This is a genomic window from Variovorax sp. 54 (assembly GCF_002754375.1).
In the GTDB taxonomy this organism is placed as follows: Bacteria; Pseudomonadota; Gammaproteobacteria; order Burkholderiales; family Burkholderiaceae_C; genus Variovorax.
On sequence record NZ_PEFF01000001.1, the window covers coordinates 6483887 to 6539355 of the forward strand.

At 66.9% G+C, this 55469-nt stretch carries 54 protein-coding genes (1 of these 54 cut by a window edge); 31 read left to right on the forward strand and 23 right to left on the reverse strand.

The annotated features are described in order from the left end of the window. The 4 genes in view from uraD to CLU95_RS29755 are tightly spaced (at most 46 nt apart) and all read left to right on the forward strand, a layout consistent with a single transcriptional unit that may run on beyond the window. Positions 1-201: the end of a 2-oxo-4-hydroxy-4-carboxy-5-ureidoimidazoline decarboxylase gene (uraD, locus tag CLU95_RS29740; RefSeq protein WP_099796907.1), read on the forward strand. It extends 354 nt beyond the left edge of the window; the window shows 201 of its 555 coding nt (coding positions 355-555); its start codon lies beyond the left edge, outside the window; the stop codon is at positions 199-201. Continuing rightward, complete coding sequence (locus CLU95_RS29745; protein ID WP_099796908.1) at positions 194-706, forward strand: hydroxyisourate hydrolase; 513 nt, start codon at positions 194-196, stop codon at positions 704-706. The genes uraD and CLU95_RS29745 overlap by 8 nt, the downstream gene beginning before the upstream one ends. A gap of 46 nt (positions 707-752) precedes the next feature. After that, the gene (gene uraH, locus CLU95_RS29750; protein ID WP_099796909.1) at positions 753-1088 is read left to right on the forward strand and encodes a hydroxyisourate hydrolase; all 336 of its coding nucleotides are present in this window, start codon (positions 753-755) and stop codon (positions 1086-1088) included. A 19-nt stretch (positions 1089-1107) separates the two neighbouring features. After that, positions 1108-1590: a nucleoside deaminase gene (locus CLU95_RS29755; protein ID WP_099796910.1), complete on the forward strand. Its 483-nt coding sequence runs from the start codon at positions 1108-1110 to the stop codon at positions 1588-1590. 25 nt (positions 1591-1615) lie between these two features. On the opposite strand, the gene CLU95_RS29760 is transcribed toward CLU95_RS29755, so the two are convergent. Beyond that, positions 1616-2551: a LysR family transcriptional regulator gene (locus CLU95_RS29760; RefSeq protein WP_099796911.1), complete on the reverse strand. Its 936-nt coding sequence runs from the start codon at positions 2549-2551 to the stop codon at positions 1616-1618. A gap of 138 nt (positions 2552-2689) precedes the next feature. Here CLU95_RS29760 and CLU95_RS29765 point away from each other — a divergent pair, with 138 nt between their 5' ends. Continuing rightward, positions 2690-3115, forward strand: coding sequence for a RidA family protein (locus tag CLU95_RS29765; RefSeq protein WP_099796912.1), 426 nt, complete (start codon positions 2690-2692; stop codon positions 3113-3115). 1390 nt (positions 3116-4505) lie between these two features. Here the strand turns inward: CLU95_RS29765 and CLU95_RS29770 are convergent. Together CLU95_RS29770 and CLU95_RS29775 are read right to left on the reverse strand one after the other, a co-directional pair. After that, positions 4506-4919 (reverse strand): hypothetical protein, encoded by a 414-nt coding sequence (locus CLU95_RS29770; protein WP_099796913.1) that lies wholly within the window; start codon positions 4917-4919, stop codon positions 4506-4508. Positions 4920-5120: 201 nt separating this feature from the next. Beyond that, a complete protein-coding gene (locus CLU95_RS29775) occupies positions 5121-5681 on the reverse strand; it encodes a TetR/AcrR family transcriptional regulator (RefSeq protein WP_099796914.1) in 561 nt (186 codons plus the stop codon). Positions 5682-5783: 102 nt separating this feature from the next. Here CLU95_RS29775 and CLU95_RS29780 point away from each other — a divergent pair, with 102 nt between their 5' ends. Further along, complete coding sequence (locus CLU95_RS29780) at positions 5784-6458, forward strand: hypothetical protein (RefSeq protein WP_257214767.1); 675 nt, start codon at positions 5784-5786, stop codon at positions 6456-6458. An 89-nt stretch (positions 6459-6547) separates the two neighbouring features. Here CLU95_RS29780 and CLU95_RS29785 read toward each other — a convergent pair whose 3' ends face one another. After that, positions 6548-8182, reverse strand: a complete 1635-nt coding sequence (locus CLU95_RS29785; RefSeq protein ID WP_099796916.1) for a tannase/feruloyl esterase family alpha/beta hydrolase — start codon at positions 8180-8182, stop codon at positions 6548-6550. 217 nt (positions 8183-8399) lie between these two features. Here CLU95_RS29785 and CLU95_RS29790 point away from each other — a divergent pair, with 217 nt between their 5' ends. After that, on the forward strand, positions 8400-9026 hold the full coding sequence (locus CLU95_RS29790) for a TetR/AcrR family transcriptional regulator (protein WP_099796917.1): 627 nt from the start codon (positions 8400-8402) through the stop codon (positions 9024-9026). Between the two features lie 18 nt (positions 9027-9044). Here CLU95_RS29790 and CLU95_RS29795 read toward each other — a convergent pair whose 3' ends face one another. Next, positions 9045-11870: an ATP-binding protein gene (locus CLU95_RS29795; RefSeq protein ID WP_180288701.1), complete on the reverse strand. Its 2826-nt coding sequence runs from the start codon at positions 11868-11870 to the stop codon at positions 9045-9047. A 54-nt stretch (positions 11871-11924) separates the two neighbouring features. Beyond that, positions 11925-12341, reverse strand: coding sequence for a nuclear transport factor 2 family protein (locus tag CLU95_RS29800; protein WP_099796919.1), 417 nt, complete (start codon positions 12339-12341; stop codon positions 11925-11927). 232 nt (positions 12342-12573) lie between these two features. On the opposite strand from CLU95_RS29800, the gene CLU95_RS29805 reads away from it, so the two are divergent. Further along, positions 12574-13365, forward strand: coding sequence for an alpha/beta hydrolase (locus CLU95_RS29805; protein ID WP_099796920.1), 792 nt, complete (start codon positions 12574-12576; stop codon positions 13363-13365). Positions 13366-13497: 132 nt separating this feature from the next. Then, complete coding sequence (locus CLU95_RS29810) at positions 13498-14181, forward strand: response regulator transcription factor (RefSeq protein WP_099796921.1); 684 nt, start codon at positions 13498-13500, stop codon at positions 14179-14181. On the opposite strand, the gene CLU95_RS29815 is transcribed toward CLU95_RS29810, so the two are convergent. The 7 genes from CLU95_RS29815 to CLU95_RS29845 form a co-directional block, all read right to left on the reverse strand. Beyond that, a complete protein-coding gene (locus CLU95_RS29815; RefSeq protein ID WP_257214768.1) occupies positions 14170-16020 on the reverse strand; it encodes a tannase/feruloyl esterase family alpha/beta hydrolase in 1851 nt (616 codons plus the stop codon). The two genes, CLU95_RS29810 and CLU95_RS29815, sit on opposite strands and share 12 nt — an antisense overlap. A gap of 33 nt (positions 16021-16053) precedes the next feature. After that, positions 16054-17112 (reverse strand): porin, encoded by a 1059-nt coding sequence (locus CLU95_RS29820; RefSeq protein WP_099796922.1) that lies wholly within the window; start codon positions 17110-17112, stop codon positions 16054-16056. A gap of 127 nt (positions 17113-17239) precedes the next feature. After that, positions 17240-18208 carry a Bug family tripartite tricarboxylate transporter substrate binding protein gene (locus CLU95_RS29825; RefSeq protein ID WP_099796923.1) on the reverse strand — a complete coding sequence of 323 codons (969 nt, stop codon included), beginning with the start codon at positions 18206-18208 and terminating at the stop codon, positions 17240-17242. A 44-nt stretch (positions 18209-18252) separates the two neighbouring features. After that, on the reverse strand, positions 18253-19458 hold the full coding sequence (locus CLU95_RS29830; protein WP_099796924.1) for a DUF5624 domain-containing protein: 1206 nt from the start codon (positions 19456-19458) through the stop codon (positions 18253-18255). Next, positions 19455-20570 carry a hypothetical protein gene (locus CLU95_RS29835; RefSeq protein ID WP_099796925.1) on the reverse strand — a complete coding sequence of 372 codons (1116 nt, stop codon included), beginning with the start codon at positions 20568-20570 and terminating at the stop codon, positions 19455-19457. Before CLU95_RS29835 ends, CLU95_RS29830 begins: the two co-directional genes overlap by 4 nt. A 3-nt stretch (positions 20571-20573) precedes the next feature. Next, a complete protein-coding gene (locus CLU95_RS29840; RefSeq protein ID WP_099796926.1) occupies positions 20574-21452 on the reverse strand; it encodes an amidohydrolase family protein in 879 nt (292 codons plus the stop codon). Continuing rightward, positions 21449-22333, reverse strand: coding sequence for an HpcH/HpaI aldolase family protein (locus CLU95_RS29845; RefSeq protein WP_099796927.1), 885 nt, complete (start codon positions 22331-22333; stop codon positions 21449-21451). Before CLU95_RS29845 ends, CLU95_RS29840 begins: the two co-directional genes overlap by 4 nt. A gap of 74 nt (positions 22334-22407) precedes the next feature. On the opposite strand from CLU95_RS29845, the gene CLU95_RS29850 reads away from it, so the two are divergent. The 9 genes from CLU95_RS29850 (at position 22408) to CLU95_RS29890 (ending at position 32574) form a co-directional block, all read left to right on the forward strand. After that, a complete protein-coding gene (locus CLU95_RS29850; protein WP_099796928.1) occupies positions 22408-23346 on the forward strand; it encodes a LysR substrate-binding domain-containing protein in 939 nt (312 codons plus the stop codon). A gap of 192 nt (positions 23347-23538) precedes the next feature. Then, the gene (locus CLU95_RS29855) at positions 23539-24339 is read left to right on the forward strand and encodes an alpha/beta hydrolase (RefSeq protein ID WP_257214769.1); all 801 of its coding nucleotides are present in this window, start codon (positions 23539-23541) and stop codon (positions 24337-24339) included. 182 nt (positions 24340-24521) lie between these two features. Continuing rightward, positions 24522-25181 (forward strand): response regulator transcription factor, encoded by a 660-nt coding sequence (locus CLU95_RS29860; protein WP_099796930.1) that lies wholly within the window; start codon positions 24522-24524, stop codon positions 25179-25181. Beyond that, positions 25178-26572 (forward strand): sensor histidine kinase, encoded by a 1395-nt coding sequence (locus tag CLU95_RS29865; protein ID WP_099796931.1) that lies wholly within the window; start codon positions 25178-25180, stop codon positions 26570-26572. Before CLU95_RS29860 ends, CLU95_RS29865 begins: the two co-directional genes overlap by 4 nt. 113 nt (positions 26573-26685) lie before the next feature. Next, positions 26686-27033: a DUF4148 domain-containing protein gene (locus tag CLU95_RS29870; RefSeq protein ID WP_099796932.1), complete on the forward strand. Its 348-nt coding sequence runs from the start codon at positions 26686-26688 to the stop codon at positions 27031-27033. A 23-nt stretch (positions 27034-27056) separates the two neighbouring features. Then, positions 27057-27701, forward strand: coding sequence for an aldehyde dehydrogenase iron-sulfur subunit PaoA (paoA, locus tag CLU95_RS29875; RefSeq protein WP_099796933.1), 645 nt, complete (start codon positions 27057-27059; stop codon positions 27699-27701). Next, the gene (locus CLU95_RS29880; protein WP_099796934.1) at positions 27698-28681 is read left to right on the forward strand and encodes an FAD binding domain-containing protein; all 984 of its coding nucleotides are present in this window, start codon (positions 27698-27700) and stop codon (positions 28679-28681) included. The genes paoA and CLU95_RS29880 overlap by 4 nt, the downstream gene beginning before the upstream one ends. A 15-nt stretch (positions 28682-28696) precedes the next feature. Beyond that, positions 28697-30925 (forward strand): xanthine dehydrogenase family protein molybdopterin-binding subunit, encoded by a 2229-nt coding sequence (locus tag CLU95_RS29885; protein WP_099796935.1) that lies wholly within the window; start codon positions 28697-28699, stop codon positions 30923-30925. Between the two features lie 41 nt (positions 30926-30966). Further along, positions 30967-32574, forward strand: coding sequence for a phospholipase D family protein (locus CLU95_RS29890; RefSeq protein WP_099796936.1), 1608 nt, complete (start codon positions 30967-30969; stop codon positions 32572-32574). Positions 32575-32584: 10 nt separating this feature from the next. Here the strand turns inward: CLU95_RS29890 and CLU95_RS29895 are convergent, their stop codons facing one another. From CLU95_RS29895 to CLU95_RS29925, 7 genes are all read right to left on the reverse strand, one after another. Continuing rightward, the gene (locus tag CLU95_RS29895) at positions 32585-33643 is read right to left on the reverse strand and encodes an asparaginase (protein ID WP_099796937.1); all 1059 of its coding nucleotides are present in this window, start codon (positions 33641-33643) and stop codon (positions 32585-32587) included. Between the two features lie 50 nt (positions 33644-33693). Further along, positions 33694-34974: a TRAP transporter large permease subunit gene (locus CLU95_RS29900; protein ID WP_099796938.1), complete on the reverse strand. Its 1281-nt coding sequence runs from the start codon at positions 34972-34974 to the stop codon at positions 33694-33696. Next, entirely contained in the window at positions 34971-35555 is a 585-nt protein-coding gene (locus CLU95_RS29905; RefSeq protein WP_099796939.1) for a TRAP transporter small permease, read from the reverse strand. Before CLU95_RS29905 ends, CLU95_RS29900 begins: the two co-directional genes overlap by 4 nt. Positions 35556-35589: 34 nt before the next feature. Beyond that, positions 35590-36615, reverse strand: a complete 1026-nt coding sequence (locus tag CLU95_RS29910; protein ID WP_099796940.1) for a TRAP transporter substrate-binding protein — start codon at positions 36613-36615, stop codon at positions 35590-35592. 31 nt (positions 36616-36646) lie between these two features. Next, positions 36647-38005 (reverse strand): amidase, encoded by a 1359-nt coding sequence (locus CLU95_RS29915; RefSeq protein WP_099796941.1) that lies wholly within the window; start codon positions 38003-38005, stop codon positions 36647-36649. Between the two features lie 16 nt (positions 38006-38021). Next, entirely contained in the window at positions 38022-38777 is a 756-nt protein-coding gene (cnbZ, locus tag CLU95_RS29920; RefSeq protein WP_099796942.1) for a 2-amino-5-chloromuconate deaminase CnbZ, read from the reverse strand. A 101-nt stretch (positions 38778-38878) separates the two neighbouring features. Next, on the reverse strand, positions 38879-39796 hold the full coding sequence (locus tag CLU95_RS29925) for a LysR family transcriptional regulator (RefSeq protein WP_099796943.1): 918 nt from the start codon (positions 39794-39796) through the stop codon (positions 38879-38881). A gap of 197 nt (positions 39797-39993) precedes the next feature. Here CLU95_RS29925 and wrbA point away from each other — a divergent pair, with 197 nt between their 5' ends. The 4 genes from wrbA to CLU95_RS29945 are packed head-to-tail and all read left to right on the forward strand — an operon-like array spanning position 39994 to position 42530. Next, positions 39994-40593 (forward strand): NAD(P)H:quinone oxidoreductase, encoded by a 600-nt coding sequence (gene wrbA / locus CLU95_RS29930; protein ID WP_099796944.1) that lies wholly within the window; start codon positions 39994-39996, stop codon positions 40591-40593. A gap of 26 nt (positions 40594-40619) precedes the next feature. Next, entirely contained in the window at positions 40620-41072 is a 453-nt protein-coding gene (locus CLU95_RS29935; RefSeq protein WP_099796945.1) for an ester cyclase, read from the forward strand. A 1-nt stretch (position 41073) separates the two neighbouring features. Then, positions 41074-41844 carry an SDR family NAD(P)-dependent oxidoreductase gene (locus tag CLU95_RS29940; protein WP_257214770.1) on the forward strand — a complete coding sequence of 257 codons (771 nt, stop codon included), beginning with the start codon at positions 41074-41076 and terminating at the stop codon, positions 41842-41844. 26 nt (positions 41845-41870) lie between these two features. Continuing rightward, on the forward strand, positions 41871-42530 hold the full coding sequence (locus tag CLU95_RS29945; protein WP_099796947.1) for a hypothetical protein: 660 nt from the start codon (positions 41871-41873) through the stop codon (positions 42528-42530). A 16-nt stretch (positions 42531-42546) separates the two neighbouring features. Here the strand turns inward: CLU95_RS29945 and CLU95_RS29950 are convergent, their stop codons facing one another. Further along, positions 42547-43455 (reverse strand): LysR family transcriptional regulator, encoded by a 909-nt coding sequence (locus CLU95_RS29950; protein ID WP_099796948.1) that lies wholly within the window; start codon positions 43453-43455, stop codon positions 42547-42549. A gap of 100 nt (positions 43456-43555) precedes the next feature. On the opposite strand from CLU95_RS29950, the gene CLU95_RS29955 reads away from it, so the two are divergent. The 3 genes from CLU95_RS29955 to CLU95_RS31240 all read left to right on the forward strand — a co-directional run bounded on the left by CLU95_RS29955 (position 43556) and on the right by CLU95_RS31240 (position 45256). Beyond that, entirely contained in the window at positions 43556-44413 is an 858-nt protein-coding gene (locus tag CLU95_RS29955) for a pirin family protein (RefSeq protein WP_099796949.1), read from the forward strand. Positions 44414-44480: 67 nt separating this feature from the next. Beyond that, positions 44481-44915 (forward strand): DoxX family protein, encoded by a 435-nt coding sequence (locus CLU95_RS29960; protein WP_099796950.1) that lies wholly within the window; start codon positions 44481-44483, stop codon positions 44913-44915. A gap of 212 nt (positions 44916-45127) precedes the next feature. Beyond that, positions 45128-45256 (forward strand): hypothetical protein, encoded by a 129-nt coding sequence (locus CLU95_RS31240; protein ID WP_257214771.1) that lies wholly within the window; start codon positions 45128-45130, stop codon positions 45254-45256. A gap of 140 nt (positions 45257-45396) precedes the next feature. Here the strand turns inward: CLU95_RS31240 and CLU95_RS29965 are convergent, their stop codons facing one another. After that, entirely contained in the window at positions 45397-45921 is a 525-nt protein-coding gene (locus tag CLU95_RS29965) for a zinc-binding dehydrogenase (RefSeq protein WP_180288702.1), read from the reverse strand. Between the two features lie 41 nt (positions 45922-45962). Here CLU95_RS29965 and CLU95_RS30985 point away from each other — a divergent pair, with 41 nt between their 5' ends. The 4 genes from CLU95_RS30985 (at position 45963) to CLU95_RS29980 (ending at position 52170) form a co-directional block, all read left to right on the forward strand. Then, the gene (locus CLU95_RS30985) at positions 45963-47444 is read left to right on the forward strand and encodes a hypothetical protein (RefSeq protein ID WP_180288703.1); all 1482 of its coding nucleotides are present in this window, start codon (positions 45963-45965) and stop codon (positions 47442-47444) included. A 4-nt stretch (positions 47445-47448) separates the two neighbouring features. Further along, entirely contained in the window at positions 47449-48471 is a 1023-nt protein-coding gene (locus CLU95_RS29970) for an ATP-binding protein (protein ID WP_180288704.1), read from the forward strand. Between the two features lie 539 nt (positions 48472-49010). Then, positions 49011-50300, forward strand: a complete 1290-nt coding sequence (locus CLU95_RS30780) for a hypothetical protein (RefSeq protein ID WP_143606070.1) — start codon at positions 49011-49013, stop codon at positions 50298-50300. A 397-nt stretch (positions 50301-50697) separates the two neighbouring features. After that, a complete protein-coding gene (locus tag CLU95_RS29980; RefSeq protein ID WP_180288705.1) occupies positions 50698-52170 on the forward strand; it encodes a phage integrase family protein in 1473 nt (490 codons plus the stop codon). A gap of 222 nt (positions 52171-52392) precedes the next feature. Here CLU95_RS29980 and CLU95_RS29985 read toward each other — a convergent pair whose 3' ends face one another. Then, complete coding sequence (locus CLU95_RS29985) at positions 52393-53562, reverse strand: tyrosine-type recombinase/integrase (protein ID WP_099796955.1); 1170 nt, start codon at positions 53560-53562, stop codon at positions 52393-52395. Positions 53563-53677: 115 nt separating this feature from the next. On the opposite strand from CLU95_RS29985, the gene CLU95_RS29990 reads away from it, so the two are divergent. Next, complete coding sequence (locus CLU95_RS29990; RefSeq protein ID WP_099796956.1) at positions 53678-54724, forward strand: DNA-binding protein; 1047 nt, start codon at positions 53678-53680, stop codon at positions 54722-54724. 361 nt (positions 54725-55085) lie between these two features. Beyond that, a complete protein-coding gene (locus CLU95_RS30785) occupies positions 55086-55274 on the forward strand; it encodes a hypothetical protein (RefSeq protein WP_143606071.1) in 189 nt (62 codons plus the stop codon). Positions 55275-55469 lie beyond the last annotated feature (195 nt).

Here is a 55469-nt window from a genome sequence, read left to right on the forward strand (position 1 = left end):
CGCGAGCGGCACGGTTTTCCTTTCATCATCGCCGTGCGGCGCAGCACCAAGGGTCAGATCTTCGAGGCGATGCGCAGCCGCGCCGCCGAGTCGACCGAGGCCGAGCGCCGCGCGGCGCTGGCGCAGATCGGTTTGATCACCCGCGGGCGCATCGACACGCTGCTGGGTGCGTCCATCTCTCAAGGAGCGGTCCATGCCTGAGAACGTCGTTTCGCTTGCTGCACGCCGTCGCTTCGCGCTGTCGGGCCTCGCGCTCGGCGCCGCCGCCCTGGCTCCCCACGGCGTTGTTGCGCAAACGGCCGCACCCGCCGGTCCGGCCCAGGCCAGCGGTCCGGTCGTGCTGCACGGCGTGAGCCCGCGCCTGACCGTGCATGCGCTCGACACCTTCCACGGCGCCGCGGCGACCGGCCTGCGCATCGATTTCTCGGTGCGCGAAGGCGACGGCTTCAAGCTGCTGCGCACCGTGACCATGAACGGCAACGGGCGCTCCGACGAGCCGCTGCTCATCGGCGACAGCTACCGCGCCGGCGACTACGAGCTGCTGCTGCACGTGGACGAGTACTTCGCGCGCAAGCCATCGCGGCTGCCCACGCCGCCGTTCCTGTCGAAGCTGCCGGTGCGCATTCGCGTGGCCAACGCGGCCGAGCGCATCCACCTGCCGATCCAGTTCGGCCCGTGGAGCTACACCTACTCGCGCGGCAGCTGACGCAGCGCCGTTCGCACCTCATCCGTCCGCAAGGAGTTTGCTTCTCATGACCGGCATCACGACCCATGTGCTCGACATCACCACCGGCCGCCCGCTCGTCGGGATGAAGGTCGACCTCTACGACGTGGCGACCACGCCGCCGACGCGCCTGAACAGCACGCGCACCAACGCCGACGGCCGCACCGACGCGCCCATGCTGCCCGGGGCCTCGGCGCGCACCGGGCAGTTCGAGCTGCAGTTCCACGTCGGGGACCACTTCAAGGCGGCCGATGCGCTGTCGGACGTGGTGCCCGTGCGCTTCGCCATCGCCGATGCCACGCAGCACTACCACGTGCCGATGCTGTGCGCGCCCTGGTTTTTTTCCACCTATCGCGGCAGCTGACCGCGGGAGCTTTTCCTGAATGACAACCCCCCATGACCCGAACGCAGGCGCGTACCTGCTCGACTCCATCCGCCTCGCCATGGGCAACATCCGCGAACGCAAGACCTGGCCCTTCGGTGCGGTGATCGCGCGCGACGGGCAGGTGATTGCCACCGCCGTCAACGAGGTGGACGCCCTGTGCGACCCCTCGGCCCATGCCGAGATGCAGGCCGTGCGCGCCGCCGCGAAAGCGCTGAAGAGCACCGACCTGTCGGGGTGCACCGTGTACGCCAGCGGCTACCCGTGCGCGATGTGCCTGACGGCGATGTACCTCGCGGGCGTGAAGGAAGTTTTCTACGCCTACTCGAACGAAGACGGCGAACCCTTTGACCTGTCGGCCGAGCGCGGCTACGTCGAGATTGCGCGGCCACCGGAACAGCGGGAGATGAAGCTGCATTCGATGCCGGTGCGCGACGAGAGCGATGAAGACTTGTACGAGGCTTGGAGCAAGGTGGCTGGCTGAAAGCGCCTCGGCAGAGCAGGGCGGTTCAGGAGGAGGGCGCGCCAGGGCGAGTGATGACCGGCGCATGCTGCGCCATGAGCCCGGCAACCCACTCGATGAACGCGCGCAGCTTCGCGCTGACATGCCGGTTCGGCGCGAAGGCCACGTACAGCGGCATCGGATCGAGCTGCCAGTCTTCGAACAGCGGCAGCAGTTCGCCGCGTGCCCGGTGCGGTGTGGCCATGTAGTCCGGCAACCAGAGGATGCCCAGGCCCGCCAGACCGGCCGCGAGATACGCGTTGCCGTCGTCGACCGAGAGCACGTAGCGGCCCTGCACGTCGACGCGTTCGTCGCCCCGGCGCATGGCGTACGGAAAGGTCTTGCCGTTGCGCGACCACAGGAAACCGACGATGCGGTGGTGCGTGTCTTCCAGTTCGTGCGGGTGCGCGGGCGTGCCGGCCCCTTCCAGGTAGCCTGGCGCCGCATAGACCCCGAGCTGCAGGTCGCCCACGCGGCGTGCCATGAGCGACGGGTCGGTGAGTTCGCCGCCGCGCACGACGCAATCGACGTTCTCGCCGATCACATCGACCATGCGGTCACTCACGCCCATGTCGAGCTGGATGTCGGGGTAGCGCGCATGAAAGGCCGGCAGCGCGGGCACGAGGATCGTGCGGGCCAGCGGACCGGGCACGTCGACCCGCAGGCGGCCCCGGGGCAGGGCAGAGGCGCTCGACAGGCTGGTCTCGGCATCGTCCAGATCGGCCAGCAGCCGCACCGCGCGCTCGTAGTACGCCGCGCCGTCGGCCGTGACGTTCACCTTGCGCGTGGTGCGGTTCAGCAGCTTCACGCGCAGCCGGGCCTCGAGCTGCTGCACCAGCTGTGTCACGCTGGTCTTGCTCATGTGCAGCGTGTCGGCCGCCTTGGTGAAGCTGCCGGCTTCCACCACGCGGGTGAAGGCCTGCATTGCATCGAAACGGTCCATGGGAGGGCTCCTGCGGGGCGTTTGCCGTGATTGTTTGGGATCTGCAAACAGTGATTGTTGGCTTTGCCCGTTTATCGATGGCGCGTGGCTTCCTAAAGTCCCTGCATCGTCATCACTCACCGCAGAAAGAAAACAGCCATGGCCGCACGCGACGTCGTTTTTCCACCCGGGCGCCAGGCGCTCTACGAACGCAACCGCTATTCGCCGGCGGTTCGATCCAATGGCTTCCTGTTCGTGTCGGGGCAGGTCGGCAGCCGCGAAGACGGTTCGCCGGAACCTGAGCTGGAAGCGCAGGTGCGGCGCGCGTTCGACAACCTGAACGCGATCCTGAAGGCCGCGGGCTGCACCTTCGACGACGTGGTCGATGTGACGGTCTTCATCGTCGATCCGGAATCGAACTTCGAAACGATCTGGAAACTGGTGCCCGAGTACTGGGGCGACGCGCCGCACCCGACGCTGACCGGCATCGGCGTGACGTGGCTCTATGGCTTCCAGTTCGAGATCAAGGTGATTGCGAAGCTGCCGGAAGTCGGTGGGACTGGGCCGGGTTCGGCGTCCACCTGATTCGATTCAAGAAAGCTTCGTGGTGGCCTGAACTGGAGGGGTGCACGGAGTGCGAAACCGGAAGGGTATTTGGCCTGGGCTCTGGACTGCCTAGGTTCTCCGGCTCATCGTCTATTTGCAGAAATCTGTTCGTCAGGAATGAGTGCTAAGTCATTGATTTGGAAAGAAGCAGAATTTCCGTTTGAATAGTATTGTTGCAAGATTTTTTTCACAAAAGCGTTCACCAAATGTCGCTCTCGCACATTGTGTTCGCGAGATGTCGGAACAACGCGTCCGGGCCGCGCAGCACTTCCACGTGCAGGCGCTGTCTGCGCGCATCGGTGGCCTGGTGCAGGTGTTCTTTGCCATTAGTGTCCGAGACAGCGCAGTAAAGTCTGAGGCAGCGCATTAGTGTCTAAGACACCCAACAGCCGGCGTGAGCGCTGCCGCCTTGGCACCTCTGTGCCAACGGCGCAGGCCGGCCATCGTCAGTCAGTCGCGCGTCCACCCGTCACGACCGGTCCAGACTGGTTGCGGACGCTCACGCGTGGAGCCCGAAGGGCAAGGATGGGCCCATTCCGGACGTTTGGCCTTTCCGAAAGCCGCCGCTCAGAACGCGAAAGTCTTGCCTAGCGGTCGAATGCGGACCAAATGAACCAAAAGCAGAGCGCAATCCAAGCGGTGCTAGTTGTCGAGCGAGCCCAAGCCCAAAGTGCCACGCCGTTGGGCCAAGGTTTGGCTGGCAGAGGGCGACGAAACACTAGAAGTGGCATGACGGCGGCGAAGTACGCCAACATGAAAACGAAAAGCGCCCTACCCGGCGCAGGACCAACGGATGGGGCCAGACGCTCCAATACGGCAGGAGTGAACGATAGAACCACGAGCGCGAAGACAAGCGGCCACCGATGCTGTCTCCAGAAGGATGCGGAACTGGTTGCGTATTTTGAGTAGAACGCTGGTGTTGGCATTGGTCGCAGCCGGGGAAGAGAAGGAATTCAACCTTCACGTGAACGGCAAGTTGTGGCCGGTAGGAGCCGGGCGATATTCTGACGTGCTTCAGAACTCTCCAACTGTGCGGATCTCCCCAACCTCGATAACTAGGTTGGCAATGCCTTCGTACCTTGCCTGTGGTCGCCAGGGACGAGTCTCATGCTCATAGAGGTAGTCGCGGGCTCCCTGCACGAACTCTCTGCGTAGGTCCTCATGAGTTCGCGCATCTCCGGGCCAACGTCGCGTCGAGGACTGAATCTCTTCGCGAAAGGCTCCATTGTTCGTGCTCAGCCCTGTGACCACGACAGTCGCTTCATAGCAAGGGGTCATGCAGTTTCCGGCTCAATGAATGCGCATGGCGCGCTTTGGGGGAATATTGGCACGCGGCCGACCGTCCGGTTTTGGCCGGAAGGCGCTGATGCTAGCCGCCGCGAACACCGATGGCGCTCCGCAGCCTGCCAAGGTCCGGCGCATCGGACTCGACGAAGAAGAGGTCCTCGGTGACACCCGTGACATTGTCGGCAATGCCGATGACGAACTCGCGGGCGAATGTCGAGTGCAGCTTCGCCAAGTACCCGGCAACGCGCTCAACGTCTCCGAACCATCCTTCAGGCTCGTCGCCTGGGTCTGGCAGTGCCAAGTTGATGCCAAGGTCCCAGTCGGGCAAGTCGTCAGGGTGGCTGCCAGACACATCTGTCTTCTGGTTCACCACAGTCGGCCTTGAAGTGACCCAGCCTGGCGCAACGGCAAGCTCGACAAGCCTTTCCTCGATGGGCGCGGCGACGTCTTCTAGGTCAGAGCCGTCTACGTACGCATACAGGGTGTGTCGTTGCATGGTCTTACTGGAAGGTGGGCCGGAAGGTCCGGTTGTGGCCGAACTCGGAAGTCTAGCCTCGGCCAAAGACAGGCCGCTTCCGCTGCATAGCCGTCCCTCACGAGTGGCCGCGTTGGGGTATTTCTGATGAAACCGCTCCACGGCAATATTGATCTGGTAGGCGGTGTTGGGCAGCACTGCGCGTGCCGATGACCGAGACGCTCACGCGGATGGCCGACGCACCTGGGCCATCAGTTGCTGTGCCACCGCCTCGAAGGGTTCGAGGCTCTGGTCGGCCCGGCTGAGCACTACCGCGCCTTCCACCGAGGCGATGAGCACCGTGGCGAGGGCTCGCGCCTGGCCCGATGAAAGCCCCCCTTCGCGCAGCAGATCAGCCAACCGCTCGCGCCAGGCGCGAAACACGGCGGTGGCATGCGAAAGCAGTTCTGCCGAGTCGGTGGCCACCGTGACGGCCAGCACAGCGCAACCCGCCCCGCACTGCGAGCGCGTGAGCACCGCGCGCCAGATCGCGAGGAAGCGCTCGACGACCACCTCAACCGGCGCGCCGGCCACCGGCTCCATCGCATCGGTCAACATGGCGCCAGCGCGGTCGACAGCCGCCGCGACGAGTTGGTCCTTGCCACCCGGAAAGTGGTGATACAGCGATCCGCGCGGCGCGCCCGAAGCCGACAGCACTTCGGAAAACGACGTGGCCTGCAATCCGCGCCGTGCCAGCAGTGCCATCGCCTCTTCGACCATGCGATCGCGAACGTCTCCCGCCATGCTCACTTCTCCTTGCTCGAATCGAGTAAAAAAACTATGACAGGCATCATAGTTCTCGGTACTATGACGACCGTCATAGCTGCAGCCCGAGGAGCATCCACCATGTCACCGCGTCACCAAACCCTTCTTTCTATGGTCTTGCCGCTGGCTCTGGCTGCCTGTGGCGCCATGCCGCCCACTTCCACTTCATCTACCCAAGGAGCTCTGCCCGTGACTGTTGAAAAAACCAAACAGGCCATCGTTGGCGACTGGACCAGCATCGCCCCTGAAGTTCGCCCCAGTGCCCAGAAGACCCCAGACGGCGCGCTCAAGCCCTTCTACCTGAGGCGCGAGTTCAAGGCGTTGCCGGACGATCGGTTCGAGCTCGTCATTGCCAACTCTGCCGACCCCTACGGCAAGGTGCCGTTGGCGAAGATCCTGATCAAGGGCCGCATGCACTGGAAAGGCGAGCATCCCATTGCCCCCGGCGCGCAGAAGGTGGACTTCATGGCCGACGAAGCCTACGAGGTCACCCCGCTGCTGCAGGGTTTTGCCGACGTGCTGAACCAGATCGCTGCCCAGGGCTACGCCAAATGGGAGGTGGGCCAGACACAGAGCGTCTTCGGCAAGAGCTTCGCGCCCTTCGGCCTGACGGCGGGCAAGAACTTCATGGAGTACGACCTGGTGTACATGTCCCACGGCTTGTTGTTCTGGGGCGCGCGCAACGTAGACGGCCGTGGCTTCGACACCGAGCAGAACCGGCCGACCAATCTGCAGATTCCGCTGGCGCGCAGGTAGCCCGGAACGCGGCTTGCCGGCATGCTCTCTGTTTCATTCAGGTCAGCTTGCGCTGCAGGCCACCCCGAGGTGGCGCTGCATCAGCGCCGTCAACTGCAGGTGTAGCTCGCCGCCACGTTCACATCGCCCGACCCGTTGTACTTCGGGTACTTGGGAGACTGGCAGGCCGGCATGCTGCGCGCCGTGCCTGCGCTGGTGAACGAATAGGTCATCTGCGTGGGCGCGGCACCGTCTTCGACCCAGCCCATGATGGCCGAGGCCCAGTCCACTTCCTTCAGGCTGCCGCCCGCGCCATGCCCTGCGCCCGGCACGATGAAGAAGCGCGTGCCGCCGTTCGGATCGGCCAGGCCCATCGATTGGGCGAGACCCGTCATCGCAGTCCAGTTGCGGTAGTGGTCGTTCGGCGACAGCAGCGGGTCGGCGCCGGCGTGCCACGAGATCAATTTGCGGCCCGAGGCCACGAAGCTGGCGATGGCCGCCTTGTCGTGGTCGGCGCCGGCGCGTGCCAGGCCCGCACCGAGCATGTCGTAGTCGGTCTCCAGCTGGAAGCCCGCCTGCTTGGCGGGCGTGAGCCACGCGGGGTCGCCGCTGGCGATCAGCGCGAAGCCGCCGCCGAGCACGTTCCATCCCAGGCCGAAGCCGTTGCCCCATGAATAGCCCGAGAGCACGGTGCTGCCGTTCGCGCGCTTGAGCGGCGAGAGGATGGACTTCAGTGTGCCCACCTGGGTGCTGCTGAGGCACAGCGCCGGATCGGGGTTCGCGCCGGCCACGCCGCACTCCAGCACGGCCGGGTCGAAGGTGCAGGCCTGCGGATTGCCGATGAGGTTGTCGGTGGCACCGTCGAGTGCATCGCAGGCCGACAGCGCGGCGGCATAGGCTGCGCCGGCCTGGGGCGGGCTCAATGCGGCAGGCGTGCCGTTCAGCGAGGCCACGCGCAGCCAGGCGCTGGTCTGGCCGGCCATGTCCATGGTCTCGCATCCCGCGACGATGCCGTCGAACTCCTGCGGCCAGCGTTGTGCGGCGATGTAGGCGTTGCGCCCGCCGTTGGAGCAGCCGTTGAAGTAGCTGTGGCTCGGTGCCGTGCCGAAGAAGGCCTTTGCGACCGCCTTGCCGAAGCGCACCGTCGTGCCCACCGCCGCGTAGGCGTAGTCGGTGGCCGACTGGCGGCCTTCGTCGGTGCCGCTGGCCCACACGGCGGGCGCGGCCTGCGCGGGCACGTTCGCGCGGTTGCCGCCATTGGAGGCCGCGTACACGGCACCCTTGAGCGCGAGCGTGGGATCGACCGCTGTCACCGCGCCGCCCACATCCGTCGTCACCGCCGACGCGATGCGGCCGTCGAAGCCGCCACCGCCTTGTTGCCAGTAGCGCCCGGTCCAGTTGTCGGGCACGTCGATCTCGATGTCGAGGAAGGGCGCGCGCGTGCCGAGCACCTGGCAGAAGCCCGATGCGTTCGTCGATGCCTTGGCTTCGAAGCGCGTGGTCTTCGTGACCGTCACGCCGGCGATGACCTGGCCGTTGAGCGTGTTGCAGGTGCTCTTGAGCTGCTCGGCGGTGGGCCCGGAAGGACCGGCCGGCGGCGGTGCGACCGGTGCGGGCGCAGGTGCCGGCGCGGGAATCGGAAAGAAGCCGCCGCCCCCGCCGCCATCACCGCCGCCGCAGCCTTGCAAGGCCAGGCCCAGTGCCATCGCCAGCAGGGCGGGGGGCACGCATTTCTTGTCACGCATGGTGGTCTCCAATGTGGGTGTTGTGTGCCGGAGAGCCGGCGGATGTGGCGGGAGGAAGTTGCCAATCAATCTTCCGACCGACCGGTCGGTTTGTTGGCGGAGCGAGCGTAACGCAGGCATGCGAACGCGGGCAAGCACTGGCTGATCGGGACTAACCCCTAAGATCGCCGGACACGCCGCGCGCCCCCCGATCAGGCAGGCCCCATCATTCCGACCCATGACCGTTGAATCCCTCTCTACCCGCGCGAGCGACCAGCGCAGCCTGATCGCCCGGAGCGCCGCCGAGCTGTTCGCCCGCAGGGGCTATGCGGCGACGTCGATGAACGAGATTGCCGAAGCCAGCCACCTGTCCAAGCCCGGCCTGTACCACCACTTCAAGGACAAGGCCGAGGTGCTGCTGCACATCGCGGACGGTCACGTCTCGCGGCTGGTCGATGTCGTGACGGGGGTCGAGGCACTGCAGCTCGCGCCCGAGCAGCGGCTGCCCGAGCTGATCGAAGCCTTCATGCTCGAGTACGCCGAAGCGCAGAACGAACACCGCGTGCTCACCGAGGACGTGCGCTTCCTCGACCCCGAGGCGCAGGCGCGCGTGCTCGACAAGGAGCGCACCGTGGTGCAGGTGTTCGCCGACGCCATCGCCGCGACGCGGCCCGACCTGCAGGAATCGCAGCTTCACAAGCTGCTGACAATGTTCCTGTTCGGCATGCTCAACTGGATGTTCACGTGGTTCCGGACCGACGGCCGGTTCACGTACGCGCAGATGGCGCCCATCGCGACGCAGCTGTTTCTCAACGGGATCACGGGGTTGGAAGTCGCGCCGAAGAAAAAGGCACCGAAGCCGTAGCTTCGGTCGGCAGACCATTCAGCACAGCAGGCTGCGCGCCACGACAAGGTCCGCTGAAGTTTCATCGCCCGCCGCGATGACATACGGGCGCAGCAGCTGGTCGGCCTCTTCGGCGTGGCCCATACGGAGCAGCAACTGCGCCAGTGCCACGGCCGCGCGCACCTGAAAAGGCTTCACGCCCTGTGACCGGCCCATGGCAATGGCCGACAGGTAGCTCCGGCGGGCCTCTTCGGGCCGGCCCGCGGCCACCAGCACGCGCCCACGGGTCGTGAGCAGCTCGGACAGCCGCAGGCGATCGCCTCCCGTCTCGATGCGCTGCGCGATCTCGTCGCACAGCGTGAGGCTCGCGGCGTGCAGCGACAGGTCGGACAGGCCCCGCGCCATGGCGGTCAGGAACACGGTGGTGACCATCTCGTAGCGGCTGACCCGCAGCGTTTCGACCGCACGGCGGATCAATTCCACGCCCTCGGCCGAGCGCCCCTCGAGCACGAGGATCTGCCCGCGCGTCGCGCTCGCGATGCTGAGGTAAGGCGTCAGCGAATGGCGCCGGGCCACGGCCTCGACGGTGTCGGCCAGCTCCCTGATCTTCGGCACGTTGCCCTGGTAGACATGCACTGAGCCAGCCCAGATGAGCGTGATGCAGTACGTGACCGCATGGCCCGATTCGCGCGCCTTCGCGATCGTCTCGTCCGCCACTGCAACGGCCTCGGCGTAGTGCCCCGTCAGCCACAGGCTGCGGGCCACGCCGCACATCGCGCGGATGTAGTAATCGAAGCCCAGCCGGGAGGTGGTGTCGGTCGACGAGCCCGCGCCGTAGCGCGCCACCCGCTGCCAGTGGCCCATGGCTTCCTGCACGTGGCCGACAAGATGTAGCGCGACGCCCATCAGCGAATCGACGATCGCCCGGCATTCCGGGTCGTCCAGCGCGGGCAGCAGCGACTGGGCCTTGCGGGCCGTGGCGAGCGCCTCGGTGAAGCGCCCGTCCCGGTGGAGCAGCAACGCGTGGCCGTTGAGCAGGTGCAGTGTCGAACGAGGGTCTGCCAGGTCTTCCGACACCTGGATGCCGCGACGAAAGGCGGTGTCGGCCTCCTCGCCGTCGCCGCCGATGAACATGAGCGATTGCCCCAGTGCGCCGCGCAGAGGAACCTCGGCAGGGGAGCCGACGTACTCGGGCGGCATGCGATCCAGTGCGGCCTGTGCCCAGCGCGCGCATTCCTTCAGCAGCGACAGCTGGAGCAGCAAGGGGCAGAACGAGGCGGCCAGTTCGACGGCCGTGACCGGTTGCGCGTCATCGCGGAAATAGAAGGCCATGGTGGCGTTCAGATTCGGCAGCTCCAGCCGGACCGTGTCGAGCGCCTCCTTGTCGAGCGGATGTGCTGCCTGTTGCATGGCCCATCGCCCGTAGAAATACGAGAAGCGTTCGACCAGGCCCCGGGCTTCACCGCGGACTTCAAGCCGCTTCCATCCGTACGACTTCGTGGTGTCCAGCAGGCCGTAGCGCAGCGCGACCCCGCCCGCATCGACATTGACGAGCGACTTCGAGACCAGCCCGGCCAGCAGCTCGACGCCTTCCGACGGCTCGCTGTCGAAGCAGCACACGTCCAACGCGGCATCGAGCGCGAAGCTGCCGGCAAACACCGAGAGGCGGCGCAGCAAGCGCTTCTCGCCCTCGGTGAGCAGCTGAAAGCTCCAGTCGAGCGTCGCTCCGAGCGTCTGATGGCGCGGCACCGCCGTGCGCCGCCCGTGCCACATGAGCTTGGCGCTCGCATCGAAATGCGAGGTGATGGCCTGCAGACCCAGAGCCTCGATGCGGCCCGCCGCCAGCTCGATTGCTAGGGCGATGCCGTCCAGTTCGCGGCACAGCTGCGAGGCCAGCAGCGCGTCGCTGTCCTTCAGCTCGAAGCCCGCACCGCTGGCGGCCGCGCGTTCCACGAACAGCTGCACGGCGGGATAGGCCAGCGCCGCCCGGGCGGTGGCGCCTTCGCCCGGCGGGGGAAAGGCCAGCGGTGGCAGCCGGTAGACGAACTCGCCCTCGGCACGCAGCGCCTCGCGGCTGGTCGCGAGGATGTGGACGAACGGGCAGTGGCGAAACAGCCATTCGGTCAGCTCGGCAGCGGCCGCGATGACGTGCTCGCAGCAGTCCAGCACGATCAGCGCCTTGCGTTCGGCCAGATGGGCGGCGATGAGCGGCAGCTCGTCCTGGCCGTTCTGCAGGCCGACCGCATGAGCCACGGCCGCGCGGATGGAGCCCATGGCGCCGACCTGCGCGAGGTCGACGAAATGCACGTCGTGCGCGAAGTGTTCTGCTGCCGCCTGGATCGACGCGATGGCGACCGTCGTCTTGCCGATGCCGCCGGCGCCGACCACCGAGACCAGCCGCCGCTGCAGCAGGTTGGCCACGATGAGGTCGATGTCCGTGTCGCGTCCCACGATCACTGAACCGAGTGCTGGCAGTGCCGTGCCGGTGGGGAGCGTGGGAGAGCGAGCCTCGCCGCCGTCGCTCTGGCGCTCCACGGCAGCGACGAAGGTGTAGCCCTTATTGGCCGTGTTCACGACATAGCGCGTGCCAGCGACGCCGTCGCCCAGGGCCTTGCGCACCGCGTGCATGTGAAAGCGCAGGCTGCCTTCGTCCACCACCACGTCGCGCCACACGCGCGCGAGCAGTTCGTTCTTGCTGACGACGGCACCGGCGTTCTCGACCAGCACCACGAGCAGGTCGAGGGCCCGACCGCCGAGGCGGACCGGCACGCCGTCCCGCTGCAGCAGGCGCTCGTCGGGCGAAAGGAGGAACGGTCCGAAGGTGGCGTGCCACCGGGCAGCGGGTGGGGTGGCAGGGCGATTCACGATGGAAAGATCAGGCGTGGACCAGGCGGCAAATTCTACGGCGGGGCCTGTGCTTCATGGGACCTTCCGGATGTCCGCTTCCTCGTCGTCGTCGCGCACCATGAGCAGCTGGAGACGGACGATTTTTTCGTCCTGGATGGTGAAGTAGATGTCCACGACCACGGGCTGCGACATGCCCGCCACCGCGAAGTCGCCCCGCAACCCGGCGGCGAGGATCACGACGTCATAGTGCTGATGCACATCCATCGCCGTGATGTGGACCCGCTCGCCGATGATCTCGCGCTCGAGCCATCCGCAGATGGCATTGATGCCCCAGAAGTTGCGCAATTGGTCGTTCACCTGCGCGTCCGGTGCGAACAGGTTGATCACGGCCCGCAGGTCGCCGCCGTTGATGGCGGCGATGAAGTCGGAGACGACACGGTGTGCGCCCGGCGGGAGTTCCGGCGTGTCGGAGTCGGAAGGGGTGTCCATGGTTCGATCTGCAAGGCCTTCGCGCCATCTTGCGCGCTCGCGGGGCGACTGCGCGTTAGATCTTGTTAGAGCCAGGCAGGGCGCGATGTGAGGGCGGGCCGGGCAGCCACCTCCAAGGAGGTAGCCGCGAAGAGAGGCGCCGTGGTGCCGCAGCGCGCCGACGATGCCTGCAGGCCAGCGCCACCGATCCTCGGCGGCGGGCCCAACCCCCTCAACTCTGGAGTTCGTCATCATGAAACTGAAGACCCGTGCATTGCTTGCCCCTCTGTTCGCCGCCCCGCTCGTGCTGGGCATCGTGGCCGCCAGCCCGACCGCTGGTGCCGCTACCGACCGCGTCAACAACGTGGTGCTGGTCCACGGCGGCTTTGTCGACGGCGGGGGCTGGGAGCCCGTCTACAAGCTGCTCAAGGCCAAGGGCTACAACGTCAGCATCGTGCAGAACCCGACGATCTCGTTCGCTGGGGACGTGGCCGCCACGAAGGCCGTGCTGGACGCGCAGGAGGGGCCTGTGGTCCTCGTGGGCCACTCGTATGGCGGCGCGGTGGTCACCGAAGCCGGCAACGACCCGAAGGTGTCGCGCCTGGTCTACATCGCCGCCTTCGCGCCGGACAAGGGCGAATCGGTCAAGACGCTGATCTCGAACCCGGTGCCGGGCGCGCCCGTGCCGCCGATCCTGCCGCCGGTGAATGGCTTCCTGATGCTGGACAAGGTCAAGTTCGCCGGTGCCTTCGCCGGCGACCTGCCGGCCGAGCGTGCGGCGTTCCTCGCCAATGCCCAGGTGCCCTGGAGCGTCGAGGCCCTGACGGGCGAGGTCACGACTGCGGCGTGGAAGACCAAGCCCAGCTGGTACCTCGTGGCGACCGACGACAAGATGATCCCGCCGCCCGCGCAGCGCCTCATGTCCAAGCGCGCCGGCGCGACCGTGGTCGAGACGCGCGGCAGCCATGCCGTGTACGAGTCGAAGCCCTCCGCGGTGGCATCGATCATCGAGAAGGCGGCGCTGGCCAGGCCGCAGCCACAGTAAGGCCGGGGCATCGGGCCTGCAGCGGCATGGTTCGCAAGGCCCGGTGCCAACAACGTCTAACTGGACCGGTGGGCGCGATGTGCCGAGCATCTCCTCCGGATCGACGAAGTCGCCGATCGCAAAGGAGATGCCATGTGGAATCGTCCGTTGGAACCCGTGAACGTTCTGGTCTGGCTGGCCGAGCCGCTGCTGCGGGCCGGCGTGCGCGCCACGCTCTTCGGCGCCGGACTGCCGTGGCTGGCCGAGAGCCTGCCATCGGCGGCGCAGCGAGGCGGCCATGTGGTCGTGACGGACTGGTCCTCCGGCCTGTGCCTGGCGCAGCGCGGCACGGAACCCGGGCTCCCGTCGCTGCAGTCGCATTCGAAGATCCTGGTGATCGCCCCGCGGGCGCGCGAGTGCGCCGCCGCTTCGGCGTTGCATGCCGGTGTAGACGGACTGGTGCTGTCCAACTGCACGCCCGACGAGCTGGTGCTGGCGATCCGTTCGTTGGCCGAAGGCGCGCGCTATGTGTGCCCCGAGGTGGCGCAGCGCGTGGCTGCACGCGGCCATGGCGAACAGCTGACGTCGCGTGAAGACCAGGTGCTGCGGTTGCTGGCGCGCGGCCAGTGCAACAAGACCATCGGGCGTCAGCTCGGCATTGCGGTCGGCACCGTGAAGACGCATGTCAAGGGCGTCCTGGCCAAGCTCGGCGCGTCGTCGCGCACGGAAGCGGCGAGCATCGCGGCGGAAAAGGGGATGGTCGAGATCCCCGAGTTCCGCAGCCGGCGCGCCGCGTGGCAGCCGGGCGTCGCTGCGACTGTGCACCTACCGGCATGAGAAGCTGGCCGCGCTGGTGATGCTGCCGCCGTTGTAGACCGGCATGCGCGGGTAGGCGCACATCGGGCCGCTGGCTGCGGGCGCCGTGGCCGGCGTGTTCAATGCAACCTGGTCGGGCGGCGCGATGCCTTGCTCGACCCAGTCGGTCAGCGCCTGGTAGTTGAGCGCCTCCGGGTACAGCGGCGGATTGGCCTGGGCATTGGCCGTGCCGTTGGTCGGAAAGTGCCCCATGCCCGGGATCAGGTAGAGCTTGTAGAAACTCTGCACGGCAGGCAGGCCGCCCATCTGCGCCGCCACGCGCCGGTAGTAGTCGATGGCGCCCGCATGCGGGATCAGCTGGTCGGACGACCCCATCACGGTGATCAGCTTGCCGCCGCGATCGCGGAAACGGCTCAGGTCGGGGTTGTCGGTGTCGATGTCCGAGAACTGCGATTGCAAGGCGCGTCCGCGGTCGCCCATGTCTGCCAGTTGCGCATAGCTCAGGTTCTTCCAGCCGTTCGCGCCGTTGCCGGTCGCGTTCAAGAAGCTGAGGCCTGCGCGGGTCGGGTCTTGCAGGAACAGGGCCGCCATGTCCGAGGCGATGAAGAACGGGGCCGGGCCGGCCACCAGGCTCAGGCCCGCGCCGCGTGGCAGTCCCCACCACAGCTGCTTCGGCGACAGCGCCACGCCCATGCCGTTGTCGACGGCCGGATCGGGCACCGAGCCGTCGGCCGTCGGGCCGAACCATATCTTGTTGACGGCATTTGCCTGCACCGTGCTCAGGCAGTCCGCCGTGGTGTTGGTGCCGCCGTCGGCGGTGCACAGGAGGGCCGTGTCTTTCGTGGGGTCGTACCTGCACTGCGCCGGGTCCAGCAGGTAGCCCAGGTGCTGGCCGCCCACGAGGTCGCAGGCGTTGAGCGCCGCCATCGACACGGCGGTGGACTGCCCGGCCGTGAGCGGCACGCCGCCCAGGTCGCGCTGGATCACGATCTGCGGATAGAGCGCACCGATGGAAAAGCGCGACCAGTTGATGGCCGGCGAGGTGGCGATGATGCCGTCGAAATCTTCGGGGTACTTCTGCGCCTGCTTCAGGCCCTGGCGTCCGCCGGTGGAGCCGCCGTGCCAGTAGGTGTGGCGCGCGGGCGCAGCGAAGTAGGCGGCGGCCAGGGCCTTGGCCTTCAGCGTCATCTGGTGGATGCCGCGCTCGGCGAACTCGTTCCAGCCCACGGTGTTGATGGTGCCGTCGGGGTTCATCAGGAAGCTCGAGTTGCCGGCGGGATGCCCGGTGTCCGTTGTCGCCGCCACGGCGCCTTCCTCGCCCGCCACGCGCCATGGCGAGGCCGTGGGCGCATCGGCAAAGCCCGTGAGCGAGGTCTGCGGTCCGCCAGCCATGGCGGCACCACCGAGCAGGTGCAGGCGCCGGTTCCACTTCGCCGCCGAGGGCAGCCAGATCTCGATGCCGATGCCCTTCGTGGTCGACGGCGCATCGGCAGGGCCGGCATGGCCCGGGCCGACGAGCAGCTTGACCAGGCACAGGTCCGACGCCGCCACGGGCGTGCTGCCCGTGGCCGTGCCCGAGAGCAGCAGTGCCTCGCCCGCTTTGAAGGCCTTGACCAACAGCACCTGCGTGTCGGCATCGGGCTGGAACGCGGTCTTCAACGACTCGTCGCAGACCAGAGGTGCCGGCGCCGCGGCCGGTGGCGGTGCAGGCGAGGGCGCGGGTGGCGGCACGAAGCCGAAGAGGCCACCGCCCTCACCGCCGTTCCCGCCACCGCAAGCCACGAGCGCGGCGCACAGCCCGCCGGCCGCCACACGCGCGCTGGTGCGCAACAAGGCGTGGATGTCGATCATCTTGTCCATGAGGCCTCCGGGTTCGAACGGTGAAGGGCGCGATCAGAAGTTGTGCGAGATACCGAACTGCAGCCCGCGCGCCGGACGGCCCGGCGTGCTGGCCGGCGACGAGTCGGCCACCACATAGGCCGCGTTGCCGCGGTTGCGCACGAGCGAGTAGGTGCCATACAGCGCGGTGCGCTTGCTGAGGTAGTGCACGTAGCCGACGGCGTATTGCGTGGCGTCGTCGTTGTCCAGGCCGCCCGGGCCCGAGCGGTTGGAACGCGCCACCGAAGCCTTGATGACGCCCGGCCCGACCGGCACGCTCACGCCCAGCAGCGTGTTGACCTGCTTGTCGCCCTCGGTCTTCTGGTGGTAGTAGTTCGCGTAGAGCTTCACGAGCCCGAAGTCGTAGGTGCCGCCGATGCTCGCCACGCGGTAGTCATTGGGGCCGACCGGCGTCACGCCGTAGGCCAGTGCGATGTCGGCCGTGCCGTTGCTCCAGCCCACGCGCCCGCCGCGGTAGCGTGCGCCGTCCTCGCCTTCAGGCAGCGCGTACATCGCCTGGCCGTAGAAGCCGCCCAGGCCCTTGGGCAGGAAGTAGCCCACCGAGTTGTTGGCGCGTGCCAACGTGCGTGCACCGCCCAGGCCGAAGGGCCAGCCTTCGATGATGTTGGCCGAGCCGCCCACGCCCACGGTGCCGAAGGGCGAGAACTGCGAGATGTTCCAGAACGTGGGCGTGTAGTCGCGCCCGAGCCGCAGCTCGCCGAAACTGTTGTGCGACAGGCTCACCGTGGAGCGGCGGTGAAAGCCGGTGCCCTGGATTTCGCCCGTGTCGGGCAGCAGCGCCATCTCCAGCCAGAAGCTCGCGGCCAGTCCGCCGCCGAGGTCTTCCGTGCCGCGAAAGCCCAGGCGGCTGGGGAAGATGTTGCCGCCCTGGTCCATCGACTTGACGGAGCGCCCGTCGCTCTTCGAGTAGGTGAGGTTCATGTCCAGCGTGCCGAAGAGCTGGACGCTCGATTGCGCCGTGGCGCTCGCACTGGCAGCGATGCACAGCGCGCCGGCGACGGTGCGCGGCAGCCGCCGGTGCAGGCGTTGAAAGGGGTGGGGGGTGATCCTCATGTCTCTGTCTCCTTGTTGTAAAAATGGCGCGCGTCGGCACACGGCGCCTGCATGGCAGGCACCGCGGCGTGAAAGCTTCGGAAGAAAAAAGGGGCGCGCGGCGTTCAGCCGCGTCGGGGCACCGTCGTCAGTCGATGCGGATGTTCTTGGCCTTGATCAGCCGGCCCATGGCTTGCGATTCGCGTTCGATGGCAGCGGCCGCCTCGCCGGGCGTGCTGCCGATCGGGTCGAGGCCGGCGTCGCTGAGCAGCTTGCCCATCTCGGGCGAGTGCGTGATGGCGACGATCTCCTTGTGGAGCCGCTCCACGATGGCCGCAGGCGTCTTCGCCGGCACCCAGAAGCCCAGCCAGGTGAAGACCTCCACGCCCGGATAGGTCTCGGAGAGCGTGGGCACGTTGGGCAGCGCCGCACTGCGCTTGTTGCCTGTGTACGCCAGCGCCTTCAGCCGCCCCGACTTGATGTTCGCCAAGGCCGACACCGGCGGCTCGAAGCCCAGCTGCACCTGGCCGGCGATCAGATCTGGTGCGGCGCTCAGCTTGTAGGGCACGTGCAGCAGTTCGATGTCGGCTGCGTCCTGGAACAGCTCGAAGCCCAGGTGCGAGGTGGTGCCCGAGCCGTACGAGGCAAACGAAATCTTGCCCGGCTCTTTCTTGGCGAGGGCCACCAGCTCGGGAATGTTCTTCACCGGCATCGCGGGAGTGGCCACGATGAACGAGCCGCCCTTGAGCGCCTGCGTGACGGGCACGAGATCGTTCTTCGCGTCGTAGGGCATCTTCGACAACAGGAACGGCGTCATCGTGAACGGGTTGCTCGTCGAGAACAGGACCGTGTAGCCGTCGGGCGCCGCCTTGGCGACCGCGTCGGTGCCGATGGAGGCGAGCGCACCGGGCCGGTTCTCGACCACCACCGGCGTGTTCAGTGCGCGGCTGAGGCGGTCGGCATAGGCGCGTGCGAACAGGTCGGAGCCGACGCCCACGGGCGTGGGCGTGACGATCTTGATCGGGCGCGAAGGCCAGGGCGTGCCCTGGCTCCAGGCGGGTGCGAGCATGCACGACGTGGCCAGCACGGCGAGCAGTGGGTGAACGAGTCTTTTCATGGGGTGTCTGTCTCCGGTGTTTCTTGTATTCGGGGCGATGGCGCTCAGGTGGCCCGCTCAGCGTTTGGCAAAGGCGGGTAGTCCATGCGGTCCAGTCCCGGCACCGTCACCCGCGCGGGGTCGTTGCCGTGCGCCTGCAGCTGCTCGACGGCGTAGTCGGTCACGCAGCCCGAGAGCAGCTGGCGCGGGTCTTCGAGCACCACACGCAGCCGCGTGTTGAGTGCGCGCCAGTCGTCCGGCCCGGCGATGGCCGGCATCTCGGCGACCGCACGGGTGTCGGCATCGAGCACGGGGCGCACGGTCGAGCCCGGTTCGTAGCGCGGATAGCCGTCGTACATTAGCGCGCCGAGTTCGCTCACGGCGCGCGTGTGGGCCCACAGCTGGCGCATCGGTGTCTCGAAGGCGCGCACGGCGGCGATGTCTGCGCCGGGCTGGAATTCACTGCCGACGTGCGGCGCAATGAAGAGGCGGTCGAGCGAGAGCGTGTGGCGCGAAGCGCCGAGGATCATGGCGCACACCGAGTTGGTGGTCCACGTCACGCCCGCCGTGGGCCGGCCCTGGCGCCCCACGACCAGCGCCATCGCACGCGACCAGTCGATGGCGTGGCCGTCCAGCCAGCCGATCACGCGGTGGCTGATGTCCATGCCGACGAGGAAGAAGGTCGCGATCATCACGGCGTTCATCGGCACCGTGGCTCCGACGGCGTTTCCCGTGCCTTCGAGGTAGTGCGTGCGCATGTCCTCGGGCGTGAAGAGGGCGGGTTGCTCGAGCACGCGCTCGAGGTAGCGCTCGGTGAGCACACACGAGTAGTGCACCAGCTCGGCGATCTTCTGCTCGCGCCCGCGATAGGCCGGCACCGCGATCGCGTCGCGCCACAGGGCCACCGAGTTGGCTTCACGCGCGATGCGCGTGGCAACCAGCAGCCGTTCGGCTTCCTTGCGCCACAGCGGACCATCAGGATCAACCATGCGCATCTTGAGAATGGACGCCACGGCCGGCCCGTGGTGCGAGATGCCCGCCAGCTCCTTGAAGCCGCGTGTGGACAGGCGAAAGCCCTGCACCTCGGGGTCGCGGCCGTTGCCGGGGAACAGCACCACGTCGGCGCTGGTGGCGACAATGAGCGGATCGCCCGCCGTCGCGGCACCGGTCAGCGCGGCCAGGTTCGCGCCGATGCCTTGCGGCCCGCCCGTGTAGGTTTCGAACAGCCGCAGCAGCTCGGGGCTCTGGTGCGGATTGGCTGGGGCGTTCATGCGGACTCCTTGTCGTCTGCAGCGAGGTCGAGCCGGTACACGCGGCTCGGCGTGCGAAAGCGCACCTCGCCGCTGAGGCTGTTCGTCACCACAAGGTAGCGCTGGCCTTCGGCTTCGAAACAGGTCGAGTCGGTGCCGCCGGAGGTCGGAAACTCGGCGACGGGCACCAGCTGTCCGTCTTGCATGCGGTAGATCACCGACTGCAGCTGCGGAATCGGCGCCTCGCGCGTGCCGTGCAGAAAGTTGACCTGCACCAGCCGGCCGCCGTCCGCCGTCGCCATCCATTCGAACTCGCGCCCGCCCGGGCCGCTGAGCACCTGGTGCGGCACGAAGCGGCCGTCGGTCCAGCGCAGCAGCACGGTGTTTTCATGCAGACAGGCGAACACCAGCCAGGTGGCGCCTTCTGCTTCGAAGCAGCAGAAGGCGCGACCGCTTTTGCCCTCGAAGGTCTGGAACGGCTCGAAGGCCTCGCCGTTCCATCGCAGCAGGTGCGAGGGCACGGCCTGGTCGGCATACGCGAGCAGCTGCTGGCCGCCCACCTCGATGAAGGCCCAGTTGTAGCCCCAGCCCGAGTGCACCGTCTGGAACTTGACGAAGCGCTCGCCGTCCCATTCGAAGATGCACGATTCGGCGCCCGGCGGGAGCGGCGTGTCGCCGTGGGTCACGCCTTGTGCGAGCGCGAGGAAGTGGCGGCCTCCGATCTGGAAGTGAGCCCACTGCTTGGCGGCCGAGGTAGGCACGCGCTGGAAGATGTCGAAGCGGCCATCGATCAGTTCGAAGATCGTCGAGTGCGTGTCCAGCGCGTACGGGCCCGAGCCGGTGCGCAGGCTCGCGGTGGCCAGGAAGGCGCGCGTGCCGATACGGAAGAACGCGGCGTCCTCGCCGCCGGGCACCGCAAGGCGCGTGTGCTCGACGAAGCGCTCACCGTTCCACCGGTAGACCAGCGCATCGACGTCGCTGTTGCCCAGCGTCATCTGCGCGGGCTGGCCGGCAACGTCCTGGGCCAGTTGCGGCACCACGAGGTAGCGCGTGCCGTCGTGTTCGAAGACCTCGGCGGCGCGTGCGCCCGAGGTGTCGAGTTCCTGGATGCAATGCAGGGTGAGGTTGGACATGGTTCAGAAGCCGAAGAGGCGTGCGGGGTTGTCGGCCAGCACCTTGCGGCGCGCGTTCGCATCGGGAATCCAGTTGCCCAGCAGGTTCAGCAGCTCGCCGGTGTCGCGCCCGCCTTCCGGAATGTGCGGCCAGTCGCTGCCCCAGATCACGCGGTCGGGCACGGCCTCCACGATGGCCTGCGCGAGCGGGCGCAGCTTCGCGTAGTTGCCGTCCTTCGCAAGGCGGTAGGGGCCCGAGAGCTTGAACCAGCCGCGTCCGTCGGCCACGGCGCGCAGCAGGCGGTCGAAGTCGGCGCGCGTGAGGCCGTCGCTTTCGAGCATGTAGCCCATGTGGTCGATCACGAAGTCCGAGTCGAGGTCGGGCAGCACCGGGATCAGGTCGCGCACGACCCAGCCCGGCGTATAGAACTGCACGTGCCAGCCCAGCGGGCGGATGCGTTCGATGCTGCGCTCGATGTAGGCATGCAGCTCCGCCGTGGGCAGCTTGGCGCGGAGGAACAGGTCGAGCCGCAAGGCGCGCACGCGGCGTGCGTGCATGGCGCGCAAGGCTTCGTTGGACACGTCATCGTCGACCATCGCCACGCCGCGTGCGCGGTCGCCGGCGGCGTCGAGCGCATCGAGCATGCAGCGGTTGTCGGTGCCGTAGAAGCTGGGTTGCACGATCACGAAGCGCTCGATGTCGAGCACGCCGAGCGCGCTTTGCAACTGCACGAGGTTGCCGTCGGGCAGCGTGTAGTGCGGGTGATCGACGCGCGGGTAGCGGTCGGCAGGGCCGAAGACGTGCACGTGCGCGTCGCAGGCGCCGCCGGGCACCTCGAAGGCGGCGCGGGTCAGGGTCTGCGCGTCGCGCATGGGCTTGGAAGTCAGGATCTCGTGGTTCATGGTCGGGCGGTGGCGGGAGCAAAAGAAGAAGAGGAAGAAGGCGAGCGGTCGACGGACGCATGGCCGGCCAGCGCGCCGCGCACGCGCTCCTGCATCGCGGTGAGCAGCACATCGGTGTCGATGCCCGTCATGAGGAAGGGCGCCGCACCGCGCGCCAGCAGCTCGGCGTTGAGCGCTGCGTCGGCGATGCCGCCGATCGACAGCGGCGTGCCGGCGCGCGCGCAGGCGGCGAGGGCGGTGTTCAGCGCCTGCTGCATCAGCGGGTGGCTGTAGTCGCCCGGCACGCCGAGTTCGGCGCTCAGGTCATTGCAGCCGATGCTCACCAGGTCGACGCCGGGCACCCGCGCGATCGCTTCGGCGTTCTCGATGCCCAGCGGGCTTTCGATCAGCACGTTGACGACCACGGCATCGTTGGCGAGGCGGTAGGTCTCGGCCACCGGCAGGCGGCGGTAGCCGAACTGCGGCAGCACGGCGATGGCCGAGCGGTGGCCGTGTGGCGGAAAGCGGCAGGCGGCGGCCAGGTCGGCGGCCTGCGCGGCGGTCTCGATGCGCGGAAAGATCAGGCCCGATGCCCCCGCGTCGAGCAGCCGGCCGATGGCGCCGTACTCGCGTTCGGGCACACGCACCAGCGCCATCAGGCCCAGGTCGTGCGCTGCGGCGCAGATGGCGCCCGCCGCGTCGAGCGGGATGGTGCTGTGTTCGAGGTCGATCCAGACCGCGTGGTGGCCGCTGGCCTTGGCCAGCCGGGCGATGTCGGGCGTGCGCGCCAGGCGGATGCCGAAGGCCGTCAGGGGCTCGCCGCGGGCCAGCCCCTGCATCAGCGGGTGGCCCTGGAAAGGCTTGGGTGCAGGGTGTTCCTGCGGCTTGTCTCTGCTTGTCATGCAGGCATCGTAGGCAAGCTGTCTTATATTTGGAAATACTGTTTATCGTCGGTTTCTCATACCTGGTAGATATCATGGAACTGCGCCATCTCCGCTATTTCGTCGCCGTCGCCGAGGAGCTCAACTTCACGCGCGCCGCGCAGCGCCTGCACATTGCGCAGCCGCCGCTGAGCATCCAGATCCAGGCGCTCGAAGAAGAGCTGAAGGTCCGGCTGCTCGAGCGCGACAAGCGGCGCGTGTTTCTCACGCAGGCGGGCCGCCACTTCCTGGAGCGGGCGCGCGGCATCCTGCAGGAGGTCGAAACGGCCAAGGGCGAAGCGCAGAGCGCGGCCTCGGGCGAGGTCGGCAGCATCGCGCTGGGCTACACCGCGTCGTCGATGCTGTCGCCGGCCATGCCCGCGGCCATCCTGCGGTTCCGCAAGCTGCACGCGCGCGTGGTGCTCACGCTGAAGGAGATGACCTCGCTCGACCAGCTCGATGCCGTGCATGGGCACAGCCTCGATGTCGCGGTGCTGCGCCGGCCGAACGTCGAGATCCCGACCGGCCTCATCGTCGAGGAGTGGTACCAGTCGCCGCTGATGGCCGTGGTGCCGCGCGACCACCGGCTCAGCGGCAAGCCGCTGCGCATCGCCGATCTGCGCGACGAACCGCTGGTGATGTACCCGCGCAATGCCGGCATCGGGCTGTACTGGAAGGTGCAGGACCTGTGCGCCAAGGCCGGCTTCAGGCCGCGCATGGTGCAGGAGGCGCGCGAGGCCTCGACCATCGCCGGGCTGGTCGCCGCCGGCGTCGGCATCGCGCTGGTGCCGGGTGATACGCGCTGCATCCAGCTCGATGGCGTGGTCTATCAATCGGTGCTCGACAAGGAGGCGGTGTCGAGCCTGTACCTGGCGCATCGGGAGGCCGACCCGAACCCTTACGTCGACCTGATCCTCAAGGAGCTTCGGGCCGCGCTGAGGCGCAAGCCCGGCCGCGGCGCGAAACGTCCAGAGGCCTCGCCGCCGGGCCGTTGACCGGGGAGGGCGCCGACGGGGCGCATGTCGACGCCCATGCGCCTGACATGGATTCATAAATAAATAATTGACACATAAACTATTGAGGCATAAATTTAAGCCACAGCGAGAGTTCGAGTGCGGCTTTCGGTGGCCTTCCTTCAGACGCACTTTTCCAAACAGCGCGCCCAGGCGCGCATCCAGGAGTTGCAAATGTCTATGCTCAAGATCGCGAAGTTCCTCACCGTTGCCTTTAGCGCCGCTGTGGTCACAGCCGGTGTGGCCGGCGCCGCCACCACTGCCACGACCGCGAGAGCGGCCAAGCCCGGCATCGTGCTGGTCCACGGCGGCTTCGTTGACGGGTCCGGCTGGGAAGGCGTCTACAAGATCCTGAAGAAGGACGGCTACGACGTCACCATCGTGCAGAACCCGACCCTCTCGCTGGCCGACGACGTCGCCGTCACGAAGCGGGCGATCGCCGCGCAGAAGGGACCAGTCGTGCTTGTCGGCCACTCCTACGGCGGCGTCGTGGTCACCGAGGCGGGCAACGATGAGAAGGTGGCCGGCCTCGTCTACATCGCCGCCTTCGCGCCCGACAAGGGCGAGTCGGTCGACTCGCTGATCAAGAACCCGCCGCCCGGCGCACCGGTGCCCCCGATCCTTCCGCCGCAGGACGGCTTCCTGATGCTCGACAAGGCGAAGTTCGCCGCTTCCTTCGCCGCGGACGTGAAGCCCGAAACGGCAGCCTTCATGGCCCACTCGCAAGTGCCGTGGGGCGTTGCCGCCCTGGGCGGTGCGGTGAGCGAGCCCGCATGGAAATCGAAGCCGAGCTGGTACCTCGTGGCCAAGGACGACAAGATGATCCCGCCGCCGGCGCAGCGCAACATGTCCAAGCGCGCCGGGGCCGTCGTCACCGAAGTGCCCGGCAGCCACGCGGTCTATGTGTCGAATCCCAAGGCCGTGGCCGCGGTGATCGAACGCGCGGCCGGCAAGGTGGCTGCTGCCGCCAACTGAGGGTTGCGAGCACCGCCCCGGGGGCCAGACTGGCCCCCGGGATTGCGTCTGGCGGCTGCGCGCTCGCCGCGCAGGCCCCGCTTGCCTCGGCCGTTGAAGCGCATCGGGGCACATCAAAAAGTTAACGCTGCTCTAACGATTCAGCGCTAGTCTGCGGCCTGGATCGAAGAACGGGAGCCGGTGTGCGGGTGCTGCTTGTTGAAGACGACGAAATGATCGGGAAGAGTCTGCTGCGTGGCCTGGAGCGATCGGGCTGGGCGGTGGACTGGGTGCGCGACGGCCTGCTGGCGCGCAGTGCGCTGGCCGACGGCGACTACACCTGCGTGCTGCTCGACCTGGGCCTGCCGGGCCTGGACGGCGTCGAGGTGCTGCGCCACGCGCGCGGCATGGGCAACGCCACGCCGATCCTGATCCTCACGGCGCGCGACGGCCTCGGCCAGCGGGTGGAAGGGCTCGACCTGGGCGCCGACGACTACCTGCTCAAGCCCTTCGAGCTGCCCGAGTTGCTGGCGCGCATGCGCGCGGTGGTGCGCCGCCGCCATGGCGCCGCCAACTCGGTCATCGGCAGCGGCAGCGTGCAGCTGGACCTCACCACGCGCGAGGTGCTTTTTCGGGGCACGCGCGAAACGCTCACGGCCCGCGAGTTCGCGCTGATGCACGCCATGCTGGAGCGCCCGGGCGCGATTCTGTCGCGAGAGCAGCTCGAGAACCGCATCTACGGATGGGGCGAAGAGGTGATGAGCAACGCGGTCGACGTGATCATCCACAACATGCGGCGCAAGCTCGGCGCCGACACCATCCGCAACGTGCGCGGCATGGGCTGGCGCGTGGTCGACGTATGACATCCGAACCCGGCCGCCCTTGGTACTCGCCGAGTTCGCTGCGCAACAAGCTGCTGATGTGGCTGGTGCTGGTGCACCTGGTCGCGGCGGCCGGCTTCGCGTGGTTCACCTACGAAAGCTACGACCGGCTCATCGTCACCTTCAAGGACGACCAGATGCAGATGCTGGCCGACGCCTATGCGAGCAACGTGGCCGTGCCCGAACTCAAGCCGGCGGACGAGCGCAGCACCTTCGAGCGCGGCACCTTCGTCATCCAGGTCTGGAACAACCGGGGCGAGCTGCTGGCCAGTTCATGGCCTGCGCTGCCGGTGGCGCGCCAGGCGTCGGAGGGGCTGACCACCGTGCGCACGGGCCCGGGCAGCGAGGGCGTGTGGCGTGTCTACTCGACCGCGCCGGTGGCCGAGCTCGGGCGCTTCCAGGTGCAGGTGATCCAGAACGGCGGCGTCGTGCGCCGGCTGGTGACCAAGCGTGCGCTGTCGTCCATCGCGCCCATCGCGCTCCTGCTGCCGCTGTCGCTGGCCGCGCTGTGGTGGGTGGTGTGGGCCACCTCGCGCAAGCTGCGCAGCGTGGTGCTCGACGTGGCGGCGCAGGACGAGCGCAGCCTGTCGGAGCTGTCGGTGTCGCGCGTGCCCGACGAGATCGCGCCGCTGGTGGAAGCCTTCAACAGCCTGCTCGGGCGTCTGCGCCAGGCCTTTGCCGCGCAGCGCCGCTTCGTGCAGGACGCCGCGCACGAACTGCGCACGCCCATTGCCGCCATCGGCCTGCAGCTGGACAACATGCGCGCCGAGGTGCCGGCCGAGGCCGTCGCCGAGCACTACACGCACCTCAAGGGCGGCGTGACGCGCGCCCAGCACCTGATCGAGCAGCTGCTGCGCCTGTCGCGCCAGGAAAGCAGCACCGAGCCCGAGGCACCGGTGGCGCTCGATGTTGCTTCGGTGCTGCGCGACAGCGTGGCGCAACTCATGGTCGTGGCCGACCGGCGCCGCATCGACATCGGCTTCGAAGGGCAGGCCACCGCGACGGTGACCGCACCGCCGGCCGAGCTGCGCAGCGTGTTCGACAACCTGATCGACAACGCGCTGCGCCACTCACCCGAAGGCGGCGTGGTCGACGTGCGGCTGCACGAGGTGGACGGCCGGCCGGTGGTCGACGTGGTGGACAACGGGCCGGGCATTCCGCCTGAGCTGATCGAGCGCGCCTTCGACCGCTTCTTCCGCGTGCCGGGCAACTCGACCGAGGGCAGCGGGCTGGGCCTGGCCATCGCGCGCATGGCGGCGCTGCGCAACGGCCTGCGCATCGTGCTGTCCAACCGCCATGACGCGCAGGGCCGGCCGGCGGGGCTGCTGGCGCGCGTGCACCTGCGCGCCGCCGATGCGGGCCGCGCGGCTTAACGCTGGGTTAACTCTCGCATAAAGGTCGCGTAAAGCGGCCTTCCTACAGTGACTCCAGTCGCGAAAGCGGCCGTGCCGCAAGGCGCGATCCTCATCCCGAACAAGGAGTTCACATGCGAAAGACCCTCGGCCTTCTGGCCATCCTGACCCTGGCCGGCGCGGCCTCTGCCGAAACCTACGACGGCGTGCACCAGGGCGCCGGCCTGCTCTCGCGCGACGAGGTGGCCGCCCAGGCCGTCGCCGCGGCCCACGCCCCCGATCAGAACGTGACGCGCGGCTCGCGCGGTCCCGATCCCTTCACGTCCACCGTCTCGCGCGAAGCCGTGCGCCAGGTCGCAGTGGCGACCGCGCATGCGCCCGACCAGAACGTGGTGAGCGGTTCGCGATTCAACAGCGTGATCGTCTCCACGATGCCGAACACGCGAACGGCCGCAGGCGCTGCCGTCGACCGCCAGCCCTGACGCACGTCCCGCGGGAGCCCACGATGAGTGCCGAAACCCAGGACGGCTACACCCGCCGCACAGTGCTGGCGAGTGGCGCGGCCGGCGTTGCAGCGGTCGCGCTGCCGCTGGCGGCGCGTGCCGAACCGGTGGCGCAAGCCGCTGCCGCGCCAGGGCCGACGACGGCCGTCAGCCTGCGCATCAACGGCGCACTGCATGCGCTGTCGATCGACCCGCGGGTCACGCTGCTCGACCTGCTGCGCGAGCAGCTGCACCTCACGGGCTCCAAGAAGGGCTGCGACCACGGCCAGTGCGGCGCCTGCACGGTGCTGGTCAACGGGCGGCGCATCAACAGCTGCCTCACGCTCGCGGTGCTGCACGAGGGCGACGCGGTGACGACCATCGAGGGCCTGGGCGAACCGAAGACGCTGCACCCGATGCAAGCCGCCTTCGTCAAGCACGACGGCTACCAGTGCGGCTACTGCACGCCGGGCCAGATCTGCTCGGCGGTCGGCATGCTCGGCGAGATGCGCGGCGGCATGCCCAGCCACGTCACGCACGACCTGGCCGCGCCCGTGACCTTCAGCCACGAGGAAATGCGCGAGCGCATGAGCGGCAACATCTGCCGCTGCGCGGGCTACCCGAACATCATCGCGGCCATCCGCGAAGTGGCGGGAGTCGCGGCATGAGGGCCTTCACCTTCGAACGTGCAGCCACGCCGGCCGCCGCCGCGCTGGCGATGCAGCAGCATCCGGGCGCGCGCTTCATCGCGGGCGGCACCAACCTGCTGGACCTGATGAAGCTCGACATCGAGCGGCCCCCGCACCTGATCGACGTCAATCGCTTGGGGCTTGATCGCATCGAAGCCTTGCCCGATGGCGGCCTGAAGATCGGCGCGCTGGTGCGCAACAGCGACCTCGCGGCCGATGCGCGCGTGCGGCAAGGCCACCCGCTGCTGTCGCGCGCGCTGCTGTCGGGCGCCAGCGCGCAGCTGCGCAACAAGGCGACCACCGCGGGCAACCTGCTGCAGCGCACGCGCTGCTTCTATTTCTACGACACGACCAAGCCCTGCAACAAGCGCATGCCGGGCAGCGGTTGCGCGGCGATGGAGGGCTTCAACCGCATCCACGCGATCTTCGGCGGGAGCGCGCAGTGCATCGCGGTGCATTCGTCCGACATGGCGGTGGCGTTGCGTGCGCTCGATGCGCAGGTGGAGACCGTGTCGGCCAGCGGTGCGGCGCGGCGCATTCCCATCGCCGAGCTGCATCGCCTGCCGGGCGACACACCCGAGGTCGAGACCGTGCTCGCGCCGGACGAGTTGATCACCGCCGTGACCTTGCCCGCACCGCTGGGCAGCACGCAGCTCTACCGCAAGGTGCGCGACCGTGCCTCGTACGCTTTTGCGCTGGTCTCCGTCGCAGCCGTGGTGGTGCGCGAAGGCCGCACCGTGACCGCGGCGCGCCTGGCCTTCGGCGGACTGGCCGCGAAGCCGTGGCGCAACGAAGAGGCCGAGCGTCGGCTTGTCGGTACCGACGGCGGCACGCAGGCACGCGAGGCCGTGGCCGATCTGCTGCTCGCCGACGCACGCGGCCATGGGCACAACGATTTCAAGATCCCGCTGCTGCGCCGCACCCTGCATGCCACGTTGGCGCAGGCGATCGAAACCTGAAGGGAGGTTGCCACCATGCAATTCACCGAAGCCGCCGGGCCGAGCGCCCTGGACCGCGAGCGCGTGCTGGGCCGCCCGCTCGACCGCATCGACGGACCGATCAAGGTCAGCGGCCGTGCCCGCTACAGCTACGAGTACGACAACGAGGTGCCCGACGCCGCCTATGGCTGGGTCGTGCTCGCGGGCATCGCCAAGGGCCGCATCACGCACATCGACACCGCCGAGGCGCAGCGCGCGCCGGGCGTGCTGCTGGTCTACACCTACGCCAACGTGCCGCGCATGGTGCCGAAGGGGCGCGCCAATGTGGTGTCGCAGCTGTCGGGGCCCGAGGTGCAGCAGCACGGCCAGGCGGTGGCCTTCGTGGTGGCGCAGACCTTCGAGCAGGCGAGGGCGGCCTCGTTCCTGATCCGCATCGACTACGCGCGCGGCGCGGGCCGCTTCGATCTCGCAGCTGCGCAGGCCAGTGCCCCCAAGCCCGGTGACGATCCCAGCGCTGGTGGCGAAAGCGCGGCCGACACGGCGGTGGGCGACTTCCAGGGCGCCTACGACGCGGCACCCGTCACGCTCGACCAGACCTACACCACGCCCGACCAGCATCCCGCGATGCTGGAGCCGCAGGCCACCACCGCGCGCTGGGACGGCGACCGGCTCACGCTCTACACCTCGCACCAGATGCCGAACTGGGCCGCCAGTGACGTGGCGGCCATGCTGGATGTGCCGGTGGCGCAGGTGCGCGTGGTCTCGGCCTTCGTCGGCGGCGGCTTCGGCTCCAAGCTGCGCACGCATGCCGACGCGGTGCTCTCGGCCTTCGCCGCGCGCGAGTTGCGCAGGCCCGTGAAGACGGCGCTGGCGCGCGAGCAGCTGCTCAACCACACGACGCGGCGTGCCGCGACCATCCAGCGCGTGCGCCTGGGCGCCACGCCCGACGGCCGGCTCATCGCCATCGGCCACGAGACCTGGACGAGCAACCTGCCGGGCCGCAGCTACTACGAGGGTGCCTCGCGCCAGACGCGCCTGCTCTACGCCGCCCCGAACCGCATGACGGCGCACCGCGTGGCCGCGCTCGACCTGCCCGAGGCCGCCGCCATGCGTGCACCGGCCACCGCCAGCGGGCAGATGGCCTTCGAGGTGGCGCTCGACGAACTCGCGGAGAAACTGCGCATCGACCCGGTGCAACTGCGCATCCTCAACGACAGCCCGCACGATCCCGAACGCGGGCCGTCGCGCCCGTACTCGGGGCGCAAGCTGATCGAGTGCCTGCGCGAGGGCGCGCGGCGCTTCGGGTGGGACAAGAGAAGCCCCGTGCCGGGGAGGGTGCGCGACGGCCGCTGGCTGGTCGGCATGGGCGTGGCCAGCGCCATCCACCACCACTCGGTGCGGCCGTCGAACGCACGGTTGAGCCTCGACGCGCAAGGCCGGCTGCTGATCGAGACCTCGATGACCGACATCGGCACCGGCACCTACACCGTGCTGGCGCAGATCGCGGCCGAGATGACCGGCATTCCGATGGACCGCATCGGTGTGCGGCTTGGCGACACGGCGTTGCCGATGGGCGCGGGCTCGATCGCGTCGATCGGCGCGTCGAGTGCGGGGGCTTCGGTCTTCGACGGCTGCCAGCAGCTGTGCCGCCTGCTCGCGCAGCGCGCCGGCTTCGACGCGCAGACCGCGCGCTTCGAGCGTGGCCGCATCGCCCTGGGGCGCCGCTCGCATGCGCTCGGCGAGCTGGCGGGCGCGGAAGGCCTCAGCGTGCTCGGCAACGTCGAGCCCGGCGACCTGCACCGTCGCTATGCGCAGGCCGCGTTCGGCGCCCACTTCTGCGAGGTGGGCGTGGACATCGACACCGGCGAGACGCGCGTGCGCCGCATGCTCGGCGTGTTCGCGGCGGGCCGCATCCTCAACATGAAGACCGCACGCAGCCAGGCCATCGGCGGCATGGTGTTCGGCGTGGGCGCGGCGCTGCATGAGGAGGCCGTGGTCGACGCGCACCACGGCTATTTCGTCAACCACGACATGGCCGAGTACCTGGTGCCCGTGCACGCCGACATTCCGGACATCGACGCCGTGTACCTGCAGGACAGCGACGATCTCGCGAGCCCGATCAAGTCGAAGGGCATCGGTGAGCTGGGCACCTGCGGCTCGGCCGCGGCGGTGGCGAATGCGATCTACAACGCGACCGGCGTGCGCGTGCGGAATTACCCGATCACGCTCGACAAGCTGCTGCCCGGGCTGCCGCTGCGTGCTTGAATGGCGGCGTTGCCCTGCGCCACCCATCCGCTGTCCTCGCCATGCCCGCCATTGCCTCTTTCGCCACCTGGACCCGCGTGCTCTTCGCGGCCGCCGCGGCGCTCCTGATCACCGGCTGCGCGACGCTGTCCGACGAAGGGCCACGCACCGCCAGCACCTCACTGCCCGTGCAGGACCCGGCCACGCCGCTCGATCGCATCGCCACCGCATCGATGGAGGGCGTGGACGCTGGCGCCAGCGGCTTTCGCCTGATGTTGGGCCTGGCCAGCATGGACACGCGCCTGGCGCTGCTGCGTGGCGCGCAGCGTTCGCTCGACCTGCAGTACTACCACCTGCACGACGACGCAACCGGCCGGCTGGTGCTGCGCGAGCTGCGCAACGCGGCAACGCGTGGCGTGCGCGTGCGGCTGCTGGTCGACGACCTCTACACGGAAGACATCGGGCCGCTGCTCGAAGGGCTGGGCGCCTACCCGAACGTGGAGGTGCGCATCTTCAACCCCTTTCCCACACGCGGCAGCACGGCCACCCGCTTCGGCCTGGCGTTGTTCGACTTCGCGCGCCTGAACCGTCGCATGCACAACAAGCTGTTCGTGGCCGACGGCGTGCTGGCCGTCGCTGGAGGGCGCAATCTGGGCGACATCTACTTCATGCGCGATGCCGACGCCAACTTCTTCGACTACGACGTGCTGGTGGCGGGCGCGGTGCTGCCGCAGATGGCAAGCCTCCTCGACGAATACTGGAATGCGCCGCAGGTGCGCACAGCGACGTCGGTGCTGCACCCCTCGGCCGATGCCGAAGCCTTGCGCCGTGCCTTCGATGCGCGCGTGGACGGCGCCGACACGCCCGAGCCGGTGCCGTTTCGCACCGTCGATCCCACGGGCCGCGTCACCCTGGGTGAGGAGCTGGCAGCCGGCCGCGTGAAGCTGGCCTTCGGCACGGCGCAGGCCTTTGCCGATTCACCGGCCAAGGCCTGGGGCCGGATGGAGACGCGACGCCTGCCCAGCGGCGCGCTCATCGACACCAGCCGCCGCTTGCTGGGCGAGGCGGCGCAGCGGGCGCAGTCTGAAATCCTCACGTCGTCGCCGTACTTCGTGCCGGGCCCGGCGGCGCTCGAGGGCATGCGCCGCAACGCGGCGCGGGGCATCCGCCAGACGCTCATCACCAACTCACTGGCCGCCACGGACGAGCCCGTGGTCCACACCGGCTACCGTCGCTACCGCGCGCAACTGCTGCAGGGCGGCATGCGCATCCACGAGATCCACCCGAACGCGGGCCGGGCGCTGTTCGTCGGCAGCATTGGCGCCGGTGCGCAGGTGCGGCTGCACACCAAGGCGCTGGTGATCGACCGCAAGACGCTCTTCCTGGGCTCGGTCAACATGGACCCGCGCTCCGATGCGCTGAACACCGAGTTCGGCCTGCGCATCGACTGCCCCGCGCTGGCCGAGGAGGCGAGCGCCTTCTTCGGCGAGCTGATGCTGCACGCGGCGTACCAGGTGCGCCTGAAGCCGGGCAGCGACACTGCGCTGGCATGGTGGCGCATCGACAGCGACCCGCCCGTCCTGGTGACGGACGACGAGCCCGGCGCGGACCTGGCGACCCGCGTCAGGCTCTACCTGCAGTCGCTGGTGATCCCCGAGTCGATGCTGTAGCGGGCTCGGCTCAGCGGTCGAAAGCGGCCTGCAGCTCGGCCTTGCTCGTGACGCCGCGTTGCAGCTGCAGCATCAACAGCAGACGCGCCTTCTGCGGGCTCAGGTCGCCGGCCATCACGGCGCCTGCTTCGTCGCTGGTCTTGCCGCCGCCCACGAAGCCGTAGACGGGCCGCGTGCGGCCGTTGTGCACGCGCGTGGAGACGACCACCGGCACGCCCTTCGACAGCGCGTACTTGAGCGCCTCGAACATCGAGACGTTCATGTTGCCCATGCCCACCGCCTGCACCACGATGCCCCTGGCGCCCTGGTCGACGGCGTAGCGCATCAGCGAGCCGTCGGCGCCGCCGAACATGGCGACGATCTCGACGCGCGGCATTTCTGCGGTGCCGATGTCGATGTGCTGGCGGCGCAGCGGCGCGCGGGTGAAGACGACCTTGTCGTCCCACACCTCGCCCAGGAAACCGAAGTCGCCCGAGTTGAAGGTCTCGACGTTGGCGGTGTGCGTCTTGGTGACGTTGCGCGCCGCGTTGATCTGGTTGTTCATCGCCAGCATCACGCCCTTGCCGCGCGCGTCGGGCGCGGTGGCGATGCGGATGGCGTTGAGCAGGTTGCGCGGGCCGTCGAAGTCGGAGGACGAGGCATTGCGCTGCGCGCCGATGAGGATCACGGGCTTGTCGGACTTCACGGTCAGGTCCAGCCAGTAGGCTGTTTCTTCCATGGTGTCGGTGCCGTGCGCAATGACGACGCCGGCCACCTCGGGGCGCGCGAGCGCGTCGTCGACGGCCTTGGTCAGGCGCGTCCACCACTTCGCCTCGATGTAGTTGGACGACATGGCCGAGAAGTTGTTGACCTCGATGGTCGCGTACTTGCCGGCATCGGGCACCGTCTGCATGAGGTCGTCGCCCGAGATCGCCGGCACCACGCCCTTGGTGACGGGGTCGATCTTCATCGCGATGGTCCCGCCCGTGGCGATGAACTGCACGACGGGCCGCGTCTGCGCCTGGGCCGATGTGGCCACGGCCGCCAGGCCAATCGTCGCGAGTGCCAGTGTCCTCTTTAGTGTCTTCATGGGTGTCCTTGTCGAAGTGTGGGGGTGGAGGTGAGCGAGTCGTTGGCGCGTCAGCCGCCGAACCATTTGGCGGGCACGGTAACGAGCGAGGGAAACACTACCAGCAGGAACATCACCGCCAGCTCGGCCAGCATGAAAGGCCACACGCCCTTGGTGACCTCATCGATCTTCATGCGGCCCACGCCGGCCACCACGTTGAGCACCGTGCCCACCGGCGGCGTGATGAGCCCGATCGAGTTGTTGATGATGAACAGCACGCCGAAGTAGACCGGGTCGATGCCCGCCGCCTTGACCACGGGCATCAGCACCGGCGTGAGGATCAGGATCGTCGGCGTCATGTCCATCGCGGTGCCGACGATCATCACCAGCACCATGATCGCGACCAACAGCAGCGTCGGGCTGGCCATGAAGGGCTCGAGCAGCGCGATCACCTTGCTGGGCAGGTCGGCCACCGTGATGAGCCAGGCCGACACCATCGCGGCGGCAATCAGCAGCATGATCACCGAGGTGGTCTTGGCGGCCGAGACGAAGATCTCGTACAGCTGGCGCAGCTTCAGCTCTCGGTACACGACGGTGGAGACGAACAGCGCATAGACCGCCGCGACCACGGCGGCCTCGGTGGGCGTGAACACGCCCGCGCGCAGGCCGACCAGGATGATCACCGGCAGCATCAGCGCCCAGCCCGAGGCGCGCAGCGCCTTCAGCACCTCGGCACGCGAGCGGCGCGGCGGCGGCACGATCTGCTCGCGCCGGCCCAGCCACCACCAGGTGAACCACAGCGCGGCACCGATCAGCAGGCCCGGGAAGATGCCGGCCAGGAACAGCTTGGTGATCGACACGTTGGCCGCCACGCCGAAGATCACGAAGCCGATGCTCGGCGGAATGACCGGGCCGATGATCCCGGAGGCCGCGATCAGCCCGCCCGAGCGCGCCTTGTCGTGCCCGGCCGAGACCATCATCGGCAGCAGCAGCGCGGTGAGCGCGGCGGCATCGGCCACCGCGGAGCCCGACAGCGCTGACAGCAGCACCGCCGCCATGATCGTGACGTAGCCCAGGCCGCCGCGGATGTGGCCGACCAGCGCCAGCGCCAGGTCGATGATGCGGCGCGACAGCCCGCCGACGTTCATGATCTCGCCGGCCAGCATGAAGAAGGGCACCGCCAGCAACGGAAAGCTGTCGGCCCCGTTGACCACGTTCTGCGCCAGGATCTGCGCGTCGAACAGGTCCAGGTGCCACATCAGGGCCACGCCGGTGGCCAGCAGCGCGAAGGCGATCGGGATGCCGAGCGCCATGGCGCCCAGCAAGGCGCCGATGAAGATGGCGACTGTCATGGCCGTTCTCCTGGCGACCTGGGCTGTGCGGCTTCCTGGCGCGCGAGCTCGGCCTGCAGCGCCTCGAGCTCGCCCTGTTCCTCCGATTCCTTGACCATCACCATCTCGGCCTCGCTGAGCTGGCCCGTGAGCGCGCGCCACAGCTCGCGCAGGATCAGCAGCCCCGCCGACGCGGCGAACACCACGCCCGAGCCGTAAAGGGCGGCGCTGGACATGCCCGTGACCGGCGCGGCCACGTCCCAGTTGATTCGCGCCTGGTCGAGGCTGCCGTCGAGCAGCAGCCAGGCGATGAACAGCATCAGTAGCTGGCCGGCCACGAGGCAGGCCTTCTTGCCGAACAGCGGCAGCCGCGACACCAGCATGTCGGTGCCGAGGTGGGCGTGCTCCTTGAGCGCGACGATTGCGCCCAGGAAGGTGACCCACACGAACAGCCAGCGCGAGACTTCTTCCGACACGGTGATGCCGGAGTTGAAGCCATAGCGCAGCACCACGTTGCCGAACACCAGCACCACCATGATCGCCAGGAACAGCGCGATCAGGCCCTCCAGCAGGCGGCAGTAGCCATCGATCAGGCGAGCCATGATCTTCTTTCCTTGTGCGGTTGTCGGGCGGGGGCTACTTGGCGGCCCGTGCCTTGTCGAGCTCGGAGAACAGCTCTTGCGCCAGCACCGGGTCGATCTGCTTGACGTACTTTTCGGTCACCGGCTTGAGCTTCTCGCGCAGGCGCTCGCGTTCCTGCGCCGGGAACGCCGTCAGCGTCATGCCCTTGCTCTTGAGGAACTCGGCCGACTTCGCGTTCACCTCGCGGTTGGCGTTGCGCTGGTAGGGCTGGGCCTCCTTGGCGGCGTCGGCCAGGACCTTGCGTTCGTCCGCCGAGAGCTTGTCCCAGGTCTTCTTGCTGAACAGCAGCACGATCGGGTTGAAGGTGTGGCGCGTGTCGGAGGCGTACTTCTGGATCTCGTAGTACTTCGAGGCCTCGACCAGCGAGTACGGGTTCTCCTGGCCGTCCACGGCCTTCTGCTCCAGTGCGGTGTAGACCTCGGGCAAGGGCAGCGGCGAGGGGTTGGCACCCAAGGCGCTGAACATGTCGATCATCACGGGGATCTGCATCACGCGCAGCTTCAGGCCCTGCAGGTCTTCCATCTTCGTCACCGGGCGGCGGCTGTTGGTCACGTTGCGAAAGCCGTGCTCGAAGTAGGTCAGGCCGACGAGGCCCTTCTCGGGCAGCTTGTCCAGCAGCTTGCGCCCGACCGGGCCGTCGAGCACGAAGTCGGCCTCCTTCTCGTTGTTGAAGAGGAAGGGCAGGTCGAACAGCGAGAACTCCTTGATGGCCACCGAGATCGATCCGGGCACCACCATCGTCAGGTCCACCGTGCCGCCCTGCAGCGACGAGATGACGGCCGCATCGCCGCCGAGCACGCCGGCAGGAAAGAGCTTCACCTTCATCTTGCCGCCGCTCTTCTTGTCCACCAGGTCAGCGAAGCGCTGCGCGCCCATGCCCTGCGGGTGCTCCTTCTGGTTGACGAACGCGAGCTTGAAGTTGCGCTCCTTGATGTCCTGCGCGTGGCCGGGGCCCATGAGGGCGAAGGCGGCTGCGAGGCCGCACAGGGCACGGAGGACGCGTTGCGAGGGGGTCTTCATGGTGTATCTCCTTCTTGAAATTCGATGCTTCTCACGCACGCGGCCCGAGCGCACGCTCGATGGCCGCGCCAACCGCCAGCAACTGCTGGTCGGTGCCCGCCGCGCCGCAGGCCATCAGCCCGACCGGCGCCGTGCCCGGTGCATGGCAGGGCAGGGTGAGGGCGCAGCCGTCGAGGAAATTGATGACCCCGGCGTTGCGCAGGAAGCGCAGGTTCCAGCGCACGTAGTCGTCATCGCTGCGGTCGGCCTCGGCAAGGGTCGGTGCGATGCAGGCCACGGTGGGCAGCAGCAGCGCGTCGAACGGGGCCAGCGTTTGCGCGAAGGCTGCGATGGCCGAGGCGCGCAGGCGCAGCAGTGCGATGTGGTCGGCGGCGCTGATGCCGGCACCCAGCGCCAGGCGCTGGCCCACGCGCGGATCGTAGAGCGGGAGCCGATCCAGGCTCTCGCGGTGCACCACGTAGGCTTCGGCCCCCGCGATGCCGCCGCCTTCGAAGTAGCGCGGGTGTGCGTCCAGCGACGGCACCGGGGCGGTGGCGATGTGTGCCCCGGCAAGCGACAGCGTCGCCAGCGCGGCTGAGAAGGCGTGCGCCACTTCGGGGTCGAGATCATCCATCAGGCTGCCCTCGGGCACGAGAAAGCGCAGGCCGCGTGCGTCCAGCGGTGCGAGCGGCGCGGGCGCCGTGCCGGCAAGGATCGCGTCGAACAGCGCGCAGCAGTCGACAGAGTTGGCCAGCGGGCCGACGGAGTCGAGCGTCCAAGACAGCGGGAACGCGCCGTCGGTCGGCACCCGCCGTGCGGTCGGCTTGAAGCCCACCACGCCGCACAGCGCCGCCGGGATGCGCACCGAGCCGCGCGTGTCGGTGCCCAGCGCCATCACGCCCATGCCGTCCGCCTGCGCCACGCCGGCGCCGCAGGACGATCCGCCCGGCACGCGGCCGGTGGCGCGGTCCCAGGGGTTGCGCGGCGTGCCGGTGTGCGGGTTGAGGCCGACGCCGCCGAAGGCGAACTCGACCATGTTCGTGCGGCCCAGCAGCACCGCGCCGGCAGCGCGCAGCCGCTCGACGGCGATGGCGTCGTGCGTGGCCGGCGCGGCATCGGCGCGCACCACCGAGCCCGCACGCGTGACCTGGCCGGCCACGTCGAACAGGTCCTTCACCGACACCGGCAGGCCTTCGACGGGTGAGCGCACCGCGCCGTTGCGGCGCATCGCATCGGAGGCGTCGGCTGCCCGGCGTGCGCCTTCCGCATCGACGTGGGTGAAGGCGCGTGCACCTTCACCCGCAGGGTCGGCGATGCGTGCGAGCGCCGCCTCGACCAGCGCGCGCGAGGTGGTTCGGCCGGCCGCGAGGTCGGCGCCGAGTTGTGCGGCCGTGGCCATGGCGTTGCGCATGGGTTCCGTGCGCCGCCTAGGCGTGCACCAGCTCGCGCGCCACGCGGCGCAGGTCCATCTCATATTCCATGTCGGCGATGGGCGGGCGGGTGTACTGCCAGGTGAGGCCCATGCGGGCCACGCCGCGCTGGACGAGTTCGTCGTGCACCAGCGGGCCGATGTCGTGCACCGTGTAGGCCTGCGTGGCGACCGCGTCCTGCCAGGTGAAGCCCAATGCCGTGACGCGCCGCGTCATCTCCGCCACGACGTAGCGCACCTTCTCGCGCAGGCCGTCGAGGCTGGTGTCGCCCAGGCGCACCATGACGTCGTGGTAGTTGCCGTGGCCCTCGGGCGCTTCGCCGCCGCCGGCCACCACGAAGCCGGGCAGCGCGGTGCCGTCGTCCGGCACGGTGTAGGAAAAAGCATGAAAGGCTGGCGACGCGGGCGGCTCGTACACCGGGCAGACATTGGTGCGGGCCACGGGGTTGATGTCGCCGCGCACCAGGCCCCAGTCCTGCAGCGTGCGCACATAGAGGCGGTTGAACTCGACGAAGCCGCCGTCGGACAGCGGCGCGGGCGAGCGCAGCTCGCAACCGCACAGCGCCGACAGCGGCCGGCCGCGCTGCGCCAGGTGCGCGGCAATGGCCTCGAAGCCCGCGAGCAGGGCGGGCGGGCGCTGGAACACCACGCGCTCGATGGCAAAGCCCGGCAGCGCGGCAACGCCGGCTGAATACTGAAAAACGGCCTGGATGTAGCGGTAGCCACCGGGCTGGAAATCGACAACGTGGGTCATGGGTGAATGTCTCCGTGGGTTTCGACTCTATGCAGCTTGCGGGTTGCAAAGAAGCCGAACTTCGGCACCCATGTGTTGCCGATATGAGAACACCCAGGGCGCTAGCTGCGCTCGGCGGCGGTGGTGGTGCCGTAGCGGCCCATGCCGGCCTTGAAGGTCTGCAGCAGCTTGCGCGCGGCCGGCGACGGCTGGTAGGAGGGCATGGTGATGAGGCTGATGTGGGTCTGGGCCAGGTCGCGCTCCTGCAGCGGCACCGCGCACAGCTCGCCGCTGGCGATCTCGCGCAAGGCCGCGTAGCGCGGCAGGAAGGTCATCAGCTCGGAATGACGCACGATGCCCTTGGCCATGTCCAGCGTGTTCGCTTCGATCACGTGCGTGAGCGAGGTCTTGGTCTTCAGCGCGATGGCATCGATCAGCGAGCGGATCTGGAAGGTGGTGTCGGGCAGCACCACGCGCTGGTCCGCCAGCGTCTTGAACGAGATGCTGCGCCGCGCCGCCAGCGGATGACCGGCGGCGACGATGGCGCACAGCGGCTGCTCCAGCCGCGCATGCACATGGAAGGGGTTGCGCGCCGGCAGGCCGAAGGCCAGGGCGAGGTCGATCTCGCCGTCGCGCAGCAACTCCAGCACCGCGCGCGAACCGACGATCGAGACGCTCACGCGGATACCCGGAAAGCGCTCGTCGAAACCCGCCAGGTAGCGCGAAAGAAAGTAGACCATGCCCTCGACGCTGCCGATGCGCACCTGTCCCGCCTGCAATCCGGTGATCTGCTGCAGCGAGGCGCGCAGGGCGTCGGCGTCGGTGCTGGCGCGCGCAGCGTAGTCGCGCACCAGTTCGCCGGCGGCCGTGAGCGTGAGGCGCCGCGCGCGGCGGTCGAACAGGGCGACCTGCAGCTCCGCTTCGAGCTGGCCGATCTGGCGACTGATGGCGCTCGGCGCAATCGACAGGTGTTCGGCCGCACGGCGGATCGAGCCGCTGAGAGCGACTTCACGGAAGTAGGTCAGGGCGAGGGGAAGCATGGTGCGCGCCGATGCTACGCCACCGGGTCTGCATGGCTTGGAACGAGAGAGGGTCCATCCAGTTTCTCGATGGATTCCATCGAAACAAACAGGCTTCCGCGAGAGATGCCTGGCTCCTACGCTAGCGCCATGTCATCGAAGTTCAGTCTTCTTTCTTCGCCCGCCGGCGTTCGGCGATTCCTTTCCAGGAGATACCCATGAGCAAAGTTCTTGTCCTGTACTACTCGTCCTACGGCCACATCGAAACGATGGCCCAGGCCATCGCCGAAGGCGCCCGCAGTGCCGGTGCCGAGGTCGACATCAAGCGTGTGCCCGAGACCGTGCCGCTGGAAGTCGCGAAGAGCGCGCACTTCAAGCTCGACCAATCGGCGCCCGTCGCCGCGGTGGCCGAGCTTGAACACTACGACGCCATCATCGTCGGCACCGGCACGCGCTTCGGCCGCATGTCGTCGCAGATGGCGGCGTTTCTCGACCAGGCCGGTGGCCTGTGGGCGCGCGGCGCGCTCAATGGCAAGGTGGGGGCAGCGTTCAGCTCGTCCGCCACGCAGCACGGCGGGCAGGAAACCACGCTGTTCTCGATCATCACCAACCTGCTGCACTTCGGCATGACCGTCGTGGGCCTGCCATACAGCCACCAGGGCCAGATGAGCGTGGACGAGATCGTCGGTGGTGCGCCCTACGGCGCCACGACCGTGGCCGGCGGCGACGGATCGCGCCAGCCGACCGAGATTGATCTTGCCGGTGCACGCCACCAGGGCGAGCTGGTCGCCAGGACCGCGGCCAAGCTTTTCGGCTGAGCACCCGGTTCCCAAGGAGAACAACCATGAGCACCCACAACACCGCAGGCGAAGCGGCCAAGGCCGTCGTGCGCCGCAACACCGAAGAGGTCCAGGGCGGCGGCAACTACGCGCTCTTCGACGAGCTCTTTGCCGACAGCTTTCTCGACCACACGCCGCAGCCCAGCTGCACGCCGGACAAGGCGGGCGCCCTGGGCTTGTACAAGACGCTGCGCGCGGCGTTCCCCGACTTCCATGCCGACATCCATTGGCAGCGCGTGGACGGCGACGTCGTGACGACCTTCAAGACCTACCACGGCACGCACCAGGGCGACGTGTTCGGCATCGCGCCCACGGGCCGCAAGATCCACTTCGAGACCGTCGATGCGATGCGCGTGCAGGACGGCAAGATCACGGAGCACTGGGGCGTGGCGAACCTGTTCTCCCTGCTGCAGCAGCTGGGTGCCTGGCCGCCGGCGTCCGCCGAGAAGGCGCACTGACGTGAGCGACATCCTCCAAGACAAGGTCGTCGTCGTCACGGGGGCCGCCAGCGGCATCGGACGCGCGATCGCCATCGGCGCCGCGCAGCACGGCGCCAGGGCGATGATCGTCTCGGACATCACCGAAACCTCCAACGAAGGCGGCAGCACCACGACCTCGGAGATCGAGTCGCTGGGCGTGGCCGTTCGCTTTCATCGCACGGACGTGAGCCAGCGCCCGCAGGTCGATGCGTTGGTCGAGGCGGCGGCGGAGTTCGGCGGCGTCGATGTGATGGTCGCCAACGCCGGCATCACGTTGCGTGCGGACGGCCCCGACGTGGCCGAAGACGACTACCGGCGTCTGATGACCGTCAACCTCGACGGCGTGCTGTTCAGTGCCCAGGCGGCGGCGCGTCAGATGAAAGCGAATGGCAAGGCCGGCAGCATCGTGCTGATGGCCAGCATGGGCGGGATCGCGGGCGCGGGCATGACCGTGGCCTATTCCACGAGCAAGGGCGGCGTGGTGCTCATGGCCAAGGCCCTGGCCGATGCGCTCGGGCCCGACGGGATCCGCGTCAATGCGGTCGCGCCGGGCGTGATCGACACCCACCTGGTGCGCACCCACCCGGGCATTGCCGCCGCGTCCGAAGGCTTCAGGCAGCGCACGCCGCTGCGCCGGCTCGGCAAGCCGTCCGAGATTGCGGATTCGGTCGCGTGGCTCGGCTCGGACATGTCCAGCTATGTCAGTGGTATCGCGCTGCTCGTCGACGGCGGTTTGCTGTCGGTGATCTGAGCCTGCGCCGAGACAGGAGAGACACCATGCACTTCGAGGCCGTGAACCCAGGGAACCAACGCCTGAACACCGCGGATGCACTGACGCTGATGCGCGTGCCGCCCAAGTTCGACGTCACCGAGTGGCCGCGCCAGGTCGAGGCTTTTCTGCATGCGACCGAGAAGCCGCTGCACCGGGCCATCCTGAAGAACTACCTGCGGCATTTGCTGCTGGAGGTGGCCGGCTACTGGGACCGGATCATCGTGCCGGAACTCACGGTCGACGAGCCCATGTACCGCGTGGGTGACCGGCGGGAGGTGCACGTCCTGTCGGGCAAGGCGGCGGTGGAAGGCTTCTACCGGCAGACCTTCGAGACCCGGCAGAACGTGATGGGCGCCCGGACCATGAACATGGGGGTGGAAGACTACGGCGTGACCACGGAGGCCGTCTGGACGCACGTGGTGCCGGGCGTCTGCCTGAAGGGCCATCCCGTCGATGCCGACCCCGAGGCCTGGTACCTCATGAACCACCACCTGTTCCAGATCTTCACGTACACCCGCGACGCGCAGCCGAAGCTGATCTCGGAGCGCATCTACGACGATCCGCAGAGCTACAGCTACGAGAAGCTCGCACCCGCGGATGTGGTGACGCCGGAGATGGCCCGCGCGCAGCTTGCGCCGTTCCTCGCGCGGGCGACCCTGGCGTAGGGCGCTCCCGCCTCGATCAAGCGCGGCCAGGCGAATCGGTCTGCTTGAGCTGGTCGAGGAACCAGCGGCCGGCCGGCCCCGGCGGCGAATCTTTTCGGTAGGCCGCGAACATCGCGATGGGCGGTGTGCGCGGCTGGAAGTTCTCGATCTGGATCTGCACCAGCGCACCGGTGTCCAGGTCGTGCCGCACCATGGCCTGCGGCATGTGTCCCCAGCCGAACCCCGCGCGCAGGAAGGCGTGCTTGGCGCCCAGGTCGGCCAGGCGCCACGTCGAAGGCGAGAAGACGCCGTAGGTCTTGCCGTCCGACAGGCTCGTGCGGTCCGTGAGGACCAGCTGCACGTGGTCTTCCAGCTCGCGCATCCGGATCAGGCCTTTGCGGCGCGCCAGCGGATGGGCGTTGCCGGTCACCGTGACCATGGGCACGTCGAGCAGCTTCTCGGCCTCCACGGCATCGGGCACGACGGGCATCGACCCGATGATGCCCAGCCGGCACGTGCCCTGCAGCACGGGCTGGATGACTGCGCCCAGCGCCTCGACATAGAGGCGAAGCGGCGTATGGGGAAACGCCGCGCGGAACAGGCCCACGGCCACCGTCAGCGACTCCATCGGGTACATCACATCTACCGCCACCGACAGCTCGGGCTCCAGCCCTTCGGCCATGGTGCGCGCCTTGGCCTTGAAGCCGTTCATGCTGTTGACGACCACGCGGGCTTCCGCGAGGAGGGCGGTGCCTTGCTCGGTGAGCTGCGGGTAGCGCGCCGAGCGGTCGAACAGCTGCACGTCGATCTGCGCCTCGAGATTGGCCAGCGTCTGGCTGACGACCGACTGCGCCCGCCGCAGCTTGCGGCCCGCCGCCGAGAAACTGCCTTCGTCTGCTGCCGCGATGAAGGTGCGCAGTTGGTCCATGGACAGGCCGTCGAGCATCTATCGTTCCTTTGGATGGGTTGCATCGAAAGATATAGGCTTCTCAGGGGGATGTCCAACTCCTAACCTTCAGGTCATGTCATCACCTGAAGGAAATTTCATGGAGCACTCAGTCAGCGAATCCCTGTCGGCCCTGTCCGTCCAGACACGCCGCATCGTGGCCCGCACCCGGGGCCGTGCGCACGGACCGGTCACGCGCGTCGTCAGTCCCTCGGACATCGGCGAGCTGATCAAGCCGTTCGTCTTTCTCGACTACTTCGATTTCAAGCCGACCGGCAACGCGCTGTTCCCGATGCATCCGCATTCGGGCATTGCGACGATCACCGTGTTGCTCTCGGGCGACCTGCGCTACGAGGACACGACCGGTGCGTCGGGCACCCTGTCCGCGGGCAGCGTCGAATGGATGCGGGCCGGCAACGGCGTGTGGCACGACGCGAGCCCGAGCGGGCTCGAGCGCTTCCAGGGCTACCAGGTGTGGGTCGCGTTGCCGCGCAGCCTGGAGAACCGCATGGCGCAAAGCCAGTACCTGCCCGCCGAGGCCGTGCCGCAGGCAGGCCCCGCCCGCATCGTCCTGGGTCGCCACGAAGGCGCACACAGCCGCGTGGCTGCGCCGGAAGGCATGAACCTGTTGCACGTTCGGCTGGCCGCGGGCGAGCGCTGGCGCTACCAGCCGCCCGCGGGGCACGACGTGGCCTGGACCCACGTTCACCGCGGCGAGCTGCGCGTGGCCGGCGAACGGCTGCAAGGCGAGCTCGCGGTGTTCGACGAATCGGGCAGCGCCATCGATTTCACTGCCGAAGGCGACACCGACTTCATCGTCGGGTCGGCCGTGAAGCACCCACACGACCTCGTGCTGGGCTACTACTCCGTTCACACCTCGCCCGATGCGCTGCAACGAGGAGAGGCGGAAATCGCCCGAATCGGGCGGCAGCTTCGCGCGGACGGGCGCATCCGTTGACTCCCCCGTTCGACTTTCAGTTTCTTCAACCCCTGTGCTTCCAATCAACTTACCCAGGAAATTCATCATGACCACGACCACCACTTCCAACACCCAAACCACCGTCCTGCCTTTCGTCGGACGCATCCTCCTGGCGGCGATCTTCATCGTCAGCAGCCTTGGCAAGATCGCAGCGCCCGAGGCGACCCAGGGCTACATCGCCTCGGTGGGCCTGCCCGCGCCGCTGCTGGGCTACCTGGCGGCCATTGCCATCGAACTGGGCGGCGGCCTGCTGCTGCTGGCGGGCTACCGCACCCGGGCCGTCGCGCTCGGACTGGCCGTCTTCTCGATCGCCTCCGCGCTCATCTTTCACCACGCGCTGGGCGACCAGAACCAGCTGTTCCACTTCCTGAAGAACCTCGCGATGGCCGGTGGTCTGATCCAGGTCGTGGCCTTCGGCGCTGGTGCCTTCAGCATCGATAACCGCAAGCACCTGCCGCGTCAGTCGCTGGCCACCCGCTGAGCCGACGCGAACACAAGGCCCGCCCCAGTGATGGGGCGGGCTTTTTTTCGTGGGTATTGAACTGGTTCGTTCCCATGCGACCCCGCAGATTGCGTTCGAAGAAAGCTGCTATCCATCGTTAATTCAGATGGATCGGATCGAAAAATTCAGGCTTCTGCGCGAGACGAAATCTCCCTAACCTGCAACTTCACCCACCTACTCAGGAGATCGAAATGAAGCTCTGGAATCTCATCGACAAGCACCACGAAGACCTCGGCATTGCGCTCTTCATTCTTCCTAGCCTGCTGACGGCGTTCGCGACGGCCGGGATCGTCTTCGGCATCGGCCTGCTGTTCCGCTAGGGCCTCGCAGCGCCTGGGTTGTTGCTTCGGGTGTGCGCGTCGAGGAGAGAGGGGTGATGCGATGAAGATGCCTGAATGCAAAAAAGCCCGCCAGTGTTCCTGGCGGGCTTTTCGTGTGGAAGCGCCGCAGGCGCGTCGGGTTACGGCACCAGAATGGCCGACCCCGAGCGGCTGCGGGCTGCGATGTCCGCATGCGCGGTGGCCGCGGCCGACAGCGGATAGCGCGTGACATCGATCTGACCGAACACACCGGAGCGCAGCGCATCGAACACTGCGCGCGTCGCTTGTTCGCGCCCATCGCCTTGCAGATGCTGCGCCATCGGGCCGCCGAGCACCTTCACGCCGCGCGCCGTGAGCGAGGGCGCATCGATCTCGGGTGCACCGGAGGCCGCACCGATGTTGACGATCGTCCCGCCGTCGCGAACGCTCGCTTGCGAGGCCGCGAACGTGGCCTTGCCGACGAACTCGTAGACGACATCGACGCCTTGCGGCGCGATCTGGCGGATCTGCGCTGCGAGGTCCGCGTCGCTGGAGACCAGGGGGTGGTGCACGTCGGCGCGCAGGGCGTCGCGCTTGCCCGCACCGGCGGTGCCGATGACCGTGGCGCCCCGGGCCTTGGCCCATCGCGCGAGCAGCAGGCCGACGCTGCTGGATGCGCCCTGCACCAGGATCGTCTCGCCGGCCTGCAGGCGATGGAAAGCAAGTCATGGCGGCGAACCCTCGCGAGGCCGCCTACCTGATCGGGGGCAAGTCCCTGGCAGACAAACTGAAGGCCGGTGATGGTGTGGACCGCCCGGTTCATCGGCCCTACCAGCGGGTTGAGATGGACGCTCACGTGCTAAATGGGCTCTTCTGTATTCTGATCCCGCACCCGCATGGGGGGCACGTTCCAAAGATCGTTCGCCGACTCTGGGTAATCGTCATTGTGGAGGTCTACAGCCGGGCAGTGCTCGGGTATTACTTGAGCCTACACCCAGAGGTCAACAAGGAGGACGTGCTCAAGGCGATCAGATCCGCCCTGACACGCTGGCAGCGCAGGGCACTGTCGATGGGCAGGGGCAAGTATGAAGACGAAGCCGCGTTGCCGTCGAGGCACAGCGAGCGCTACGTCGGCCTCTGCTGGGACGAGACGAGCGTAGATGGCTCGCTGGCGGAAACCTGCAAGACCGTCAAGGACGTGCTACGCAATGTCGTTGGCTCTGTGATGGTGGACCCAACGCAAGGCTATGCAGCGCGGCGGCTGAAAGACGATCGGCCCTACATCGAGACCTTCTTCCGGACGCTAGGAGAGCAGGGCCTGAATCGGATGTCGAACTCGACTGGGAGCAAACCTTCCGACAAGCGCGGGCGCAATCCCGAGCAGGTCGCGCTCAACAGTCAGTTCCAATTGGAGTACCTTGAGGATCTCCTGGATGTACTGATCGCGAACTACAACGCAACGGAACACGCCGGGCTGGCCTACAGATCACCACTACAGACCCTGGATTTCGCGACAACCCGCGAGGAGGCTCCCGCCATACGCCGCGCAGACGCATCGCTGGTGAGCGGTCTGCTGAGTGTGCGAAAGATGTGCACAGTGAAGGGGGGATATCGAACGGGACGCCGACCCTACGTCAACTTCTACGGCGCCAGCTACAGCGGCGAATTTCTGATCGATCGCCATGACCTGGTGGGCACGAAGATCTGTGTGACCAGCCATTTGGAAAATGACGCGCGTGTCGCGCGAGCCTCCACGGCCAGCGGTCATTCACTGGGCATTCTTCGTGCCGCGCCACCATGGCATGGCTTTCCGCATTCTCTGGCTATACGCAGTGCGATCCGGACGTTGTTGAATCAGCGCAAGTTCCGGCTTGCGTCCGGCGGTGACGCCGTTGCGGCGTTCCTTGAGTACGTTGAGTTGTTGCCAGGCAAGAAGCTGCCGCCCCATCCCGCCTATCTAGACATGCGCAGAATCATGGAGGAGGTTGCACAGCGCAGGCAGGAAATCGGCCGTGATGACCAAGTCGAGATGGCCCGAGGTCGCCTCGCCGAAGGCCGAGAGTTTCGGGCACCACTTACAGGAGGCAATGCTGGCCACGTCGCGGAACCTCTCTCGGTACAAGCGCAAGGCAGCCCCATCCCCGCGCCAGAGCCAGCAGTCTCTTCCCGGAAGAGCCTCCCGATGCACCGAATGGCCGCCAGTGAGTAGCGCCATGGCTCGACTACCTCGCAAAAAAAACAACAGTCGGCTGCCCCCGCATGTCGACCGCAACCATCCCGTTCTATCGCAAAGGTATGCCATCCACACACCAGCGATCGAGGGTATGGCCAAGGTAATAGGCGATTGGATCGCCCAGAAAAAGACGGGGGGAGTCATTTTTGGTCCGTCTCGCTTTGGTAAGTCCAAAGCAATGCAGTGGTTCTTGCGTGACCTCTTGAAGCAGCGCTTCGGCAAGGATATTCCACTGCACATGTGGACGCGGACACCAGATATTCAAAGCAGTCAGGCCGAATTCTGGAAATCTCTGTTGAAGGCGACCGGTCACCGGTATGCGAAAGACAAGAGGTCTTGGGGTGAGCGTCGAGACATGCTCGTAGAGCATCTAATTTCCCTAGCCAAACGCTGCGAGGGAAACTTCGTGGCACTGCTCATCGACGAATCACAGGCGTTGACCCTCAGGGAGTGGAATTGGCTTTTGGGGCTACAGAACACACTGGACCGTGAAAACTATCGGTTTAGCGTCTACACAGTTTCGTCGCACCAGATGGGCTACCAGTACGAGCTGATGGCTCACTCCGACCATCCACATGTGGCCGCCCGGTTCATGGTTGCACATGCCCCCTTCTCGGGGCTGACCTCGGAAGTCGAGATCAAGTTCGTGTTGGAGGGGTACGACTTCGCGAGTGAATGGCCCAAACACTCGCGCGCGTCCTATTTAGCGCACTTCGCGCCCGACGCACATGCGCGCGGGAAGCGCCTGGCAAGTTGTGCCTCGACCGTGTGGCAAGTGATGAACGCGCTACTCCCGGAGGACTACGGTGGAGAGGCCAACTTTCCCATGCAACATCTTGCGCTCTCGGTGGAGAAAGTCTTGATGAATCTGGCTCACGGGGAAGATTGGGATGACGCAACGGGCGAGGAAGCCTGGCTGGAGGCATTTGCCGAAACGCAGTTCACCGACCACATGCGCCTGATTTCCGCAGAACTGCCGCGGCGGCGACGCAAGATGGCCTGAATATGGTGTCACACACAGGCATAGAAAGCGGGGCCACGAACATGGCCTCACTCAGTCGTGATCGACGATATCGCCGCGTCACTTGGACACCAGGGAGCATCCAGCCGTATGCCTCAGCCTGGATCACCGTCCAACGGTTCATTCTCTTGAACAGGCCGAGCCAGCAATCGTTCGAAGCCGATTTCATACTGAACGACGGAAGCGGCAAGACCATGTCCCTGGATTGCGCAATTTCGCCGGGTCGCTCACTGCGGTTGTCGCGATTCTGCCGGGTAACCGGTGACTCTGTACAGGCCTTGAGGTGGTCACAGGTAGGGCGGTACCCTGGCAGCCTACAGCCTCTCTTCGGTCGATTCGTGGTCTGGTGCCGTGCATGTTTGGGGGAGGGCTTCCACAGCGTTCTGTACTCGCTGTGCGGCCTCCGAATTTGCCCTGTGCACGCACTACCGCTCGAGTATCGGTGCCGCTGCGGACTGACAATTCCTCATGGGAAGCTCGGGAGCCCTTTTCGCTCCCCGGGGCGCTGTCGCTGCGGATTCGTGTTCCTCGAGCTAGGAGCAGCCAGAGACCCGAAGCCCAACCCGGCGCGCGATGTTGTGCTGGGCGATCTCTCTTGCTGGCTTGAAACTGCGGCAAGCCGGTTCTGGTTCGACCTGCGAGATCAGTGGTCACACTACCCGAGTATCGAGCGGTATCTCGTGCATGCCCAGCACTGGGCGCAAGCCATGCGCACACCCCACCCGCCCACATGCTGGGCGATCACGGAGTTGCCCGAACTGCGCTGCGAGCGTTGGGCATGCTCGGCACACGAATTCGGCGGGCAAAGGGAGAACGTAGGGAATGACGATATTGCGCCGACATTGGAGTTCGAAGCCGCCAGCGCGGTGTTCAAGTCGATCAAACGCCACTTGCTGCGCCACGTGCTCGATGGTCAAGTACGTCGATGGATCGAGGCATTCGCCCGATCCTCGGACGAGACTTTTATTCGGCGCCAACTGACCTCGAACGCAAACGCGCATGCACAGGACGCGTGGTGCCTGTTGCTGTGGTGGCAATCCTGCGTATGGAGCATCGGACTGCGCGATTGGTTCCGTCGCCAGGCGTACCAGATGCCACCGCAATGGGAAGTCAAGGCCGTCAACCTGCTTCCGTCAGAGGCATCCATGCATCCGCTGGACATGAGATTTCAAGGGAGGTTCCGGCGTTGGATCCTCAACTGGACGACTGCCGGAAGTTTGCTGATGCTTTGGGTAGCGGCGCGAAGGGCCGTGGCACGCGCGATGGCCAATGGTGAGCCGGTGTGGGGGCGGTGCGCGATCGGCGAACGGGTGTTTCCGGCCTGGAGCGTGGCAAGAGACAGCAATGGGAATTTTGTGCTGTGCATGGATGCACCGCACGAAGCCTGCTGGTCCCCGCGCAGACGGCAAGACAAGGTGACAAGAGTTCAACGCGTGAATGAACATCGGCTGCTGCGGAGTGAGCGGATCGCATCGCAGTGTGCGACGGTTTGCGCCTGGTATGACGCAGACTCGCCAGCATGGACGATGGGTCCTGGGCTTCAGCTGGGTATTGCTGACGACGCACGCAAGCTGCGGCTGCTCGGCAAGACGAAGTGCTTCTTCGTGATCTTCGAGCTGAAGGGCCTGGATGGCGCGCGATTCGCGGCGCAGAGCCTGACTCATCCCGTCGCTGCCAGTGCGAAGTCTGCGAAGGGCGCGATCAACGGCCTACGCATGGCGCTGGCTCGTTGGTCTGAAGACGGGGCCGCATCGGTGTTGACCCAGCCGCAGAAGTGTGAGGCACCAGATGAGAACATCCCGATTCCTTGAAGTCAGGCCGCTGCATCGTGGGCATTTCGCTTTCATGCGCTCAGTGCTACAGGGCGTTGAACCCGCAACGAGCTGGAACATCCACCTGCAGCTGGAAGGAATAAGAGTCAACGATCAAATGATCCATGAGCTCATGTCTCGGATTTGCTGCGAGTGCGCCGCAGCGGCGCGTCGCGACGGGAAATATCACGTGTCACGTCTACTGCGACTCAATCTGTTGGGGCCGGATGGCGAAGACAGTGCTTTCGGCGCCGACCGAGAGGCTGCGACAGCCTCGCCCGAGGAGCTAACTCATCATCTCCCGACGAACCCTAGGAGCAGAGCGCACAAGCGGGCGCGTCTTCTTCATCGTCAGTTGGAAGCACTTCGAGATTTCGAAGCGAAGATGCTTGCAATCATGTCGACCAAGGACTCCGTACGGAAGTGGCTTCCCGCAAAAACGGCCAAGCTGCTAGAAGAAGCTGGCGTGGGCACTTTGTCGCTGTTGGCCGCTCGCATTAATTGCGGTGACGTCCGATGGTGGCGCGGGGTACGCTCTGTAGCCCACGTGAAAGCAACCAGGATTGCCGACTGGGCATACATGCACGCGACGGACATTGGCATCCGTATCGTGCCGACACATGGCCTGGCTGCCGGTCTGTCCGACTGTCGAATCATTGAGCAGCCATCTACTGCCTTGGTGCCTCTCGAGCGGCTTCTCGTACCCTGGAAGCTTGACGGCCACGACGGTGCATTTCGCCTGCCTTCGAGTGAATGCACGCTGGAGGCGGACAACGACCTCCAGGCGATCCAAGCATGGCTCGACAATACGCAGAACGCCTCGGGCTCAACCGGGACCTTTCGCTCGTACCGCAGAGAGGCCGAACGGTTGCTTCTGTGGTGCGTCCTTGTTAGACACAAGCCCGTCTCGTCCTTGACTCGCGCAGATGTGAGGGCCTTCAGAGACTTTCTGATGGACCCGCCGGCTCATTGGTGCGGGTACCGCGGAAGCCGTCGTGACTCGGTCCAGTGGCGGCCGATGGAAAAGGGCTTGAGCGCTCCCACTTTGGGTCAAGCGCTAACCATCATCGGAGCGCTGTTCAAGTACCTGGTCACACACCAGTATGTCTACCACCATCCGTTGATGGCCCCTCGCGTCCTTGTCGCCATACGCCCCGATGCGCGGCTGCAGCGGACGCTGACGTTCGAGCAATGGGAATGGATCAGCCGCGATCTCATTGCAGAACTCGAAGCCAAGGCCGCACATGAGCCGACCCGGCGTCGTGCGCGTGCCATCCGATGGCTCTACGCTACCGGTCTGTCGCTGTCGGAATTGGTCTCCGTGCAATGTGGCGCGTTGCGACTGATACGCTTCGCTCGAGATGATGGGGAGCCTGAAAGTGCCTGGATGGTCCGGGTCGTTGACAAATACCAGCGCACTCGTGACGTGCCGCTGCCGCGGCAGTTGATTGTCGAACTAGGCGACGAACTCGCCGCTGCGGGCCGGCCGCGTGCGCCGACCGCACGTGTGAATGCACGAGTGCCGGTGGTCGGAAGATTTTCCGCCGCTGACGGGGGCGTTCCTCCGCCGTGGACCGCAGGGGCACTGTACAAGTCAATAAAAATTTTCATGGAGGCTTGTGCCTCCCACATGAACAGCCGGGACGCAATGCAGGTTCGGCAAGCGTCCGCCAGTTGGTTGCGCAACACGCACAGCCTGCACGCAGTGCTTGGGCGAAGCGATGGTGAGCGCAAGCCTGTTCCTCCCCAATACGTTGCGATGAACGTGGGCAGCCACTCGCCGTGGTTGGTTGCGACGCACCAGCCCCTGACCGAAGCGCAACGTCAGAAAGCGATGAAGGATTTCTGGCCGCCAGACGGCACACTATGAACGCGGCGACGATGGACACGCCCTCTGCAGGGAGCAAACGCGACGTACCGACCTCGAATGCTTCGTGCCACCGGTTTCCGTAGACTCCCACAATGCGGTATTTCGTTCACAAACCGTCCAGCTAGATTCGGGGTGATCTCGGTTTCAGTGCAAATCGCAGCGGGTAGTGACAGGGGTAAACCCTTCCCTGTCCAGTTGGCACGCGCGTCCCAGGCCTTCGCTTCAGGGCGTACGCCAGCCAACACGGTGCCCAGCCGCCGTGGCGTCGTGACGGGCATCGTCTTCGGTGTGCAAATAGATGCTGGTCGTGCTGATGTTGGCGTGCCCCAGGTTGTCTCGGACTACTTTTAGGTCGACCTTTTCACTCTGGTGGCTTCCGGCTGTGTGACGAATCCAGTGCGTCGACGCCTGCTCGAGATGAGTCGCCGTAGCCTCGAACTCGGGGCCACGCTGCCGCAGCGCCGCAGCGGCGGCGTGCATCACTCCCTTGACGAGTTCGTGAATGGCGCTCCGCGCCATCGGCTTGATCGGGGCGATCAACGTCATCACCAGTGGCGTGCCTTCGCCCTCCAATGGGAGCGGGCTCAAGGCATGGGCCTTGCGGTAGCGCATCAATTCGGCCATCAATTCGCCCGTAGCTGGAACCAGTCGGGTCTTGCTGCCTTTACCGGTGATTTCGAGCCACCAGCGCTCGCGCCCATCGGTGCCGCGCCGACTGAAGAATCCGCCCATGCTGGCATCGCAGATCTCGGACACGCGCAGCCCGCCGATGTACAGCACTGAAAACAGCCATCGGCAGCGCGATGCGTGCAGCTTTTCACGTTCGCTACTTATGGGCATCGCTTCGATCGCTGCCTTCACCACGTTCCAATGCTCCTCTGGCAAAAAGCGGTTCACACGAGGTGCGGTCTGCCGGCGCCTGCGACGGCTCAGCGCCAACGGATTGCCGGCCAGGTATCCGGCCTCCACGAGCCAAGAGAACATCGCATTGAGGATCGACAGCGCCTGACGCAGGCTCGATGGGCCAAGTGGGCCCGCAAAGGGTCGCCAGCGTGGCGAGTTGCGGCCCGGCTTCTGACCCGGCGCCATGACCCAGCGCTCGGCCGGCTGCGGGTCCCCGAGGAAACGCTGGTAGAGCAGCAGGTCCTCGTGCGTAAGGTCAGAGAGGGCTGCGCCGCGCTGCAGGACGCACCACAGCAGGAGACGTTCGGCTTCCTTGCGATAGCTGGAGAGGGTGGCGGGTGAGTCAGCGTAGCGGGCCAGCCAGGCAAGCACGGCCGAGCGGTCATCGAGCGCGGCCAACTGCGAGGGCAAACTGGCGCGATTGCGGCCGCGGCTACCGTCCAGGTGGGCCGGAGCCATCATTTGATCGAGGCTGACGAGTGCATTCATGCAGAACTACGTGCAGTAGAAGGGCATAGTCAATTTTATGGACATTAGAGTAGTTATGTCCATGGATGAACCATTGCATAAATTAATTCAACACATTACGTTGTATTATTTATGAATGAATACCGAAATCGAACTCCAGAGCGACATCGAAGCCCTCAGGGGGCGATTTACGGAGACCAAAGACCTCTATCGCGAGGTTTGCGCGTTGCTGTTCTTCCGCTATGGCATCACCCCCACGGCCAGCAAGCTGTACCAGTTCGTGCGCAAGGGCTCGATGAGCGCTCCAGCAGAGGCGTTGGCCCAATTCTGGGAGGATCTGCGCAGCAAGGCGCGCGTCGAAATTGACCATCCGGATCTGCCGCCTGAACTCAAAGAGAGCGCAGCGGAAGCCATCGCCGAGCTGTGGCGCCAGGCCACGGCCGCCGCACGCCAGGAGTTGGCGGTGATGCGCTTGGAGGACCAGGCCGCGGTCGAGCAAGCCCAGGGAGAGGAAACTCGGGCTCGCCAGGCGGAAACTGAGGCACTGGCCAACGCCGATACCCTGCGTCGGCAGCTGAGCAAAGCTCAGGAATCGCTCCAGCAGCGGCAAACGGACCTGGAGGCAGAGTGGCGCGCCCACGCCAGCGCCGTTGCACGCTTGCAGGAGTTGCAGCGCCACTTCGAGGAGGCGCGCAATCAGCAGGAGCGGGCTCGAGCAGATTTCAGCGTCAACTTAGGCAAGGCGCGAGAGGCCGTGGACGTCGCGAACGGTCGTTCGGACGCTGCCGAGCGGCGCGCACTGCTGGACATCGACCAGGAGCGTCAGGCTCGGATCAGAGTCGATAAGCAGCTCGAGGCTCTGCGCAGCCAACAGGCGCAGACCGAAGGCCGCTATCGCGAGAACATGCTGGCTCAGGCTGATGCGATTGCGCGGCTGCAGGTCAAGGCCGATGCAACAGAAGAGTCGCAACGGGAGCTCACCGCCAGCAACCGAAGCCTTGCCACCGAGCTTCAGGCCGCGCGGGAACAGCTGGCAGTAAGCCAGCAGGAAGCGCTGCAATATCGCGCTGAAGCGCAAACGTTGCGCGAGCTGCTGGATCGACTGTCGCCATCTCAAGAAGTGTCACAACAGGAAGTTCCTGCTTCGAAGCCCTCAAGGGTCAGCGCACGTAAGGCCCGATAGCGCACACTTGTCATCCAGAAAAAAACCGCCCGAAGGCGGTCTTTTCTTCCCAAGCAAAAGCCAACTGAATGACGCCACAAGGGAGGAGTGGTGAGTGCAATCATAGGCGATTCGAACCGAGGAAACCTTGAACACCGTAAAAGGTGGAGAAGTCAAGTGATGAGGGCGCCACGAATCTGCAGCTGCGGCTGAGCCCGGAGGCAACAGTGGCAGATCTGCGACAAGGGGAGCGCGATTCAGGCCGTCTTACGGACTTTTAACGACGAATTGCACTTGATGACCGCCCGCATAGCGTATTAGATTTGTCGGAGGGGTGTACGCTTTTGGAGGCGCGGGCTGCCCGCATTAAAGGTGTGTTGGTATGAAGAAATCGTTGCTCGGGTTCACGGCCTCGACCGAATTCAAGCTGCGGATGAGCGAGAGCTTGAAGAAGACGGCCGCATCACGTGCGCGGCTGGGGCTACCGAAGGCCGTCGTTGTTGATGGCGTGGTGTTTAGGGAATACCCAGATGGAAGGCGTGAGCGAGTCAACAAGCAGTCGCCCGCTTGACATGCGCCGTATCGATGAAGATCAGCGCGAATCATCCGCGGCGACTACGTCACGCCGATGAACGAGGGGACAAAGTGATCTTTCACAAAGCCAAAACGACGGCCTGTCCACCCTGCCAGTTGCCGACCATCGATGCCAGGGATCTGTCCCAAGGCGACCAGGGGGTGCAGCCCACGTTGCCGCCTCCTGCTCACG

Excerpts from the sequence above, each read along its gene's own strand:
- CLU95_RS29745 (WP_099796908.1), top strand. The coding sequence starts at position 194 with ATGCCTGAGAACGTCGTTTCGCTTGCTGCACGCCGTCGCTTCGCGCTG.
- uraH (WP_099796909.1), top strand. The coding sequence starts at position 753 with ATGACCGGCATCACGACCCATGTGCTCGACATCACCACCGGCCGCCCG.
- CLU95_RS29755 (WP_099796910.1), top strand. The coding sequence starts at position 1,108 with ATGACAACCCCCCATGACCCGAACGCAGGCGCGTACCTGCTCGACTCC.
- CLU95_RS29760 (WP_099796911.1), bottom strand. The coding sequence starts at position 2,551 with ATGGACCGTTTCGATGCAATGCAGGCCTTCACCCGCGTGGTGGAAGCC.
- CLU95_RS29765 (WP_099796912.1), top strand. The coding sequence starts at position 2,690 with ATGGCCGCACGCGACGTCGTTTTTCCACCCGGGCGCCAGGCGCTCTAC.
- CLU95_RS29770 (WP_099796913.1), bottom strand. The coding sequence starts at position 4,919 with ATGCAACGACACACCCTGTATGCGTACGTAGACGGCTCTGACCTAGAA.
- CLU95_RS29775 (WP_099796914.1), bottom strand. The coding sequence starts at position 5,681 with ATGGCGGGAGACGTTCGCGATCGCATGGTCGAAGAGGCGATGGCACTG.
- CLU95_RS29780 (WP_257214767.1), top strand. The coding sequence starts at position 5,784 with ATGTCACCGCGTCACCAAACCCTTCTTTCTATGGTCTTGCCGCTGGCT.
- CLU95_RS29785 (WP_099796916.1), bottom strand. The coding sequence starts at position 8,182 with ATGCGTGACAAGAAATGCGTGCCCCCCGCCCTGCTGGCGATGGCACTG.
- CLU95_RS29790 (WP_099796917.1), top strand. The coding sequence starts at position 8,400 with ATGACCGTTGAATCCCTCTCTACCCGCGCGAGCGACCAGCGCAGCCTG.
- CLU95_RS29800 (WP_099796919.1), bottom strand. The coding sequence starts at position 12,341 with ATGGACACCCCTTCCGACTCCGACACGCCGGAACTCCCGCCGGGCGCA.
- CLU95_RS29805 (WP_099796920.1), top strand. The coding sequence starts at position 12,574 with ATGAAACTGAAGACCCGTGCATTGCTTGCCCCTCTGTTCGCCGCCCCG.
- CLU95_RS29810 (WP_099796921.1), top strand. The coding sequence starts at position 13,498 with ATGTGGAATCGTCCGTTGGAACCCGTGAACGTTCTGGTCTGGCTGGCC.
- CLU95_RS29815 (WP_257214768.1), bottom strand. The coding sequence starts at position 16,020 with ATGGACAAGATGATCGACATCCACGCCTTGTTGCGCACCAGCGCGCGT.
- CLU95_RS29820 (WP_099796922.1), bottom strand. The coding sequence starts at position 17,112 with ATGAGGATCACCCCCCACCCCTTTCAACGCCTGCACCGGCGGCTGCCG.
- CLU95_RS29825 (WP_099796923.1), bottom strand. The coding sequence starts at position 18,208 with ATGAAAAGACTCGTTCACCCACTGCTCGCCGTGCTGGCCACGTCGTGC.
- CLU95_RS29830 (WP_099796924.1), bottom strand. The coding sequence starts at position 19,458 with ATGAACGCCCCAGCCAATCCGCACCAGAGCCCCGAGCTGCTGCGGCTG.
- CLU95_RS29835 (WP_099796925.1), bottom strand. The coding sequence starts at position 20,570 with ATGTCCAACCTCACCCTGCATTGCATCCAGGAACTCGACACCTCGGGC.
- CLU95_RS29840 (WP_099796926.1), bottom strand. The coding sequence starts at position 21,452 with ATGAACCACGAGATCCTGACTTCCAAGCCCATGCGCGACGCGCAGACC.
- CLU95_RS29845 (WP_099796927.1), bottom strand. The coding sequence starts at position 22,333 with ATGACAAGCAGAGACAAGCCGCAGGAACACCCTGCACCCAAGCCTTTC.
- CLU95_RS29850 (WP_099796928.1), top strand. The coding sequence starts at position 22,408 with ATGGAACTGCGCCATCTCCGCTATTTCGTCGCCGTCGCCGAGGAGCTC.
- CLU95_RS29855 (WP_257214769.1), top strand. The coding sequence starts at position 23,539 with ATGTCTATGCTCAAGATCGCGAAGTTCCTCACCGTTGCCTTTAGCGCC.
- CLU95_RS29865 (WP_099796931.1), top strand. The coding sequence starts at position 25,178 with ATGACATCCGAACCCGGCCGCCCTTGGTACTCGCCGAGTTCGCTGCGC.
- CLU95_RS29870 (WP_099796932.1), top strand. The coding sequence starts at position 26,686 with ATGCGAAAGACCCTCGGCCTTCTGGCCATCCTGACCCTGGCCGGCGCG.
- paoA (WP_099796933.1), top strand. The coding sequence starts at position 27,057 with ATGAGTGCCGAAACCCAGGACGGCTACACCCGCCGCACAGTGCTGGCG.
- CLU95_RS29880 (WP_099796934.1), top strand. The coding sequence starts at position 27,698 with ATGAGGGCCTTCACCTTCGAACGTGCAGCCACGCCGGCCGCCGCCGCG.
- CLU95_RS29885 (WP_099796935.1), top strand. The coding sequence starts at position 28,697 with ATGCAATTCACCGAAGCCGCCGGGCCGAGCGCCCTGGACCGCGAGCGC.
- CLU95_RS29890 (WP_099796936.1), top strand. The coding sequence starts at position 30,967 with ATGCCCGCCATTGCCTCTTTCGCCACCTGGACCCGCGTGCTCTTCGCG.
- CLU95_RS29895 (WP_099796937.1), bottom strand. The coding sequence starts at position 33,643 with ATGAAGACACTAAAGAGGACACTGGCACTCGCGACGATTGGCCTGGCG.
- CLU95_RS29900 (WP_099796938.1), bottom strand. The coding sequence starts at position 34,974 with ATGACAGTCGCCATCTTCATCGGCGCCTTGCTGGGCGCCATGGCGCTC.
- CLU95_RS29905 (WP_099796939.1), bottom strand. The coding sequence starts at position 35,555 with ATGGCTCGCCTGATCGATGGCTACTGCCGCCTGCTGGAGGGCCTGATC.
- CLU95_RS29910 (WP_099796940.1), bottom strand. The coding sequence starts at position 36,615 with ATGAAGACCCCCTCGCAACGCGTCCTCCGTGCCCTGTGCGGCCTCGCA.
- CLU95_RS29915 (WP_099796941.1), bottom strand. The coding sequence starts at position 38,005 with ATGCGCAACGCCATGGCCACGGCCGCACAACTCGGCGCCGACCTCGCG.
- cnbZ (WP_099796942.1), bottom strand. The coding sequence starts at position 38,777 with ATGACCCACGTTGTCGATTTCCAGCCCGGTGGCTACCGCTACATCCAG.
- CLU95_RS29925 (WP_099796943.1), bottom strand. The coding sequence starts at position 39,796 with ATGCTTCCCCTCGCCCTGACCTACTTCCGTGAAGTCGCTCTCAGCGGC.
- wrbA (WP_099796944.1), top strand. The coding sequence starts at position 39,994 with ATGAGCAAAGTTCTTGTCCTGTACTACTCGTCCTACGGCCACATCGAA.
- CLU95_RS29935 (WP_099796945.1), top strand. The coding sequence starts at position 40,620 with ATGAGCACCCACAACACCGCAGGCGAAGCGGCCAAGGCCGTCGTGCGC.
- CLU95_RS29945 (WP_099796947.1), top strand. The coding sequence starts at position 41,871 with ATGCACTTCGAGGCCGTGAACCCAGGGAACCAACGCCTGAACACCGCG.
- CLU95_RS29950 (WP_099796948.1), bottom strand. The coding sequence starts at position 43,455 with ATGCTCGACGGCCTGTCCATGGACCAACTGCGCACCTTCATCGCGGCA.
- CLU95_RS29955 (WP_099796949.1), top strand. The coding sequence starts at position 43,556 with ATGGAGCACTCAGTCAGCGAATCCCTGTCGGCCCTGTCCGTCCAGACA.
- CLU95_RS29960 (WP_099796950.1), top strand. The coding sequence starts at position 44,481 with ATGACCACGACCACCACTTCCAACACCCAAACCACCGTCCTGCCTTTC.
- CLU95_RS31240 (WP_257214771.1), top strand. The coding sequence starts at position 45,128 with ATGAAGCTCTGGAATCTCATCGACAAGCACCACGAAGACCTCGGCATT.
- CLU95_RS30985 (WP_180288703.1), top strand. The coding sequence starts at position 45,963 with ATGGCGGCGAACCCTCGCGAGGCCGCCTACCTGATCGGGGGCAAGTCC.
- CLU95_RS29970 (WP_180288704.1), top strand. The coding sequence starts at position 47,449 with ATGGCTCGACTACCTCGCAAAAAAAACAACAGTCGGCTGCCCCCGCAT.
- CLU95_RS29980 (WP_180288705.1), top strand. The coding sequence starts at position 50,698 with ATGTCGACCAAGGACTCCGTACGGAAGTGGCTTCCCGCAAAAACGGCC.
- CLU95_RS29985 (WP_099796955.1), bottom strand. The coding sequence starts at position 53,562 with ATGAATGCACTCGTCAGCCTCGATCAAATGATGGCTCCGGCCCACCTG.
- CLU95_RS29990 (WP_099796956.1), top strand. The coding sequence starts at position 53,678 with ATGAATACCGAAATCGAACTCCAGAGCGACATCGAAGCCCTCAGGGGG.
- CLU95_RS30785 (WP_143606071.1), top strand. The coding sequence starts at position 55,086 with ATGAAGAAATCGTTGCTCGGGTTCACGGCCTCGACCGAATTCAAGCTG.